Below are 42,591 nucleotides of genomic sequence, written 5' to 3'. Positions count from 1 at the left end.
CATTCGGCCGATCGTTGTAGCGCACGCCCATCACACCGGAGAACGGCGTCGTTCCGTCGAAGGCGGTTTCCGCGCTGGTCGCCGTCGCCTTCTGGGTGCCCTGGGTATAGGCGACCGCGAGATTGGCGCTCCAGTAGTCGGTGAAGTGATATTCGGTCGCGAATTCGAAGCCGAGCAGATTCACTTTCGACAGATTGGCATAGGTCAGATCGAACAGGCCGGGAAAATTGACGCTCGGCGTGTTGACGAAGTTCTGGATGAAATCGGTGTAGTCGGACTTGAACACCGTGACGGTGAAGAAGCCCTGCTGGAACTGGCCGCGCAGGCCGATTTCATAGCTCTTGACCTCTTCAGGCCGCAGCGTGGGGTTCGGCACCAGATCCATATTGGTGCCAGCACCACCCGGCAACGATGTGTAGAGCTGTTGCGAGGTCGGCATCTTGAAGCCTTCCGCATAACGGCCGACCACCGAGAAATTCTCGTCGAGCTTGAACACCGAGCCAAACTGCTTGACCAGTTTTTCGCTCTGGACCTCGCGTGGCTCCTTGCCCGTCACAGCCCGGTAGAACGAGTCCGGCCGGGGATCGAGGTGATAGGTCGCGTAACGAACGCCGGGCGTCAGTTTCCAGCGATCGTTCAGCAGCGAGATTTCGTCCTGAATGAAACCGTCGATACGCGTGGTGGTCGCATTCGCGAAATTGAAACCGCCGGCATTGGCGACGGTCACCACTCCGGTGTTCAGATTGGTCGTCGTATCGCGGCGCTGATAGTCGGTCTCGGCGACGCTGGCATAGACACCATAGGTGAAGGCATGGCGAGCCCATGGCGTGTCGAAGGACGAATTGAACTGGAGATCGCCTTCGGTGAACCGCTCCTTGTAGTCCAGCAGGAAATCGAGCTTGTCGAACTGACCATTGGCGAGACGCCGCCGGCGATCGCCTGTGAAGTAACGCTCCTGATCCGAATGCGAGACCTGCCATTTGATCTGATCAATCCAGCCGGCATTCGGCGTGTATTTGTGCGCCAGCGTATAGCGTTCACGGCTCTGGATCTGGTTGCGCAAATAGCTGAGATTGGTGATGCCTGTCGATTGCAGGCCGAGATCCAGTCGCTGATCGACATCCGCATTCTTGCGCAAGAAGTCGGCGGTGAATTTCACCTCGTTCTGGTTGTCCGGCGTCCAGACCAGCTTGTTCAATACGCTGACATCATCGCCATCGAGCGGGTTGAGCTGGTTGCAGCGGATCGCTTCCGCGGGCCGCGGACAGCCATAGATGCCACCATCGGCGCGTGCCTTGGACAGCGTGCCTTCGCTGTAGCTGCGCTGCGACGCGCTGATCATCGCGGCGAAGTCGCCGAACCGGAACGCGGTGGTGCCGGTCTTCACCCAGCTCTTGTCGTAGGAATCATAGGTCGTATCGAGCTGACCACCAAAGTTGCGGCCCTTGAGATAATCCTCGGGATCCTTGGTGACGAAAGCCACCACGCCGCCGAGCGCATCGGCGCCCCACATCACGCCGGCCGGACCGCGCATGATTTCCACGGCCTTGAGATTCGACATGTCGATGAAATCGCGATTGCCATCCACGATGCTCTCGATCACGCGGGTGCCATCGATCAGCATCTGCACGCGGTTGTTCGACACGCCGCGGATGGTGAAGCCGGCAAGATTGCCGAACGGATCCACCGATGACGTGGTTTTGCCGACAGTGATGCCCGGCTCATAGCGCACGAGATCCTGCACATCGCGAACCATGCGCTCGTCCAGCTCCTTGCGGCCGATCACGGTGACGTTCTGCGGCAGGTTCAGCACCTGGCGGGCGTTACGATCGGCATAGACACTGACTTCGTCGAGCATCACGCCGTAGCTGGCCGCGATCCGCTCCGCTGCCTGCTGGCGCTTCTGCTCATCCGAGCTTTGCGCATAAGCAGTGCCCGCGAGCATCCAGGGCAATGACATCGCAAGTAGTGCAGTTCCGCGCCTAGCGATCTTCTGCGTTGAATTTCTGGTCTTCATATAGCCCCCGGCATCAATCTAGGTATTCGATGCCGGCTTTTCGAAATAAGTAGTCACAGAGTCAAATATATCGCCTCAATATTGACCTATATCAGACTTATTTGGAGAAAGAATACATACAGATACTTATCTATACTTATTCTTGATCTAAGTATTTGCAGCTTTCCGACGGGCACCGGCGATCATCTCCGCCATTCCGGGCGGCACGATTTCCGGCTCGGGCTCATCCAGCCGAAACACGGCATCACCAATTCCCACCATCGACGCGGCATCGTGGTGATCACTCGCCGTGGGCAACAACACGCCGATGGAAGAGACGCCGAGATCGCGCAGCTGATACGGCGCGCCATGGCCGTATTCGAGATGGCCACGGCCGATGATGCCGATCACCAGAGGGGGATCGGCGGCGTCGAGCGCTTTCGCGATGTTGCAGGCAAAGGCGCGATCCCATGTCTGCTGCGCACGAATGAAGCGATCTGTGACAAGGGATGGATCGACCTCGCCCGTGGCAGGACGATCGAAGCGCAGCCCGGCGAGATAGCGGCGATAGGCCAGCGTGGCCGGAGCCGATGGCGTGAGACCGTCGCGCTCGTCCTCCGGCACGGCGTCCCAGCCGTCCTTGCCGACGCGTGTCACCAGCGGGCGATGACAATTCAGCGCCAGCATCGGAACGCGATGGCGACGACAAAAATGAAACAGCGGCAGATAGAGCTCCGCATCGAAGCCCCAGACTGCGCCCCACTCCACTTTGTCGAGGAACGCCGCGGTGCTGAGCCCGCCTTCGATCCATTCATCGAGCACGGGCTGAACCCGGCGTGGAAACATCTCGAATCCCACGGCGATATGCGGGCGCAAGAAGCGCAGCACCGTGGCCACATGCAATTGCCAGCGATGGATTTCGAGAACCGAGTGAGTTTCACCGAGCAGCACGACCTGCCTGTCCGCCATCGCGGTCAACAGCTCGCGCTCGTCGCGGATACGTCCATCGGCGGGATCGAGCCAGCTGGCGCGCGGGTGAGCGAACTGCGTCGCCGCGTCCGTCACGCCGCACCGAATGCGCTGGCGGGACCACGCAGGAATAGACCGAGCGACGCATTGCCGGCATCCATCGCGGTCAGTTCGACAGTGCCATCCGCCGCAGGCGCGCTGCGTTGCCAATGCTTCACATCGCCGCCGCGTAGATGAAGATGGAAGTCGGATGTGATGATGTTGACGAAACCCATGGCCGGATTGATTTCCGGCACCAAGCCGCGCCAGCGCTGGGTGACGCCGGGGCGCTGCATCTCGATGGTGATCTCCGCTTCGGCTTCGCGCGCCGCCTTCAGTGGCTGCATGCCGGCATCGGCTGCATCGAGCTTGGCGGGGTCATCGCTGCCTGCAGGCTTCGGCAACGGTGGTTGCGCAGTGCCTTCGAAAATCTTCAGGCCGGCATCGAAGGGATCTGCGCCTTCAAGGCCGACGACACTGAAGATGATCTTCCCGGATGCATCCTGGAATTCGATGCGCGGCAGCACCTTGCCTTTCATCTGGCTGGAATAATCGACGACGACGGCCGAGACCCGGCTGATATCGATCTCGCTGTCATGCGCCTTGCCGACGGTGAACAGCATGCTGCCATCGCGCTCGACCCGCTCGACGACCCCGATGCGCTCGAGCACGACACCTTCATCGCGAACGGCGATCATGATCCGCCCCAACAGAGGCACGCGCCGAAACACGTCAAAGGGGTCGGCAGCAAGACGACGCCGCAGGTTCTTGTCTTCACTCATGATCTCTTCAGCCCACCAGACACGCAAAAGGTATTTTGCGTGTTTGCAGCAAGGGCTATGGCGCGTCCATGCGTGGACGCTTCAATTCGATCGTGTTGAATGAATTCCAGTTTCGAGATTTGATTTGTAATAAAGCCAAAAACTCAACCTGACGCTTCATACGAAATTTTGCGACCGTAGGGGGATGACGCCTGCGGCCAATCCGCGCCACGACGACGCTTGTTCGCACAGGCTGCACTCGCTAGCCTCCGATCGCGAAGATCGCAGCAAGAGACTGCGACTGCGCACGCCTTCGCACTGCAATAGACGCGCAGGCGGCAATCATAAAAACAAACGGGAGGACTATGATGAGCAAGACCATCACGCGTCGAACGTCTCTGATCCTCGGTGCATCCGCACTCTTCGCACCGCAAATACTCCGCGCCCAGACCGCCCTTCCCGACAAACCCATCCGGCTGCTGGTCGGCTTTCCCGCCGGCGGCGGGACCGATGTGATGGCGCGGCTGATTGCCGAGCCGCTACGGCAGCGCACCGGGCGGAATATCGTGATCGAAAACAAGGTCGGCGCATCCGGCACGGTCGCGGGCGCCACGCTCAAGAGCAGTCCGACCGATGGCAGCGTGATCTGCTACATGCCCTCCGCCACCGTCATGCAAAAACTCTCGATGGTGAATGTGCCATTCGACCCGCAGGCCGACATGGCGCCGATCACCATGGCCGGGACGCTGCAAACCGTCTATTGCGTGTCGCCGACCATCGGCGTCAACACGCTGGCGGAATATGTGGAGTGGCTGAAGAAGAACCCGACGCGCGCCTCGTTCGGCTCCACGGCGATGGGATCGAGCACGCATTTCTTCGGGTTGATGATCGGCCAGGCCGTCGGCCGCCCGCTCGAAGCCGTGGCCTATCGCGGCGCGGCGCCGCTGGTGTCGGATCTGCAGGGCGGGCACATCACCGGCGGCTGCGGATCGATCACTGACTTCATCGATCATCATCGCCAAGGCGTGGTGAAGATCCTGGTGACATCGGGCAGCCGGCCGACCGCATCGGCGCCGGAGCTGCCGACAGGCACGAGCCTCGGCTTTCCCAATTTGCAATTGTCAGGCTGGTACGCCTTCTTTGCGCCGGCGGGGACGCCGCCGAACATCGTCGAGACCTGGGGCAATGAATTGCGGCCGGTGCTGGAATTGCCGGAGATCAAGAAGCGGATGGCCGAGCTTGGGCTGGAGGTCGAGACATCGACGCCGAAGCAATTCACCGAGCGGCTGAACAGCGACATGGTGCAGTGGCAGAAGGTGATGGATGCGGTGGGGTACAAGCCAACGTGACAACAAAAAACGGCCGGAGATCACTCCGGCCGTTTTCGTCCTGATTGAAGGTGCGCTTACGACGCCTTGGCGCGGTTCTTCGAGTTGCGCTGGAAGAACAGCGCCTGGCTCGCCACCGCCGACACCATCGCCGGCTGGAACGGTTTCGAGATCAGGAAGGCCGGCTCCGGACGTTCGCCCGTGAGGAAGCGCTCCGGATAGGCGGTGATGAACACAACCGGCACTTCAAACGTGCGCAGCAGCTCGTTCACCGCATCGAGACCCGACGAACCATCGGCGAGCTGGATGTCGGCGAGGATCAGACCAGGCTTCTTGTTCTGCGCCAGCGCGATGGCATCCGCATGGGTGCGGGCAACGCCGATGACATTGTGGCCGAGATTCTTCACCAAGCTCTCGATGTCCATGGCGATGAAGGTCTCGTCCTCGATGATGAGGACGTCGGTGGCAATCTCCGCCGCCATTTCGCGGCCGGCGGTGTCGGCCAGCGCGCGCACTTCCGAGACTTCGACGTCGAGTACGAAGGCGACTTCCTCTTCCGAGAAACCTTCGAGCGACAGCAGCAGGAACGCCTGACGCGGCAGCGGCGTGATGTTGGAGATCCGTTTCTCCGACGCCTGCACCGGCACCACTTCGGCATCGTCATTCATCGTCACCGAATTCCAGATCTGCGTGAACAGACGGAACAGGCCGGAGCGCGCGCCATGACGCTCGTCGAGCAGCGAACCATCCTGCAGCAGCGCTTCCAGCATGGCGCCGACATAGGCGTCGCCGGATGCCTGGTTACCCGTGAGCGCACGGGCATAGCGCCGCAACAGCGGCAAATGTTCAGCAACGAGCTGTGATCGGGACATCCCCACTCCAATCCTGTTCTTAGCGCGGTCTCTTGCCGTTACGCGGTCAAGAGGTACCGTCATGCGCCCCGGCGCCTGATTACGACCAGTCTACGCCTGCCACCGAGAAAAGTTCCATCGCTCCGGAACTTTCAGCGGCGCTCCCCGTTAGAATGGCAAGAAACGCCGCAAAGGCTTCAAAAATCAAGAAAATTTCTCAAAAACCAGGGGCAAGATCTTCTGGGGAATGTGGAACGGGTCATGAAAGATGTGAAGCCTAAGGGCGGATTGAACGCCGAAATTCAGTCCCGGATCGGGCACCAGCTTCGCGCGATGTATGACGACGTCGTGCGCCAAGGGGTGCCGGACCGGTTCGCGGACATGATTCGAAAACTGGACGGGGCAGATGCCCAGGCCCAGCTCGCCGGTGAGGCCGGCAAAAAAGAAGGAGGGGAATAATGCCTCTCACAAATGAACTCCGTGACGATATTCTGGCGTCAGTTCCGAGTTTGCGCGCCTTCGCCATCTCGCTTTCGGGCAACGGCGATCGTGCCGACGATCTCGTGCAGGAAACACTGCTGCGCGCGCTGGCGAATATCGACAGCTTTCAGGTCGGCTCGAATTTGCCGGCATGGTTGTTCACCATCCTGCGCAACCTGTTTCGCTCCGACTATCGCAAACGCCGCCGCGAGGTGGAGGATGCTGACGGTAGTTACGCCAAAACCCTGAAGACCCAGCCGGCGCAAAATGCGCATCTGGAATTCGAGGAGTTTCGTGGCGCGCTCGAAAAGCTGCCGCAGGACCAGCGCGAAGCGCTCATCCTGGTGGGTGCATCGGGATTCTCCTACGAAGACGCGGCCACGATCTGCGGCTGCGCCGTCGGTACCATCAAGAGCCGCGTCAACCGCGCGCGCTCCAAGCTCAGCGCACTGCTCTATGTGGATGGCGCGGAAGATTTCGGCCCGGACGATACAGTGCGTGCCGTCATCGGCGGCTCGGGCGGCTAGGCCTGAAGTTGAATCCGATCAACTACAAGCGGTCGCCTCAGGCGGCCGCTTTTTTGTTGGCACGTCGCCCTTCACTGCTGTCTTCGCCCGGCTTGACCGGGCGATCCAGTAAAGGCTGGCAAGAAAGATCGAGACGGAAAAACGGTGTCTACTGGATCACCCGCTTTCGCGGGTGATGACATCCGGAGATCGATACTACCGCACCGGCCGTGCCAGCGCTTCCGTGCGACCGCGCTCGGTCATGTCGATCACCGTCTCCAGCGGCGCGGTGAGTTCATAGACATAAGAGACTTCAGTGAAATAGCGCTTCGCCTTGCCGCCCAGCGCTTCCGGCGCCACGCGATCGAGCAGCACTACACCGAAATCGGAATCGCTGCGCCGCGTCTTCTCGCTGGTGTTGAACTCCTCCCAGCGGAAATGGAATTGGCCGCCATTCTCGCCGGGGATGATCTCCCAATGGGCGACGATGTTCGGATGCTTGCCGACCAGCGACAGGCCTTCGTCCGAATGCGAGGCGAGCTCGAAGAACAGCAGCGCGAGGCTCTGCGCTGCACGTGAACTGACGCTGATATCCGGCCCTTCCACCGCGATACGATCCGCATGCGGAATGGCGCGGGCTTCGAACAGGCCTTTCAGCGGCACGCCCTGCCACTGGCTCTCGCTGAGCAGCGACACCACATGCGACATCGCGTGAATGCGACCGATCAGCAGATCGCGCGCGCTATCCATGTCCGAGCCATGGCGCAGCGTGCGCGTGACGATGGACTGGATCACCGCCAGAATATTCTTCACACGATGATTGAGTTCGTCGATCACATCGGTGAGGCGACGCTCAAACCCGATCCGCATCTCCACCTCGCGACGGAGGCGGATATTGCTGTAGGACACATAAGCGAACATGCCGCAGATAATGGCTGTGAGCGCGAGGCCCAGGCCGCCGACAAACATGGCCGTGCGGCGCGCGCGCAGATCGGTGTCCATCTTCGGATAGTAACCGAGCGACCAATCGCGGCCGCCGAAGCTGACGGTGCGCAGGATCGCAAGCGACGGACCGTTGGCGACCAGCGGGCGCGCTCGGACGCTGCCGTCGTCATCGGCCACGATCTCGCCATCGGGCACGCGCGGATCTTTCAAGGCCACCGAGAACAATGACATTTCGTCATTGGCCAGCATCAACGAGCCGAGTTCGTAGGAGAACGAGACGAAGCCTGCCGCGGTGGATGAGCCTTCCGGCAGCACCGGCGTCACCAGAACGACACCGAGCGGTCCATTCTCCCGCTGCAGCGGCGTCGGATCCGACGCGACCGGACGGCCTTCGTCATTGGCGCGGGTGATCGTCGGGCCCATGACGCGTGAATTGTTGAGCGCGCGTCCGGCAAAGCCCTCGGTCACCGAATTGCGCGGCTCGAGATCCATCAAGACGTCGAGCGTCTTGTCGCGCATCTCGGCATCAAGCGGTTTGTCGTCGAAATTGCGGATGGTCGGATTGCGATAGCCGGCCGCGGCCAGATCAGCAGCGGCACCGACGAATTCATTCGGCTGCAGGCGCGCGATCCAGGCGGCAATGACGAAATCGGTCTTGAACGCATAGATCGACGCCCGCAGCGGCTTCAGCATGTCCGCCTTCATCACCGTGGGCGACTTGAACAGGCCCGCGGCGACACGCGCGAGCAATTCGCGCTCAGTCAGGCGCTCCTGCACCAGGCTGGCATGGATATCGACCCCGCGCGCCAGCGCGATGTTTTCGATCGCCAGTTCCTGATCGTGCACGCGATAGGCCGCGAAGCCGGACAAGCCGACCCCGATCAGTGCCAGTAAAGCGATAATGAAACCCAGCCGGACCACGCGCCCACTCGGAATGTGAGAAATACTGCCGGTTCAGCGGCCTAGGAGTATGCCAATCACGATGGGACGAATTGGTTCCCGAAATATGGAACTTTCTTACACGTCCGCGCCATGGCCGCAAACAGGCTTAAGAGATTGCTCACAGCGCAATCCCTGCGTGTCGCGACACCAACTTATGCGCGTAGTCAGGCGACGGCCTTTGCCTTGAGCCCGCCCTTGGCCTCGATAAAGGCAATAATAGTGTCGAGCCCGGACTGGATCTTCATATTGGTCATGACGAATGGCCGGGTGCCGCGCATGCGCCTGGCGTCGGTATCCATCTTTTCCAGGGATGCGCCGACATAAGGCGCGAGATCAACCTTGTTGATGACGAGGAGGTCGGAGCGCGTAATGCCGGGACCGCCCTTGGAGGGGATCTTGTCACCAGCCGAGACATCGATGACGTAGATCGTGATATCGGCGAGCTCCGGCGAAAAGGTCGCGGCAAGATTGTCGCCGCCGGATTCGACCAGTACGAGATCGAGGTCGGGAAATTTCGCGCGCATGTCGGCGATGGCAGCGAGATTCATCGAGGCATCTTCGCGGATCGCCGTATGCGGGCAACCGCCGGTCTCAACGCCGGCAATGCGATCCGGCGTCAGCGAGCCCGAGCGCACGAGATATTCGGCATCCCACTTGGTGTAGATGTCATTGGTGATGGCCGCGATGTCATAGCGCTCGCGCATGGTCTTGCAGAGCAGATCCATGAGCGCCGTCTTGCCGGAGCCGACCGGACCACCAATGCCGACGCGAAGAGGACCGTGAGAGGTGGACATGTCAGTTGCTCGCTGGGTTGAGAGGGAGTGGCGTAGCGATGTCAAAGCTCCGACTGTCATCCCCGCGAAAGCGGGGATCCAGTAGACACCGGCTCCGGTAATGTAACACAAGTGCCAGAGTGTACTGGGTCACCCGGTCAAGCCGGGTGACGAGAAAAGAATGCAGGTCGCTCACCATCATGACCTGAACAGCCGCGTATATTGCGTCTCGTGACGCATGCTGGCGATGTCTGCGCGGAAGGTCGCGCTGCCGAGATCGTCGAGCGATGCCGTCATGGCGCGATGACCGGTGGCGACCACGACGGGCTCCAACGCCGCAAGCACACGCTGGCTATCGGTCTGGCCGAGCGGCACAAGACGCGCGCCGGCAGAAATCCAGTTCGAGACGACCGCATGGAAGAAGGCATGCATCGTCGGTGCCAGCGGCAATCCATGCGCGGCGCTGACGAGGCCGACAGCGACGGGATAGACGATGGGACCATCGCAGGCGACGATCAACTGCTGCAGAGCCTCATGTGGCCATGCATTCAACGAAATCTCGATGAAGGCCTTGCCTTGTGTGGAGGTCTCAAGGAGACGCTCTTTCGATGGCGCAAAAGCGCTGGCGAGTTCGGCGATATCACGCAATGCCTTGTCGTCGCCTGTCATCGCCGCGCGATGGATATGCGCGAGGAAGACGCCATCGCAGAAGCCGCCGCCGTCGGACAGCATCGCGGACAGCCAGTGCTGCAGCGAGGCGGCATCGGTGATGTCACCAGCCTCCACCGCCCATTCGATTCCGCTGGAATAGGAGAACGCGCCGACAGGGAAAGACGGCGACAGCCATGTCATCAGCCGATACAGCGCCGCGCCGTCATCGGCGGGGAGTTGCATCGGATCAGCCAGCGACGTGTCGTCGATCGGCTTACTTGTGGCCATGAGCATGGGAATGCCCGTGATCGTGACCACAATGTTCGTCATGGACGTGACCGTGATCATGCCCGCAATGCTCATCATGCACATGGCCATGGTCATGCGCATGATCGTGCTTGCCGTGGGCGTGGCCGTGATGATCGTGACCACAACTGCTGTGGTCGTGACCATGGCCATGGGCGTGCGGGGCCTCATGCGGGGCAGCATAGGCGCCACCTTCCGGATCAAACGGCGCCTCGATCTCGATGACGCGGGCGCCGAGGCCCTTCACCATCTCCTCGATGACATGATCGCGACGGATGCGAAGCCCCTTCGCCATGATCTGTGTCGGCAGATGACGATTGCCGAGATGCCAGGCGAGCCGCACGAGATGGCCGGGATCGGTGCCCCGGATCTCGATCAGCGGCTCGGGCGCTGCGACGACCTCAATGAGGCGGCCGTCTTCCAGCATCAGCGCATCGCCGCCGCGCAAGGCGACGGCGGTTTCGAGATCAAGCAGGAATTCCAATCCGCGCGTCCCCGTCATCGCCATACGACGACGATGACGGTCATCGAAATCGAGCACGACGGTATCCACCGCCGCGTCGATCCAGTGATATTGGCCTCTGACTGTGGTCGCGCGGATCATGAAGTCTCTCGTATGGTTTAACGCACGACCACGTCGGCGGGCGTGATGATTTCGATCTTCGGCGGCGCGGCGAAGCATTTGACCGCGACACGGCCAAAGGTCTTCATATGCTCCTGGGTCCGGTGTGGCACCAGGGCTTCTGCATTGTCCCACTGCTCGACAAACACCATGCGGGTCGGATCGGTGACGCTCTCATGGAGATCATAGGCGATATTGCCAGGCTCCTTGCGGGTGGCTTCGATGCAGGCCTCGGCAGCTTCGATCAGTTCGGCGCGGGTTTCGGGTTTCACGGACAGCGTGGCGATTACGTAGATCAAGGGGAGTCCTCCCGGTTTATTGTTGTGGCTAAGGATGCCGGGCGGGACATTAGGCCATCTCCATCGTCATTGCGAGCGCAGCGAAGCAATCCGGAAAGCGACGGACTGGATTGCCTCGTCGCTTCGCTCCTCGCAATGACGGCTAATACATGAAATAGCGCTGCGCCATCGGGAGAACCTCTGCCGGCTCGCAGGTGAGCAATTCGCCATCCGCGCGCACCTCATAGGTCTCGGGATCCACCTCGATCTTTGGCGTGGCACCATTATGGATCATGCTCTTCTTCGAGATTCCGCTGCGGACATTTTCCACCGCATAGAAAGACTTCTGGATGCCAAGTTTCCTCGCAAGCCCCGACGACGCGGCCGCGCCCGAGGTGAACACCACCGACGACTGCGTCACCGCGCGACCGAAGGCGCCGAACATCGGCTGGTAATGCACCGGCTGCGGCGTCGGGATCGAGGCATTCGGATCGCCCATGGGTGCCGCAACGATGCTGCCGCCCTTGATGACGAGATCGGGCTTCACGCCGAAGAAGGTCGGCGACCACAGCACGAGATCGGCCATCTTGCCCTTCTCGACCGAGCCGATCAGCTTTGAGACGCCGTGGGCGATGGCCGGATTGATGGTGTATTTGGCGATGTAGCGCTTGACGCGGAAATTGTCGTTGCTGCCCTTCTCTTCCTTCAAAGAACCGCGTTGCTTTTTCATCTTGTCGGCGGTCTGCCAGGTGCGGATGATGACCTCACCCAGCCGGCCCATGGCCTGGCTGTCCGACGACATCATCGAGAGCGCACCGAGATCGTGCAGGATGTCTTCCGCCGCGATCGTCTCCTTGCGGATGCGGCTCTCGGCGAAAGCGAGATCTTCCGCAATTGACGGATCGAGATGGTGGCACACCATCAGCATGTCGAGATGCTCGTCAATGGTGTTGCGCGTGAACGGCCGGGTCGGATTGGTCGAGGACGGCAAGACGTTCTTGAGGCCGGCGATCTTGATGATGTCGGGCGCATGGCCACCACCGGCGCCTTCGGTGTGGAAGGCATGGATCGTGCGGCCCTTGAAGGCTTTCACCGTGTCCTCGACAAAGCCGGACTCATTCAGCGTGTCGGAATGCAGCATCACCTGGATGTCGTGATCGTCGGCCACACTGAGGCAATTGTCGATGGCGGCCGGCGTGGTGCCCCAATCCTCATGCAGCTTGAGCGCACAGGCGCCGGCCTTGATCATCTCCACCAGCGCTGCGGGCTTGGCCGCGTTGCCCTTGCCGGAAATTCCGAGATTGACCGGGAAGGCATCGAAGGACTGGATCATCCGCGCGATGTGCCACGGGCCCGGCGTACAGGTGGTGGCAAAAGTGCCATGCGACGGGCCCGTACCGCCGCCGAGCATCGAGGTGACGCCACTCATCAGCGCATGCTCGATCTGCTGCGGGCAGATGAAAGGGATATGGCTGTCGAAACCGCCGGCGGTGAGTATCTTTCCCTCGCCCGCGATCACATCGGTGCCGGGACCGACATTGATGGTGACGCCGGGCTGGATATCGGGATTGCCGGCCTTCCCGATCGCATGGACCATGCCATCCTTGATGGCGACGTCGGCTTTCACGATGCCCCAGTGATCGACGATCAGCGCATTGGTGATGACTGTGTCTACCGCGCCCTGCGCCCGCGTCGCCTGCGACTGGCCCATGCCGTCGCGGATCACCTTGCCGCCGCCGAACTTCACTTCCTCGCCATAGATGGTGAAGTCCTTCTCCACCTCGATGATGAGATCGGTGTCCGCCAGCCGCACCTTGTCGCCGGTGGTGGGGCCGAACATGTCGGCATAGACGGAGCGCTTGATCTTTACGGGCATGATCAGACTTTCAGCAAGGAATAGAGATCACCATCTTTCGCTGCGTCCTTGTCGAACGTCAGCGTCGTCTCGCAACTCAGGGACCGATTGATCGCCGCAAGAAAGTAGTCGACAAAATCCGCAGGGCCATCCCGATATCGCCGGGCGGCATCCATGGCCTCATCGAGAAAAGGCACGATGAATTCCGGAGATTGCAGAACGCGATCGAGATGGTCAGCGATTACATCGCGTGGTTTCTTGTAGGTTCGCTGCAAGGTCCAGGCAAATTCCGACAGCACAATCGGATTGAGCAGAAAGCTGCCCTCGCTTTTTCGCGACGACAACAACGCATCGACCGCCGCGGACTGGTCCGCATCAGTCCGATCGAATACCCGCAGAACGATGTTGGTATCCAGGCCGATCACTTGCCGTATTGCTTTCTGATCCGGTCTTCCTGGACGATCATCTCCCCAGCGATCGCGTCATCGATATCCTTCTGGGTCAGCGAGCGACCGAGCGACAGCGGCTCGAGTTCCTTGCGGCTTTCAAGAATGCTCCGCCGCACACGTTTGGTCATAACCGCACGTCCTGCAGCATCGTATTCGACGCCGAGACGATCACCTGGCTTTAATTTCCACAGTTTCCGCAGTTCGGCCGGAAGCGTCAGCTGTCCCTTACTGCTGAGAGTCATGTCAGCCTTGTAAGACATTTTCACACCCTCCTTACATAAAAGAATATGCCTTACTCCCGGCTCGATCAAGCCGTCAGAGCTTCCCCATCACGTCGCCGCGAAAACCATAGACCGTGCGTTTGCCGGCGAGTTCGACCAGTTGCACGTCGCGGGACTGGCCGGGCTCAAAGCGCACCGCCGTGCCGGCGGCGATGTCGAGACGCATGCCGCGCGCTTTCTTGCGGTCGAATTTCAGCGCCGCGTTGGTTTCGGAGAAATGATAGTGCGAGCCGACCTGGATCGGCCGGTCGCCAGTGTTCGACACCGTGAGCGTGATCGCCTTGCGGCCGGCATTGAGCTCAATCTCGCCGTCCTGGATGAACATTTCGCCGGGGATCATGCTGGTGCCTCAACGAATGGGTTCGTGGACAGTGACGAGCTTCGTCCCGTCAGGGAACGTCGCTTCGACCTGAATGTCGTGGATCATCTCGGCGATGCCATCCATGCACTGGGCACGCGTGATGACCTCGGCGCCGGCCTTCATCAGCTCGGCTACCGTGCGACCATCGCGGGCGCCTTCGACGATGAAATCGGAGATGATGGCGATCGCTTCAGGATGATTGAGCTTGACGCCGCGCTCCAGCCTGCGGCGCGCCACGATGGCGGCCATGGAGATCAAGAGCTTGTCTTTCTCGCGAGGGGACAGGTTCATCGCAATTTCCTGAGCTTTAGTTCAGCCACATGCGCGGCAGCATCGCACCCGATTGCGACAGCAGCGCCATCATGTCGGCCCGTAATTTAGCGGCATCTTGCGCACAGATGCGGACCATTGCAAATCCGTTCCAGCAGGAGACGCCGACTTCCGTGCCGGCCTGCTCGGCAACGGCACGCAACCGTTCCAGCAGTGCCTCATCGCCGGGCACGATCAGTGCCGTCGCGATCGCAAGGCCGCCATTGGCGATTGCGGGCGCAGCCAGTTTCGCGCCGATGTCGCCATCGAGCCGGACATTCTCGGCAAACACCAGCCGACCGCCGCGGCGCAGGCGCCAGCGATCAATGAAGGAGCCCGTACGCATCATCTCGCCCATGGCGGTGCGGCCGAACACGACGATCTCGCACAGGAGCAGCGAGGCGCTATCGGCCAGATCGATATCGATGCTGCGCGTGGTGCGGGCCTGATCGAACAGGATCGTCTCCTGCGGCAGCCAGCTCAGATGGGCACCCGCTTCGGCGCGCAACGAGATGTTGATTTCAGCCGCGGGCCCGTGAGAGCGATAGACTTTCTCGGCGGCGGCCGTCGACAGCGTGAGGCGGGTGCCCTCGCCTGCGGTGATATCGATATCGAAGCGATCGCCACCGGCGGCGCCGCCGGCCGTATTGACGAACATCGCAGTGAGCCCGTCATCCTCCGGCGAGGGAAAGCGGACACGGAGTGACCCGGATTCATGGAGCTGGCGGCGGCGGGTCCGCCCCCCGACCAGATGCACGTCGAACGCCACCGCACCGCGGGCGCGGTTGGCGGCAAAGCTCGCGGATGAAGCGAGGGCGTCCTGCATAAAGTCTCCAGCGACAGCGCCTTACAGCGCCATCTGGCGGCTGATCTCGGCGGGATCGAGATTGGCGCGGTCGCAGCTGTATTTCACCGCGCCGCGATCCATCACGGCGAAATTGTCGCCGAGTTCGCAGGCGAAGTCGAGATATTGCTCGACCAGCACGATGGCGATGGTGCCGAGCGAGCGCAGATAGGAGATGGCGCGGCCGATATCCTTGATGATCGAGGGCTGGATGCCTTCGGTGGGTTCGTCGAGCAGGAGCAGCTTCGGCCGCATCACCAGCGCGCGGCCGATGGCGAGCTGCTGCTGCTGGCCGCCGGAGAGATCGCCGCCGCGGCGACCGAGCATGGATTGCAGCACGGGAAATAGCGAGAACACGTCATCCGGGATGTTGCGATCGGCGCGCTTCAGCGGGGCATAGCCGGTCTTGAGATTTTCCTCGACGGTGAGCAGCGGAAAGATCTCGCGGCCCTGCGGGACAAAAGAGATGCCGCGGCGGGCGCGCTCGAATGGCTTGAGCTTGGAGATATCCTGCCCGTCGAAGGTGATGGAGCCACCGGAGATGGCCTGCTGGCCGACCATGGCACGCAGCAGCGAGGTCTTGCCGACGCCGTTGCGGCCGAGCACGCAGGTGACCTTGCCGGGCTCTGCCGCGACCGTGACGCCGCGCAGCGCCTGGGCGGCGCCGTAATGAAGGCTGATATTGTCGACATTCAGCATGGTAACCTCATCTCTGCCTGTCGTCCTCCGCGAAAGCGGGGGACCCAGTACACCTCGGCGTCTCGGTTCAAGGACCGGGGCCAGTGTCTACTGGATCGCCCGCTTTCGCGGGCGATGAAAACTGTGGGTGTGGCGCACATCGTCACCGCCCCAGATAGACTTCGACCACGCGGTCATTGGTCGATACATCGTCGATGGTGCCTTCGGCCAGCACCGTGCCTTCATGCAGGCAGGTGACCTTGACGCCGAGTTCGCGCACGAAGGTCATGTCGTGCTCGACCACCATCACTGTCTTGTTGTCGCGATTGATCGCTTTCAGCAATTCAGCGGTCTGGTGCGTTTCCACATCGGTCATGCCCGCCACAGGCTCGTCCACCAGCAGCACCTTTGGATCCTGTGCCAGCAACATGCCGATCTCCAGCCACTGCTTCTGGCCATGGGAGAGATTGCCGGCCAGGCGATCGCGGGCATCGGTGAGGCGGATGGTCTCCAGCACCTTGTCGATGCGCTCGGCCTCATTGCGGCTGCCGCGCCAGAACAGGGTGCCACGCACGCTGTGATCGACATTCAGCGCCAGCAGCAGATTGTCCTGGATGGTCTGGCTTTCGAACACCGTCGGCTTCTGGAATTTGCGGCCGATGCCGAGTTTGGCGATTTCGGTCTCGTCCAGCAGGGTCAGATCATGGATGCCGTCGAAATAGACGTCGCCTTCGTCGGGCTTGGTCTTGCCGGTGATGATGTCCATCATCGTGGTCTTGCCGGCGCCGTTGGGGCCGATGATGGCGCGCATCTCACCGGGGGCGAGTACCATCGAGAGATTGTTGATGGCGTGGAAGCCATCGAAGGACACATGCACGCCGTCGAGATAGAGCTGCGCCGAGGTAATGCGCTTCTGGCGCGCTTCGGCCTCACGAGCGGCAACCTGCGGATCGACCGCGGTGAGTTCGGCTGACACCATCATGCCTTCTCCAGATCGGGTTTGATGATGCCATCTTCCGCGGCGGCGCTGTCGGCATTTGCGGTGTCGCGGGCCTTACGGCCCTCCTGCCATGCATTGATGGTGCCGATGATGCCCTTGGGCAGCAGCAGTGTCACCAGGATGAACAACGCGCCCAGCATGAACAGCCAGTACGGCGCAAGGGCACCTGACGTGAAGAACGTCTTGGCGTAGTTCACCACGACAGCGCCAAGCGCGGCGCCGACCAGCGTCCCGCGGCCACCTACCGCGACCCAGATGACGGCCTCGATGGAATTGCCCGGCGCGAACTCGCCGGGATTGATGATGCCGACCTGCGGCACATAGAGCGCGCCGGCGACACCGGCCATGCAGGCTGAGAGCGTGAACACGAACAGCTTATAGCTCTCGACGCGATAGCCGAGGAAGCGCGTCCGCGATTCCGCATCGCGCACCGCGATCAGCACCTTGCCGAGTTTTGAGGTGACGATCGCGCGGCACAGGACGAAAGCGCCGATCAAAGCGAGACAACTGAGCGCGAACAAGGCGGCACGCGTGCCATCGGTCTGGATGGCGAAGCCCAGAATGTCCTTGAAATCGGTCAGGCCGTTATTGCCGCCGAAGCCGAAGTCGTTGCGGAAGAAGGCGAGCAGCAGCGCATAGGTCATCGCCTGGGTGATGATGGAGAGATACACGCCGGTGACGCGCGAGCGGAAGGCGAGCCAGCCGAAGGCAAAGGCGAGCAGCCCAGGCACCACCAGCACCATCAGCGCGGCGAACCAGAACATGTCAAAGCCGTACCAGTACCAGGGCAGCGCCTTGTAGTTCAGGAACACCATGAAATCCGGCAGCACCGGATTGCCATAGACGCCGCGGGCGCCGATCTGGCGCATCAGATACATGCCCATGGCATAGCCGCCGAGCGCGAAGAAGGCGCCGTGGCCGAGCGAGAGAATGCCGCAATAGCCCCAGATCAGGTCGATCGAGAGGGCGAGGATGGCGTAGCAGACATATTTGCCGAATAGCGAGATCAGATAGGTCGGCACCTGCAGCGGCGAATCCGCCGGTAGCAGCAGATTGAGCAGCGGCAACACGATGCCGACGGCGGCGACGATCAGGATGAAGATGGTCGCGCTGCGATCAAGGGTACGGGTGAGGAAATACGGGGTCATGGGCAAACCCTCTGGATCGAGCCACACACACCGAGACCCTCATGGTGAGGAGGCGCTTCTTCAGCGCCGTCTCGAACCATGGGGGAGTGTGGGGCCATCCTTCGAGACGCCGCTGCGCGGCTCCTCAGGATGAGGGATAGAGTTTTGTGGATGCTGCGAAGCACGGGGTTCAACATCATCATGCTTCGATCGCCCTGCCCTTGAGTGCGAACAGGCCGCGCGGGCGTTTCTGGATGAACAGGATGATCAGCACCAGAATGGCGATCTTGCCGAGCACGGCACCAGCGACCGGCTCCAGAAATTTATTCGCGATGCCGAGTGACAACGCGCCGACCAGCGTGCCCCACAGATTGCCGACGCCGCCGAACACCACGACCATGAAACTGTCGATGATGTAGCTCTGGCCGAGATTGGGCGAGACATTGTCGATCTGCGATAGCGCCACGCCTGCGATGCCCGCAATGCCGGAGCCGAGACCGAAGGTCAGCGCATCCACCCGCGAGGTGGCGATGCCCATGGACGCCGCCATGCGGCGGTTCTGGGTCACCGCGCGCATTTCGAGCCCCATGCTTGTATAGCGCAGCATCGCCAGCAGGATCACGAACACGGCGAGCGTGAAGCAGAGGATCCAGAGGCGGTTATAGGTGATGGTGATCTGGCCCAGTTCGAAAGCGCCGGACATCCAGGAGGGATTGCCAACCTCACGGTTGGTCGGACCGAACATGGTGCGGATCGCCTGCTGCAGCACCAGCGACAGCCCCCATGTGGCGAGCAGCGTCTCCAGCGGGCGGCCGTAGAGAAAGCGGATGATGGTGCGCTCGATGACGATGCCGAGAATGCCGGCGACCAGGAAGGCGAGCGGCACGGCCATCAGCAGCGAATAGTCGAACAGGCCGGGATAGGAGGTGCGGATGATGTCCTGCACCACGAAGGTGACATAGGCGCCGATCATCACCATCTCGCCATGGGCCATGTTGATGACGCCCATGACGCCGAAGGTGATGGCGAGGCCGATGGCGGCAAGCAGCAGCACCGAGCCGAGCGACAGGCCGTACCAGGCATTCTGGCCGATCGACCACAAAGTCTGGCGGCTATTGATGGCCGTGATGGCGCTGGCCGCGGTGCGGGTGACGCCGACGGTCTGGTCGGCCGGCAGGCCGGTGAGGATCGCGAGCGCGTCCTGATCGGCACGGGCCTTGATGACGGCGATGGCTGCGATCTTCTCGGCTTCGGTCGCGTCTTCCTTGAACAGGATGATGGCGGCGCGGGCCTCGGTAAAGGCCAGCTTTGCGGCCTTGTTGGTTTCCTTCTCCAGCGCCGTGTCGATCACCGGCAGCATGGCGGTCTCGTGGCTCTTGAACACCGACTGCGCCGAGGCGATCCGCTTGGCGGGATCGGGCGACATCAGGGTCAGGCCGCCGAGGGCGGATTCGATATTGCGGCGGAGACGGTTGTTCAGGCGGACCGCGGCGGCGCCGGGTGGAATTTCGGCGACGGTGGTGCCAGTCGCGGCATCGGCGCTTTTGCCGTCGGCGCCGGTGACAAAAACCTTCTTGCTGTCGGGATCGGCGAACAAGCGCCCTTCCTGCAAAGCGCTAATAATCGCAAAAGCCTGCGGATTGCCCGATGTGGCGATGATGCCGACGGCCTCGTCCGTATCGGAGAAATCATCATTGGCGAATTTGGCGACGGCGTCCTCGAAAGGACCGGCCAGTGCCGGAATGGCTGTCGCTGTCAGCAGCAGGCAGGCCAGCGCAATCGCGCGGCAGCGTTCGAATAAGTGATTCACTCTAAAGTCCCCGGCGGGAAAAAGGGGGAGAAGGCGGCGGTGAACCGCCTTCTCCAGTCTCGGGAGGAAACAAAAGGCATCGTCATTGCGAGCGCAGCGAAGCAATCCAGAGGCGACGCGAAGGAAGAACTGGATTGCTTCGTCGCTACGCTCCTCGCAATGAATAGGATGTAGCGACTTAACTTACGAACCCTGACCGCCGCACTTGTTGGTCTTGGTGTTGTAGTTGCCGCACTTCTTGCCGACCCAGTCGCCGATCAGGTCCTTGGAACCGTCGAGCTCCTTCGACCACGCATCGCCAGCCACCAGCGCCGGGGTCTTCCAGACCACGTCGAACTGGCCGTTGCCCTTGATCTCGCCAATAAAGACCGGCTTGGTGATGTGGTGGTTCGGCAGCATCTTCGAGGTGCCACCGGTGAGGTTCTTGGCCTCGATGCCCGGCAGGGTGTCGATGACCTTGTCGGCCTCGATGGACTTGGCCTTCTCCACCGCCTTCACCCACATGTTGAAGCCGATCACGGTGGCTTCCATCGGGTCGTTGGTCACGCGCTTCGGGTTCTTGGTATAGGCCTGCCAGGACTTGATGAACTTCTCGTTCTCCGGATCCTTGATGGACTGGAAGTAGTTCCAGGCAGCGAGATGGCCGAGCAGCGGCTTGGTGTCGATGCCGGCGAGTTCTTCTTCACCCACCGAGAATGCCACCACCGGAATGTCGGTCGCCTTGATGCCCTGGTTGCCGAGCTCCTTGTAGAACGGAACATTGGCGTCGCCATTGATGGTCGAGACCACCGCGGTCTTCTTGCCAGCCGAGCCGAACTTCTTGATGTCGGCCACGATCGTCTGCCAATCGGAATGACCGAACGGCGTGTAGTTGATCATGATGTCTTCCTGCTTGACGCCCTTCGACTTCAAGTAGGCTTCCAGGATCTTGTTGGTGGTGCGCGGATAGACGTAGTCGGTGCCGGCCAGCACCCAGCGCTTCACCTTCTCGTCCTTCATCAGGTAATCGACCGCCGGGATCGCCTGCTGGTTCGGAGCGGCGCCGGTGTAGAACACGTTGCGCTCGGACTCCTCGCCCTCATATTGCACGGGGTAGAACAGGATGTTGTTGAGCTCCTTGAACACGGGGAGCACCGACTTGCGGGACACCGAGGTCCAGCAGCCGAACACGACGGCGACCTTGTCCTTGGTGATCAGCTCGCGGGCTTTTTCGGCGAACAGCGGCCAGTTCGAGGCGGGATCGACAACGACGGCTTCCAGCTTCTTGCCGAGCACGCCACCCTTCTTGTTCTGCTCATCGATCATGAACAGGACGGTGTCCTTCAGCGTGGTCTCGGAAATGGCCATGGTGCCGGACAGCGAATGCAGCACGCCGACCTTGATGGTGTCGTCGGCGGCCCGGGCTGCGGACACAGCCGACAGGCCGAGCGCCAGCCCCGCAGCTGCAGCCATGACGCTGCGCCGGGATAGCGGCTTGGAAAATGAATTGGTGAAGTGGCGGATCATGTGCGGTCTCTCCCTGGACGCAGACGAAATTCACTGCGAACGGCCCCACGGCCGGACATCCAAGGAATCGCAAGAAGTGTGCCAGCGACCTTTTACTCGTTAAGTTATTGGTAAGTCTGCATCATTTTAAATCGCTGTCATGATCACAAAATCAGCGAGCTTATTTTATGTGCAAAATTTTTGATCACACCCGCGGCAAACAGATTAAATCGAGTGCAGAAGTCGGTAACTGTCTAAATTTCTCGCAGCGGCATTTTGTCATCGTTCCGGCTCGCGACGGTTTCACCTTGAATAAGCCTGGATCGTGTTCCATATGATCCCACACGACCTTGAGAATCATCGGGTCCTTGCGAGCCGCGTGTTCTGATCCCGCCTCACTCTGACGTCCAGAGCACCAGCGGTTTCTGGCTTGCCTCTTTCAGCTAACCAGAATGACGCCCCAAACACGCGGGTGTCCCCAAGACACACTCGCGTGCGCCTCTGATATTGCCGCTCTGGCATATCGGCCGGGTGCGATACGCTTTTATGGAAAGACACATCTTTTGACCACCTTTCAGGAATTCGGCCTCGCCGATCCCATTACCCGTGCGCTCAAGGAAGAAAACTACACCACGCCGACCCCGATCCAGGCCCAGACCATCCCGATTGCCATCACCGGCAAGGACGTGATCGGCATCGCCCAGACCGGCACCGGCAAGACCGCTTCTTTCGCACTCCCGATTCTTCATCGCCTGCTCGAACACCGCGTCAAGCCGCAGCCCAAGACCTGCCGCGTGCTGGTGCTGAGCCCGACCCGCGAACTGTCCGGCCAGATCCTCGACAGCTTCAACGCCTATGGCCGCCACATGAACCTGTCGTCGGCGCTGGCGATCGGCGGCGTGCCGATGGGCCGCCAGGTTCGCTCGCTGATGCAGGGCGTGGACGTCCTCGTCGCCACGCCGGGCCGCCTGCTCGACCTCGTGCAGGGCAATGCGCTGAAGCTCAACATGGTGGAATTCCTCGTCCTCGACGAGGCCGACCGCATGCTCGACATGGGCTTCATCAACGACATCCGTAAGGTTGTCGCCAAGCTCCCGATCAAGCGCCAGACGCTGTTCTTCTCGGCCACCATGCCGAAGGATATCGCCGATCTCGCCGAGCACATGCTCCGCGACCCGGCCCGCGTCGCCGTCACCCCGGTGTCCTCGACCGTCGAGCGCATCACCCAGAAGATCCTGCTGGTCGATCACTCGGCCAAGCCCTCGATCCTGTCGCATATCCTCAAGACCGAACAGGTCAACCGCGCGCTGGTGTTCACCCGCACCAAGCACGGCGCCGACAAGGTCGTGAAGGGCCTCGAGCGCGCCGGCATCGCTGCTGCCGCCATCCACGGCAACAAGTCGCAGAACCATCGTGAGCGCACGCTGGCCCAATTCCGCACCGGCGAAGTCCGCACCCTGGTCGCCACCGACATTGCCGCCCGCGGCATCGACGTCGACGGCATCACCCATGTGGTGAATTTCGACCTGCCGAACGTGCCGGAAACCTATGTCCACCGGATCGGCCGTACGGCCCGTGCGGGCGCCGAAGGCATCGCAATCTCGCTTTGCGCCGGCGAGGAAATGGCGTATCTGCGCGATATCGAAAAGCTGATCCGCGTTGCGCTTCCGAAGGAAGACCGTCGCACCCCCGGCAAGAATGACGTGGGTCCGCCGCCTTCCCAGAATCGCGGTGGTCAGCGCAACGGTCGCCCCGCCCAGCACGCTCATCGCCAGGACGGAGCCCCCGGCAACAAGAACGCGCGCAATCGGCGCCGCCCCGGCGGCGGTGGCGGCGCATCGCAACCGAACCGCGATCATGCGCGGACCGAGAGCGGACCAAGGCACGAGAACGTAAGGCATGAAAATGCACGGCACGAGTCGAAGCCACGTCCCGCCCAGCAGGGCGGAGCCGCTGGAAAAGAAGGAAGCATGCAAGGCGTTGCCTTCCTTCATCGGCCGAGCCGACCTAACACCACCCCTAACCGCAGCCAGCGTCCGCGCTAAGCGCTGACCGATCTGGAGCTAATGAATGGCTAAAGAAGAGCTGATCCAGTTCGAAGGACTGGTGACCGAAATCCTTCCTGATGCACGCTATCGCGTGCAGCTGGATGCCGGACACGAAATCATTGCCTACACGGCAGGCAAGATGAAGAAGAACCGCATCAAGACACTGGCGGGCGACCGCGTGACGATCGAGATGTCGCCCTATGATCTGGAAAAGGGCCGACTGATCTTCCGTCACAAGGACGAACGTCCAGGTGGCGGCCCGCCGCGGTCAGGCCCGCCGCGCGGCAATTTCCGCCGCCGCTAAAGCGTCCGGACTTTTATTTCTGTCGACAGTTCGCACTGCAATATAGACCCTCGGCGCGCATGACCCACTCGTCATGCGCGGGACCGGGGGCGCATTCGCTTATTCGTATACTATCAAAAAATCGTGCGCGGCTGGATTGTCTTAGGGAATAGCTTCCCCTAATGTAACTGCTATCGATTTTCGGCCGGACGACTTCTCTATACCCCGGTGCAGCCGGTCTAGACTGACGACCCTTCCAAAAATTCGATGCCAACCAACCTGCGTCCAGGGCGTGGGTTACTACTACTATCTTTGAGAAGGGACTACCTCGTGAGCATGGGAACCGTGAAGTGGTTTAACGCCACCAAGGGTTATGGCTTCATTCAGCCGGACGAAGGCGGGAACGACGTGTTCGTGCACATCAGCGCCGTCGAACGCGCTGGTCTCGGCACGCTGCGCGAAGGCCAGAAGATCAGCTACGAAATCGTGGCCGATCGCCGTTCGGGCAAGTCGTCAGCGGATAACCTCCGCGCAGCCGGCTAACGATTTTCCGCAAGCAGCCGCTTGCAGATGATCGTGCAAAATTTGAAAGGCCGCGTCCCCGGACGCGGCCTTTCTTATTGGGGGAACCCTTTTTTCGGAAACGCTTCCGCGTGACGATTGTCGCGATCAGCCGCCGCTCGGCGTGCAGGTCGAGCCCAGCATCACGCATGTCATCTGCCTGGGCTTGGTGAAAGCAATCTCAGACGCCGTGATGCCCGTTTTCGACAGCACCCAGCCGATGGTCGGCACATAATTATATTTGACGTCGCCGACGATCAGATACTGGTTCGCCAACCAGTTGCCCGACGCATCCTTGCTGACGAGCCCGGCCGGCACCGAATAAACGGAATTCTTCGAGAGCGGCACGCTGCCGCGGCTCCAGACGACCTTTGCCGTCTTGCTGCTCGGATCCAGATAGACCTGGTGGATCGTCGTCTTCAACGCGTTCTTGTCGTAGGGATTCACGATGGCGCCCGCGACGGTGAAGAAATTCGTGACGTCACTTTCCTGCACCGTCGTGTAGCGAGAGGTGAGATCCGAAACAGTCTGTGCGATCTGGCTGACCTTGCGATCGACCGCAAAATAATTCGCGACATCGGTGATGCCGAACAGCATCAGCACCAGCATTGGCGCGATCATGGCGAATTCGATCGCCGCGATGCCGCTGTCATCACGCCGCAGAGAGGCGGCGCGATATCGTAGCTTGCGCGCAATAGCGAGTATGGGCATCCCGTGATCCTCTCGCTACTGCGGGCCAAGCGCGGCGGTCGCCGCGAGCAACCGCTTGTTCGTCGTCGTCCCGCGATCGATATTCGCGATATTGTAGCCGAGGCCCGTCACATAGAGCGGCCATTGATAGAAGGCGCGGACAACCACCGTCTTGCTGGTCGGACCGCTCGAAGAATAGGCCGGCGGCTGGTAGACGAAACCGTTGGAGACATATTTGCCGCTGGCATCGATCGGATCAATGATGGTGATCGTCGCGCCGGGATCAAAGGAGCGGACATCGACATCGAGCTTCGTGCAGTCCATCAGCACCGAGACGCGGCCGCAGATCGCCGCCTTGAAATCGGTCGCGCTGGCGCTGGTGCTGGTATAGACGAGCCGCGCGCCATCCTCCACGCCGGTCTCCAGGACCTGCCCGGCCATGAACACCATGCCGGTTTCCATGACAGCGAAGATCAGCGCGAAGAACATCGGCGCAATCATCGCGAATTCGACCGCGGCTGAACCATCCTGGCTTCGCCGGAAGGATCGCAACCGCTTCATAACGGCGACAAAGGAGATGATCGGTATCAGCATCTGCAGAATCCGGACGGGATGGAAATATCTACCGTCAGGCTGTAGCGAAAACTGATTGTAGAAGTGTTTCGCCGGATCGCGACAACATGGACCGATCCGTTAACAATCGCTTAACCATGTCCGTCACGGCAATGGAGCCGCGCGTTCTCGCGCGGCTACACAACGTCATGCGAAATCAGTTGACCTTGCCAGGCGTGCCGCTTGCAGCCCCCGTGGTCGCCGCCTGACCGCCGATGGCGCCGGCCTGATCCATGGTCGACTTGAAGTAGTTTTCCGCGTCACCCAGCGTGACACGGCGCTCGCAATTGGGCGTGCAGCTATACGACTCGCGCGCGGTGCCGCGATAGACGGTCACCACCTTGTCGGTCGGCCCTTCGACCTGCACCACGCGGTCCATCAAAACCGAGCCGGCACGATCCAGCGCGATCACATTGGTGGCGCCATAGCCCTTGCCGGTCACCACGACCATGCCGCCTGGCTGCAGCGTGACATCGGCAATCAGCGGATTGCCGATCACGATGGTGGCGATCTTTTCGGGGAATTTGACCAGCTTGGCCTGATCGACATTGACCGAGATCATGTCATTGGCAGCTGCCGGCAGGCCGGCAACGGGGAAGAGAACGAGACCGGCGGCAAGCGCCCGCATCATCAAGGCCGCAGAGGCGCGGCTACGCAACGAAAGAAAAGACATCCTGTACTCCGGGACGATACGAGCCGGCCTAAGCAGATACGCAGCGGTGCCGGCGCCCGACAAGGCAAATGTGCCGTTAATTGGTGAAGGAACAGGAAACGACGGTATCGATTGCGTCGCCCCCTAACGACGAAGCCCGGCGAAGGCGCCGGGCTCGATCACATTATTGCTTGGCTGCGGAGCTCAATTGCCGGAACGGATAGGCCAATTGGCCTCCGATTTCCTTCGGCAGCGGCTCGCCATCGACACCGTAATTGTCCGGCAGCACACCCTCGGGCATCCGAAACGTGCCGAACAGGATGTCCCAGAGCGGGAAAGTGCCGGCGAAATTCGTATTGCCCCCCTGCTCCAGCGAAGTGTGATGCCAGCGGTGAAAGACCGGGGTGGCGAGGACATATTTGAACGGCCCGAGTGTCCAGTTCAGATTGGCGTGGACGAAGGCCGAATGGAACGTCGTGAACGGACCGACCCACAGCATGATGTTGGGCGAGATGCCAGCCATCAGCAGCACCACATCGACGGCGACCGTACCAAGGAAGAGATTGACCGGGTGGAAGCGCGCCGCCGAGATCCAGTCGACTTCTTCCGACGAATGATGGATGGCGTGGTACTTCCAGAACTCGCCGCCGTGATACATGCGGTGGAACCAGTAGAGCAGGAAGTCCGAGACCACGAGGAACAGGATCGCCTGCACCCAGAGCGGCAATTGCGCCAACGGCCCGTGGCCATTTTCGTAAAAAGCGATCAACTCGTCCGGATCGTGGATGTTGAACACCACGGCTGCTCCAAGCACGAGAAGGCCGATGCGGACGACCCGTGTGATCAACGGAACGAAGAACCAATAGCAGATGTCGGTGACGATCTCGGTCTTGCGCCACCAGGGCTTGCCAGGATTGCATGCCCAGAAATGCGTGAGCACCGTGAAGACCAGAGCGATAGCGATCGTGATCGGCACCACCTTCAGAAGGGTGTCGCCGAACATGTGCAGCACTTCCATGGGCAATGAAGACATTTCCGAATCTCACCAGTTTTCTCGCCTCAGAGTTACCGGCGCATACTTAAGGACCGATAAACCAAGTTGGGAAAGCGTGGTGTGATGACACCTAAGTCATTCTAGAATGGTCTTAAGTAGACATTTACCGTGCACAAGAAGAGACAAATGCTATCGACTTTCATCAATCGAATTAACCGCACTGCAATCCGAAACTTCTAGGGTCTGCACATGGTCACGGTGCTGAGAACGCCGGGGAGACCAGGCATCTAAGATCGACAGCCACGTGCACATATGGAGTTTTGTATTATGAAGAACCTCGTTTCGCGTTTTCTGAAGGATGAGTCTGGCGCCACCGCGATCGAATACGGCCTGATCGCTGCCGGCATCTCGCTCGCCATCATCGCCGTCGTCAACGGCCTCGGCACCAACCTGAACGGCAAGTTCAGCTCGATCAACACCTCGCTGAAGTAAGCTCGAGGCGTGATTGCAAGAAAGGCTCCGGATTTCCGGAGCCTTTTTTGTTGGACAGTTTCAATATGCGTACCAGGCCGTGCCGATGAGACACAATGCGACCCAACGCCCCTTGCTCGACGCGATCGAGATGTCGCTGCGCGAGCCCGCCGGACTTGTCTGTATCGCGCTCGTGCTGGCGCTGGCTGCCGTGATCGCGCGGATCGCGGCGGTTTGGTAAACAATCTCTTGTTTTCCGATTATTCATTTCTGCGGGCTACGCTTTGCCGTCGTTGCCGCACGGACCGTTAAAGCCATGATCCTCGATTTGACGCGTCTCCTGCTGTTTCCAGGCCTGATGGCCTATGCCGCGATCAGCGACCTTTTCACGATGACGATCTCGAACCGGATCTCGATGCTGCTGATCGCCGGCTTCGCCTTTCTCGCCTTTTTCGGCGGCATGAGCTCCTCCACGGCCCTGCTGCATCTCGGCGCAGGCGGCCTCGTATTGGTCATCGCCTTCGCATGTTTCTCGTTCGGCTGGATCGGCGGCGGCGACGCCAAGCTCGCCGCTTGCGCCGGACTGTGGTTCGGCTTCGATCACCTGCTGGAATATCTCGTCTATGCGTCGCTGTTCGGTGGCGCGCTGACGCTGCTGCTGCTGCAGGCTAGGCAATGGCCGCTGCCGTCCCCGCTGAGCCGTCAGGAATGGCTGCTGCGCCTGCATCACAAGGACAGCGGCATCCCTTATGGCGTCGCACTCGCGCTCGGCGCGCTGCTGGTTTATCCGGAGACCCAGTGGATCAAAGCCGTCGATCTCAGCCGCCTCGCGTTAGGTTGATACCGACCAGAAATCGTTAACTCGATTTAGATACCGCTCATTAACCATGCTTTGACGAATAACTGCTCAACTCCACCCTACAGCGGCGCCTGCGTCGCAGCGTAATGTGGAAAGTGAAGCGTATGAATACCGCACGTATTGTGGTCCTCGCCATTGCACTCGGTGCTGGCAGCGTGGCGCTATACCTCGCCAGCTCATCGGACGCTCCGCCCCCTCCTCCGCAGGTCGCACAACTCCCCACCACCGACGTCCTCGTCGCCAAGGGCGATATCGCGCTGGGCCAGCCGATCGGCCCGGACGACATGCAGTGGCAGTCGTGGCCGAGCAGCGCCGCCAGCGCCAATGTGATCGCGCGCAACACACGCCCTGAAGCGATGACGCAGATGGCCGGCGCGATTGCACGCTCGCCTTTCATCGCAGGTGAACCCATCCGCGAGGCGAAGCTCGTGCGCGCCAACGGCTCCGGCTTCATGGCCGCCGTGCTGCCCTCGGGCATGCGCGCCGTCTCCACTGAAATCTCACCGGAAACCGGTGCCGGCGGCTTCATCCTCCCGAATGACCGCGTCGATGTGATCCTGTCCAAGCGCGACAAGGGCCCCGACAGCGGTGGCGCCGACAATGTGATGTCCGAGATCATTCTCAGCAATATCCGCGTGCTCGCCATCGATCAGGCGCCGAAGGAGAAGGACGGGCAGAACAACGTGGTCGGCAAGACCGCGACGCTCGAATTGAAGCCGGAACAGGCTGAATTGCTGGCACGCGCCCGCCAGAGCGGCACGCTTTCGCTCGCGCTGCGCGCGCTTGCCGACGCCAACGCGCCGGAAACACCCAGCGAGGATCCCGCTACCCGCCGCCGCGGTAGCACCATCAACATCGTCCGGTACGGCGTTTCGTCGACCGCGACGGTCACGAAGTGACGAGGGCGCAGACGATGAAGCCGATGACAACCACGAGCGGATCGATGCGGAGCCTGATGGCACGCGCGCTCTCGGTGACAGCCATCGCCGCGCTGACGCTCGGCTCTGCGCTGCCTGTCGCCGATGCGGCAGATCGTAGCTTTGACCAGGCTGCTGGTGCGGGGCAGCTGAACGCGCGCTTCCTGCCGCTGGGCATCGGGAAGTCGGTGGTGATCGACCTGCCGCGCGACGTGAAGGACGTGCTCGTCGCCGATCCGAAGATTGCCAATGCGGTGGTTCGCTCGGCCCAACGTGCCTACATCATCGGCGCCACTGTCGGCCAGACCAATATCATCTTCTTCGATAGCGCCGGCCAGCAGATTGCCGCCTACGACATCGCAGTGACACGCGATCTCAACGGCATCCGTGCCGCGCTGAAGCAAACAATGCCGACCGCTGATATCCGCGTCGAAGGTCTCGGCGACGGCATCATGCTGATGGGCTCGGCCGCCAGTCAGGTCGAGGCCCAGCAGGCTGCCGATCTCGCCGCGCGGCTTGCCGGCGGCATGGACAAGGTGGTCAACAACATCTCGGTGCGCGGCCGCGACCAGGTGATGCTCAAGGTCACGGTCGCAGAAGTTCAGCGCAACATCGTCAAGCAGCTCGGCGTCGATCTGTCGGGCAAGCTGAGCTACGGCACCTCGGTCGTCAATTTCAACAACACCAATCCGTTCACAGCCAGCGGCAAGACCCTGGTCGATGGCAATTCGATTGCTGCCTCTTTCGGCAGCGGCCCATCAATCACCGCAACATTGAAGGCGATGGAGAATGCCGGCGTCATCCGCACGCTGGCCGAACCGAGCCTGACCGCGATTTCGGGTGAAACCGCAAACTTCCTAGCGGGTGGTGAATTCCCGATCCCAGGCGGCAATACCTGCGATCCCACCACCCGTATCTGTACCGTTTCGATCTCCTTCAAAAAGTTCGGTATCTCGCTCGGCTTCACGCCGGTGGTGCTGAGCGAAGGCCGCATCAGCCTGCGCGTCTCCACCGAAGTCTCGGAACTGTCGCAGGAAAACTCGGTCACCATCAGCGGCACGCAAATCCCCGCGATCAAGACCAACCGCGCCGACACCACGCTCGAGATTCCGTCGGGCGGTTCGATGGCCATGGCGGGCTTGATCAAGCAGCAGACCAAGCAGGCGATGAGCGGCCTGCCCGGCATGGCACAGGTGCCGGTGCTCGGTGCGCTGTTCAAGAGCCGCGACTATGTCAACAACAATACCGAGCTGATGGTGATCGTGACCCCTTACGTGGTCCGCGCCGTGGCGCAGAAAGACCTGTCGCGGCCGGATGACGGCTTCGTCGATGCGTCCGATCCGCAAGCGGACTTCCTCGGCACCGTCAATCGCATCTATGGCGTACCGGGCCGCAAGCCCGAGCCGGCCCGCGGCTATCGCGGCGCCTTCGGCTTCATCACGGATTGAGGCGGGAAAAACAGATGACCCAGAGCAAAAGAAACTCACGCCTCGCCATTCTGACCGCAGTCGTCGGTGTCACCGCCGCGCTCGGCGGCTGCAAGACCGTTGCACAGGATGACCTCGCAACGAGTGTTCCTTTCGACTATCGTCAGCGCCACCCGATCGTGGTGGAAGAGCGGCTGCACAGCATCGACGTGTTTGTCGGCAGCTTCCGCGGCGGCCTGACGGCGCCGCAGCGCGCCGACGTCGTCGCCCTCGGACAGAACTGGTTGCGCGAAGGCACCGGCGTGATCACCGTCGAGGTGCCAGCGCAGACGCCGAACGCGCGCGCTGCGCAGGATTCCAGGCGCGAAGTCTATTCGCTGCTCGCTGCCGCCGGCGTGCCACCGAATGCCATCGCGAGCCGCAACTATACGCCGAACGACCCACGCCAGTTCGCGACGATCCGCGTGGGCTATCCCCTGATCGGAGCGACCGCTGGTCCCTGCGGCACCTGGCCGGAGGATCTCAGCGCCTCGATCAAGAACAAGAGCTATATGTCGAACCGGCCTTACTATAATCTCGGTTGCGCCTCGCAGCGCAATCTCGCGGCCATGGTGTCGAACCCGTCCGATCTGGTGCAACCGCGCGCGGAGACGCCTGTCTACGCCGCGCGCCGCACCTTCGGTCTCGACAAGTATCGCCAGGGCCAGGGCACAGCCACCACTTATCCCGATGCGGATAAGGGCAAGATCAGCAGCGTGGGCCAATGATCAGTTACGCGCAAAAGACCGACGACGAACTGCCCTCCGCCACGCCGACCACGGCCGCGGACGAGCATATCGCGCCAGCGCCCCGGGTCTCGATCCAGGCATTCTGCGAAACCGTCGAAACCGCCGCCGCCGTGCAGGCCGCCGGTGAAGACCGTCGGCTGGGCAAGACCCATCTCAAGATCCAGATGGGCGGCATGGCCGCCGCCATCGAGGCCTATCGCACGGCGCCGACGCCGAATGTGATCCTGCTCGAAGCCGAGCCGCGCACCGATATTCTCGGCGGGCTCGACCATCTCGCCACCGTCTGCGATGCCGGCACGCGTGTCATCGTGATCGGCAAGGTCAATGACGTCACGCTGTATCGCGAGCTGGTTCGCCGCGGCGTCAGCGATTACGTGATCGCACCGGTCGTGACCATCGACGTCGTCCGTTCAATCTGTGGCCTGTTCTCGGCCCCTGAAGCCAAGGCCGTCGGCCGGATCATCGCCGTGGTCGGCGCCAAGGGCGGCGTCGGCGCATCCACCATCGCGCATAACGTCGCCTGGGCGATCGCGCGCGATCTGGCACTGGATTCCGTCGTCGCCGATCTCGATCTCGCTTTCGGCACCGCCGGCCTCGATTACAACCAGGATCCGCCGCAGGGCATTGCGGATGCAGTGTTCTCGCCCGACCGTATCGACACCGCCTTCATCGACCGCCTGCTGTCGAAATGCACCGACCATCTCAGCCTGCTGGCCGCGCCGGCCACGCTGGAGCGCGTCTATGATTTCGGCACCGAGGCGTTCGATTCGATCTTCGATACGCTGCGCTCGACCATGCCCTGCATCGTGCTCGACGTGCCGCATCAATGGACCGGCTGGACCAAGCGTGCGCTGATCGGCGCCGACGACATTCTCATCGTCGCTTCGCCGGATCTCGCCAATCTGCGCAACACCAAGAACATGTATGACCTGATCAAGGCCGCGCGGCCGAATGACCGGCCGCCGCTCTATTGCCTCAACCAGGTCGGCGTGCCGAAGCGCCCGGAAATCAGCGCGGCTGAATTCGCCAAGGCCATCGAGACGCCGCCGATTGCGACGATCCCGTTCGAGCCGCAGATTTTTGGCGCTGCTGCCAATAACGGACAGATGATTGCGGAAGTTTCCGCCAATCATCGCACCACCGAGATGTTCCTGCAGATCGCCCAACGGCTCACCGGCCGCGGCGAGACGAAAAAGCCGCGAGGATCCTTCCTCGCCCCGCTGCTGGAGAAGTTGCGGTCGAAGTGACGACCTGCAAGGAGTTGAGTCGTGTTTGGTAAGCGTAGTGGAACAGAGCCCGATCTTCGTGCGCCTCGGCCCAGCCCTCCGCCGGCAGCGCCGAGCGTAGCGCCTGCGCCTGCCGTCGCGTCTCCGCCGCTGTCGCCGGCGCGCGCGCCTGCGCCGCCGGTCGCCGAGCGTCGCTCCGACAACTATTATCAGGTCAAGGCAACCATCTTCGGCGCGCTGATCGAAGCGATCGACCTTGCGCAGCTCGCCAAGCTCGATGGCGAATCCGCGCGCGAGGAAATCCGCGACATCGTCAACGAGATCATCGCGATCAAGAATATCGTGATGTCGATCGCCGAGCAGGAGGAACTGCTCGACGATATCTGCAACGACGTGCTCGGCTATGGCCCGCTGGAACCGCTGCTGGCGCGCGACGACATCGCCGACATCATGGTCAACGGCGCCGGCACGGTGTTCATCGAAGTCGCCGGTCGCATCCAGAAGACCGGCATCCGCTTCCGCGACAATCAGCAGTTGCTGAACATCTGTCAGCGCATCGTCAGCCAGGTCGGGCGCCGTGTCGATGAATCGTCGCCGATCTGCGACGCCCGTCTTGCCGATGGCTCACGCGTCAACGCCATCGTGCCGCCGCTGGCGATCGATGGTCCCGCGCTCACGATTCGTAAGTTCAAAAAGGATAAGCTGACCCTCGATCAGCTGGTCAAATTCGGTGCCATCTCGCCGGAAGGCGCGCAGATCCTGCAGATCATCGGCCGCGTGCGCTGTAACGTCCTGATTTCGGGCGGTACCGGCTCCGGCAAGACCACGCTGCTGAACTGCCTGACCAACTATATCGACGAAGACGAGCGCGTCATCACCTGCGAGGACGCCGCGGAACTGCAGCTGCAGCAGCCGCATGTGGTGCGCCTGGAAACCCGCCCGCCGAATATCGAAGGCGAGGGCCAGGTGACCATGCGCGAGCTCGTCCGCAACTGCCTGCGTATGCGCCCCGAACGCATCATCGTCGGCGAAGTCCGCGGCCCGGAAGCGTTCGACCTTCTGCAGGCCATGAACACCGGCCATGACGGCTCGATGGGCACGCTGCACGCCAACAATCCGCGCGAAGCGCTGTCGCGCTGCGAATCCATGATCACCATGGGCGGCTTCTCGCTGCCCTCGCGCACCATCCGCGAGATGATCTGCGCCTCTATCGACGTCATCGTGCAGGCCGCCCGCCTGCGCGACGGCTCGCGCCGCATCACGCACATCACCGAGGTGATGGGGATGGAAGGCGACACCATCATCACCCAGGACGTATTCCTCTATGACATCGTCGGTGAGGACGCCAATGGCGGCATCATCGGCCGTCATCGCTCGACCGGCATCGGCCGGCCGAAATTCTGGGAACGTGCACGCTATTACGGTGAAGAAAAGCGGCTCGCCGCGGCACTCGATGCCGCCGAAGTCGCTGCGAATATCTAGAGGAGCAGCCGATGAACATGCAGGCGCTCGCTTTGGCCTTCATGGCCACCGTCGCGGTCGGCGGACTCGCATGGGTCTTCCTCTATCCGCAGCTGTCCGGCGAAAAGAAAGCCGAGGAGCGCCGCTCCTCGATCGCGCGGCCGGAGCCGAAGATCCGCTCCGCCGATCGCGCGCAGCGCTCCAAGCGCGATCAGGTCGAAACGTCGCTGAAAGAAGTCGAAGCCCGCAACAAGGAAAAGAGCAAGGTTCCACTGGGGATCCGCATCACCCAGGCCGGGCTTGACTGGAGCGAGCAGAAATTTCTCGTCATCTCCGGCATCCTGGGCCTGTTTGCATTCGCGATGACCGTGATGTTCGGCGGCGGCCTGCTGGCCGGTGCCGGTCTCGCTTTTGCGGCTGGCTTCGGCCTGCCGCGCTGGGTGCTCGGCTTTCTCAAGAAGCGCCGCGAAGATGCTTTCCTGAAGGCGCTGCCCGATGCCGTGGACGTCGTCGTGCGCGGCATCAAGGCCGGCCTGCCGCTGTTCGATTCGCTGAAAGTCGTGGCCGCCGATGCGCCGGAGCCGCTGCGCAGCGAGTTCAACGCCATCATCGAAACCCAGACCATCGGCATGCCGCTGGGCGAGGCCTGCGCACGGCTCTATGAGCGCATGCCGCTGCCCGAGGCCAATTTCTTCGGCATCGTGATCGCGATCCAGCAAAAGTCCGGCGGCAACCTGTCGGAAGCGCTAGGCAACCTGTCAAAGGTGCTGCGCGATCGCAAGAAGATGAAAGAGAAGATCCAGGCGATGTCGATGGAAGCCAAGGCCTCCGCCGGCATCATCGGCTCGCTGCCACCGATCGTGATGCTGCTCGTCTATATGAGCACGCCCGACTACATCTCGCTGCTGTGGACTCATGAAACCGGCCGTCTGATGCTGGCGGGCTGCGTGGTGTGGATGTCCTGCGGCATCTTCGTCATGAAGAAGATGATCAATTTCGATTTCTGATGGTGCAACATGGTTGATCTGCTGATCGCAAAGCTGCACGACACCCGCTTCATGATGATGCTCATGGCGGCCATTGCCGTGACGGCCACTGCCTATACGCTGCTGGTGCCGCTGTTCGTCAGCGACGGCCTCACCAAGCGGATGAAAGCTGTCGCGAGCGAACGCGAGCGGCTGCGCCAGCGCGAGCGCGATCGCCTGGCCAATAGCGGAAAAGTGTCGCTGCGGCAGACGCCGAAGCAACTCGTCTCCAAGGTCGTCAGTGATTTCAACCTGACCAAATGGCTGGCGCAGGAGGCTGCGCTCGACAAGCTGGTGATGGCCGGCTATCGCGGCCAGGCGCCTTATGTCACCTTCCTGTTTTTCCGCCTCGTCACGCCGATCGTCTTTCTGGTCATGGCGGTACTATATGTGTTCGTGATCTCGCGGATGGAGCAATCGCTACCCATCAAGATCGGCATGTGCGTCGGCGCCGCCTGGTTCGGCATGCAGGCGCCGATGATCTTCCTCAAGAATGCCATCACCAAGCGCCAGCTCTCGATCCGCCGTGCCTTTCCTGATGCGCTCGATCTGTTGCTGATCTGTATCGAATCCGGCATGTCCATCGAAGTCGCGTTCCGCCGCGTCTCTATCGAGATCGCTTCGCAATCGGTGGCCCTCGCCGAAGAATTCACGCTGACCACGGCAGAGCTGTCCTATCTGCAGGACCGCAAGGTGGCGTACGAGAATCTCGCCAAGCGCACCGGGCTCGAAGGCGTGAAGTCGGTCTGTCTCGCGCTGATGCAATCGGAGCGCTACGGCACGCCGCTCGGCCAGAGCTTGCGCGTGATGGCCCAGGAAAACCGCGACATGCGCATGAACGAAGCGGAGAAGAAGGCGGCAGCGCTGCCGCCGAAGCTCACCGTGCCGATGATCCTGTTCTTCCTGCCGGTGCTGTTCGTGGTCATTCTCGGACCGACCGGCATCAAGGTCGCCGCCATGCAGTAACGATGAAGCGCTTACGAGCGCTTCGCGTCGTCCTGGCCGCTGAACTTAGCTCCGCCACGATTGTTCAGCATCTGCTTGAGATAAGCCACATTGGCCGCCGCTTCGTCCGGCGGCAGATCGGCGCGCACGATGGTTTCGGCTTCGCTGAAGCGGCCCTGCAGACCGACAACGAGACCAAGATTCTGCCGCACGCGCGGATCGACATTGCCGCGTCCCTGCTGCGCGCGACGCAGCGCAGCCTCAGCCTGGGGCAGATCCTTCGACAGCATATAGGACAGGCCGAGATTCGACAGCACCGAAGGCTCCTCGGGCCGGATCTTTAACGCATTGGCATAGTAGCGCCGGGCTTCGTCGTGACGGGCCATCTGATCCAGGGCAGCGCCCTGCGCCGACAGAATCCGCCAATCCGGATTGGCCGGTGTGTGCGCCGTGCCGAGCACCTCGAAAGCACGTTCGAAGCTGCCTGCATCAGCAAGGGCGCGGCCGTAGCCAGCCACCAGCGCCTTGTTGCCGGGATTGTTGAGCGTCGCCTGTTCGAATACCGAAACGGCTTGGGCGCGCTGCCCATTGGCGCGCAGCGCCTGGCCATAGCGTAACGCTACGTCCGGATCGCGCGGATTGGCGCGGAAGCGCTCGCCATAAGCCTCGATGTCGCGTGGATCGGCAGCCTGGCTCACGGGAGGCGGCGCTTCAGCGCGCGGGCTCACGGAACCGGTGACATCCGACAGGCCGGTCGTCTTGCAGCCGGCGAGGCCTGCGGCCAGAATTGCCGTGGTGGCCGCAGTCGCGAGAAACCGCGCAAGACAGAAGGGCTGACGCATGGCACTTTGACTCAACGATGATGCGAACGGACGAACCGAATGCGCCAGCAATAGAGTGTTAACCCTAATGGCTGGTTAATCGGACCATCCGGTGCCATATCCCCGGTTACCACCTCTTGACGCGTGCGGCCGCATAACGGCCCTCCCTTCAGTTGCGAGCCAAGTCATGCATTCAGCCTTCGACGCCTCCCCGACCAAGCCTGCGATCCCGATCACGTTCGTGACCAAGAGCACATGGCCGGAGATCTTGGCGACGCTGCCCGCCGCCGCGAAGGCGTTTGCCACCGCCAATGGCTTCAGCGGCAAGCCCGGCGCTTGGCTCGCTCTGCCCGATGTGGATGGCGCGATCGCACAGGTGCTGTTTGGGCTTGAAGATGCAGGCGCGACGCATCGCGACTTGTTCCGGCCCGGCACGCTGCCGGGATTGCTGCCAGCCGGCAGCTACCGCTTCGCCAATGCACCGCATGATACACGCCTCGCGGTCCTCGCTTTCGCCCTCGGCAGCTATCGCTTCGGCCGCTATCGCATCAATGAAGCCCCAAAGGTGAAGCTGGTGCCACCGACCGATATCGACATCGCCGAAATCAGCCGCATGGCCGAAGCCGCGGCCCTGGCACGCGATCTGATCAACACGCCTTCCAACGACATGGGCCCCGAAGAACTAGCGCAGGCAGCGAAGGACCTCGCCACCCGGTTCGGCGCCAATTTCAACTGCATCACCGGCGACGATCTCGTCACCCAGAATTTCCCGCTCATCCACGCCGTCGGCATGGCCTCGACTCGCGCGCCACGCCTGATCGATTTTTCCTGGGGCGATCCGGCACATCCGAAAGTGACGCTGGTCGGCAAAGGCGTCTGCTTCGACACCGGCGGGCTCGATCTCAAGCCGTCGTCGGGCATGCTGATCATGAAGAAGGACATGGGTGGCGCCGCCAATGTCCTCGCGCTCGCGCTGATGATCATGGATGCGAAGCTGAAGGTGCGGTTACGCGTGTTGATCCCGGCGGTGGAGAACGCCGTCGCCGGCAATGCCTTCCGCCCGCTCGATGTCTTCAAGTCTCGTAAAGGCCCGACGGTTGAAATCGGCAACACCGATGCCGAAGGCCGTCTCGTGCTCGCCGATGCATTGGCGCTCGCCGACGAAGAGAAACCGGATCTGCTGATCGATCTCGGCACGCTCACCGGTGCTGCACGCGTCGCACTCGGGCCGGAGCTACCGCCATTCTACACCAATGACGAAGACCTCGCCCTCGATGTCGCACGCTCTGCAAAGGAGCAGAATGATCCGCTATGGCGATTGCCGCTCTGGGCGCCCTATGACGCGTGGCTGGATTCGAAAGTCGCCAATATCAACAACGCACCATCGGGCGGGTTTGCCGGCTCGATCACCTGCGCGCTGTTCCTGCAGCGCTTCGTCGAATCGGCAAAGAGCTGGCTGCATGTGGACATCTATGGCTGGACGCCCTCGGCCAAGCCGGCGCGCCCCGAAGGTGGCGAATGCCAGGCTGCGCGTGCGATCTATGCCTTGCTGAGCCAGCGCTATGGATAAGCGCCTGACGCCCGCGCGGCCGGATGTCGCCGCAAAATATCTCGAAGGCAAGGTCGAGGCCGCGCGATTCGTGACCGGCGAGGAATACGAGATCACCGAAGGCGTCACCTCGGTAAGACGCGATCCGTTTGCGGGCGCGATGCTGGATACGCAGGCGCTGCGTGGTGAACGATTCACGATCTATGACCGCAATGAGGAAGGCTGGGCCTGGGGACAGCTCAATGCCGATGGCTATGTGGGCTGGATCTCCGATCTTGCACTGTATCCGCCCAGTCCTGCCCCCACGCATAAGGTGACGGCACTGCGCACGTTCGCCTTCCCCGGTCCGTCGATCAAAATTCCGCCCATGGATACGCTGCCGCTGGGGGCGCAACTCTCCATTGTTAAAATGACCGATGCCTTCGCTGTGGCCAGCAATGGCCATCACATTCCGAAGCAGCATGTGACCGAGCTCTCGTTCGTTGAGCCAGATTTCGTCGCCGTGGCCGAACGCTTTGTCGGCACGCCCTATCTGTGGGGTGGCAAGAGCAGCCTCGGCATCGACTGCTCCGGCCTCGTGCAGATTGCGCTTACAGCTGCGGGCACCGGCTGCCCGCGCGACAGCGATATGCAGGAGAGCGGGCTCGGACGTGCTCTGAACGCAACCGAGATACAAAGCCTCAAGCGCGGCGACCTGATTTTCTGGAAAGGTCATGTCGCCATCGTCCGCGATGCCGATACGATCGTACATGCCAATGCGCATCACATGATGACGGCGATCGAGGACACCAAGAGCGCCATCGCACGGATCGCCGCGACCGGCAGCGACGTGACGAGCATCAAGCGACTGGACTGACCGCCCGTTCGCAATAATCCTGCAAGCGATCCCGGTGCAACGCCAGCCATTGCAGGGCGCTGACCATCAATCCGTTGAAGATCTGCCCCTGATCGAGGGCAGCGATGGCGGCATCGATCGTAACGATAAACGGGCGGGTGTCTTCGTGCTCATCGGCAAGACCGCCGCGCAACGGCACTTTGCTGCTATCAATGAAACCGAGGAAGAACGTGACGAATTCATCGGTGATGCCCGGCGTCGGCAACACGCTATAGAGTTCGATCAAGCGATCCGGCGCAACACCGATTTCCTCATGGCATTCCCGAGCAGCAGCCGCGATGGCGCTCTCATCGCCATCGACGCGGCCGGCAACGATCTCGACCATCTCGCCGCGCCCCGTGGCCAGATGCGCGGGCAAGCGGAACTGGCGGAGCAGAACGATTTCGCCGCGGCGAAGATCGACGGGAAGCACAGCTGCAACCCGGCCGGCCCGCAACACGTCGCGCTGCTGTCGCAGCGTCTCGTCGTCGTCGCGAATGATCGCCACGTCATAACGCTCGTAAGGCAGATAGCCTTTCGCCACCGTGACCGGCGGCGAGACCGCGACATCCATCACGCGGTCGGCGATCGCACTTTTGTCTTCGACAGCCATGGTGTTATTGCGCCACCGCGCCGCCCGGCACCGCCTCGATGCGGAAGGCGGCGGCAAACAGCGCGCGGGTGTAGTCGGATTTCGGATTCTTGAAGAGTTCGGCGGCGGGTCCTTCTTCCACCACCTTGCCATGGCGCATCACGATCAGATGGCTCGCCAGCGAGGCGACGACGCGGAGATCGTGGGAGATAAACATGTAGGTCAGGTCGCGCTTGCGCTGGAGTTCGCGCAGGAGATCGACCATCTGCGCCTGGAACAGCATGTCGAGCGCACTGGTTGGCTCGTCCAGCACCACGAAGTTCGGCTCCAGCACCACGGCGCGCGCAATCGAGATGCGCTGGCGCTGGCCGCCGGAGAATTCATGCGGATAGCGGAAGCGCGTCGCCGGATCGAGGCCGACATCCACGAGTGCTTTGACCACGCGCGCCTCGCGCTCGTCGTCGGACAGTTCGCGCTGATGCACCGTGAGCCCTTCGGCAATGATGTCGCCGACCGACATGCGCGGGCTGAGTGCACCAAAAGGATCCTGGAACACGATCTGCATGTCGCGCCGGAACGGCCGCATCTGCTTAAACTGCAGGCCCTGGATATCCTTGCCGAGAAACACGATCGGCCCCTGCGACGAGATCAGGCGTAGCAGCGCAAGGCCAAGCGTCGTCTTTCCCGAGCCGGATTCACCGACGACGCCGAGCGTCTCGCCCTTGCGGATCTTGACGCTGACGCCATCGACCGCCTTCACATGACCGATGGTCTTGCGCAGCAAGCCGCGCTTGATGGGAAACCAAACCTTCAGATCATCGGTGGACATCACCACCGGCGCATCAGGCTGCGGCGGCGCCGGATCCGGTTTCGGCTCGGCGGCGAGCAATGCCTTGGTGTAGGGATGCTGCGGCGAGGTGAAAACCTGTTCGACAGGCCCTTGCTCGACGATCTCGCCATTCTTCATCACGCAGACGCGCTCGGCGATCCGGCGAACGATGCCGAGATCATGGGTGATGAACAGAAGGCTCATGCCAAGCCGCTGGCGGATATCGGCGAGCAGCGCGAGAATCTGTGCCTGCACGGTGACATCGAGCGCAGTGGTGGGCTCGTCGGCGATCAGGAGATCCGGTTCGTTCGCAAGCGCCATGGCGATCATCACGCGCTGGCGCTGGCCGCCGGACAGCTGATGCGGATAGCTGCCGAGCCGGGTCTCGGGATCGGGAATGCCGACCTGGGTCAACAATTCGATCACCCGCGCCTTCGCTTTCGCGCCGCGCATGCCGTTATGGAGCTGCAGGATTTCGCCGATCTGCGCACCGATCGTGTGCAACGGATTGAGCGAGGTCATCGGCTCCTGAAAGATAATCGAGATATCGTTGCCGCGGATGGCGCGGATGTCGTTCTCAGACATGCCGAGCAACTCGTGCCCCTTGAAGCGAATGCCGCCCGATGGATGCGAGGCCATCGGATAAGGCAGTAGCTTCAAAATCGACAGTGCACTTACGGATTTACCCGACCCGGACTCCCCGACCAGCGCAACGCATTCGCCCCGCTTGATGTCGAACGAGACTTTGTTGACAGCGACTGACGTGTTGCCGCCCTGATGGAAGGCGACAGACAGATCCCGAACGTCGAGCAGTGGCTGATTGATGGCGTCCATATCGCAGCCCTACCTGAACGTCTTGCGCGGGTCGAAAGCGTCGCGCACCGCTTCGCCGATGAAGATCAACAGCGACAACATGATCGCCACTGCAAAGAAGCCCGTAAAGCCGAGCCAAGGCGCCTGCACATTGGCCTTGCCTTGCGACAGCAACTCGCCAAGCGATGGCGAACCAGGCGGGAGGCCGAAGCCGAGGAAATCCAGCGCTGTCAGGGTCATCACTGACGACGACACGATGAATGGCAGGAAGGTCATGGTGGCGACCATGGCGTTGGGCAGCAGGTGCCTCACCATGATGCTGCGATTGGAGACGCCGAGGGCACGGGCGGCGGTGACATATTCGAAATTGCGGCCGCGCAGGAATTCGGCGCGGACGAGGCCGACCAGCGACACCCACGAGAACAACAGCAGGATGCCAAGGAGCACGAAGAAACCCGGCACCAGCACTGCCGACAGGATTAGCAGCAGATAGAGCGAGGGAATCGAG

Annotated in this window: 46 protein-coding genes; 18 read left to right on the top strand and 28 right to left on the bottom strand. The window is 61.6% G+C overall.

Translation table 11 applies throughout. The annotated features are described in order from the left end of the window. The 3 genes from ACIQ2A_RS14180 to ACIQ2A_RS14170 form a co-directional block, all read right to left on the bottom strand. The coding region (locus ACIQ2A_RS14180; RefSeq protein ID WP_398480144.1) for a TonB-dependent hemoglobin/transferrin/lactoferrin family receptor at positions 1–1,960 on the bottom strand (1,960 nt) is incomplete at its 3' end. 204 nt (positions 1,961–2,164) lie between these two features. After that, complete coding sequence (locus ACIQ2A_RS14175; RefSeq protein WP_398480142.1) at positions 2,165–3,061, bottom strand: ChaN family lipoprotein; 897 nt, start codon at positions 3,059–3,061, stop codon at positions 2,165–2,167. Continuing rightward, complete coding sequence (locus tag ACIQ2A_RS14170) at positions 3,058–3,786, bottom strand: hypothetical protein (RefSeq protein WP_398480140.1); 729 nt, start codon at positions 3,784–3,786, stop codon at positions 3,058–3,060. Before ACIQ2A_RS14170 ends, ACIQ2A_RS14175 begins: the two co-directional genes overlap by 4 nt. Positions 3,787–4,133: 347 nt before the next feature. Here ACIQ2A_RS14170 and ACIQ2A_RS14165 point away from each other — a divergent pair, with 347 nt between their 5' ends. Continuing rightward, positions 4,134–5,114, top strand: coding sequence for a Bug family tripartite tricarboxylate transporter substrate binding protein (locus ACIQ2A_RS14165; protein ID WP_398480138.1), 981 nt, complete (start codon positions 4,134–4,136; stop codon positions 5,112–5,114). Positions 5,115–5,170: 56 nt separating this feature from the next. On the opposite strand, the gene ACIQ2A_RS14160 is transcribed toward ACIQ2A_RS14165, so the two are convergent. Then, the gene (locus ACIQ2A_RS14160; RefSeq protein WP_398480136.1) at positions 5,171–5,965 is read right to left on the bottom strand and encodes a response regulator; all 795 of its coding nucleotides are present in this window, start codon (positions 5,963–5,965) and stop codon (positions 5,171–5,173) included. Between the two features lie 240 nt (positions 5,966–6,205). Here ACIQ2A_RS14160 and ACIQ2A_RS14155 point away from each other — a divergent pair, with 240 nt between their 5' ends. Then, on the top strand, positions 6,206–6,403 hold the full coding sequence (locus ACIQ2A_RS14155) for a NepR family anti-sigma factor (RefSeq protein ID WP_398480134.1): 198 nt from the start codon (positions 6,206–6,208) through the stop codon (positions 6,401–6,403). Next, positions 6,403–6,951 carry a sigma-70 family RNA polymerase sigma factor gene (locus ACIQ2A_RS14150; RefSeq protein ID WP_398480132.1) on the top strand — a complete coding sequence of 183 codons (549 nt, stop codon included), beginning with the start codon at positions 6,403–6,405 and terminating at the stop codon, positions 6,949–6,951. The genes ACIQ2A_RS14155 and ACIQ2A_RS14150 overlap by 1 nt, the downstream gene beginning before the upstream one ends. A gap of 195 nt (positions 6,952–7,146) precedes the next feature. Here the strand turns inward: ACIQ2A_RS14150 and ACIQ2A_RS14145 are convergent, their stop codons facing one another. The 16 genes from ACIQ2A_RS14145 to urtA all read right to left on the bottom strand — a co-directional run bounded on the left by ACIQ2A_RS14145 (position 7,147) and on the right by urtA (position 21,667). Further along, positions 7,147–8,796: an HWE histidine kinase domain-containing protein gene (locus tag ACIQ2A_RS14145; RefSeq protein ID WP_398480130.1), complete on the bottom strand. Its 1,650-nt coding sequence runs from the start codon at positions 8,794–8,796 to the stop codon at positions 7,147–7,149. Positions 8,797–8,981: 185 nt separating this feature from the next. After that, positions 8,982–9,611 (bottom strand): urease accessory protein UreG, encoded by a 630-nt coding sequence (gene ureG / locus ACIQ2A_RS14140; RefSeq protein WP_398480128.1) that lies wholly within the window; start codon positions 9,609–9,611, stop codon positions 8,982–8,984. A 177-nt stretch (positions 9,612–9,788) separates the two neighbouring features. Beyond that, a complete protein-coding gene (locus tag ACIQ2A_RS14135) occupies positions 9,789–10,535 on the bottom strand; it encodes an urease accessory protein UreF (RefSeq protein ID WP_398480146.1) in 747 nt (248 codons plus the stop codon). Further along, positions 10,516–11,151, bottom strand: a complete 636-nt coding sequence (locus ACIQ2A_RS14130; protein ID WP_398480126.1) for an urease accessory protein UreE — start codon at positions 11,149–11,151, stop codon at positions 10,516–10,518. Before ACIQ2A_RS14130 ends, ACIQ2A_RS14135 begins: the two co-directional genes overlap by 20 nt. Positions 11,152–11,168: 17 nt before the next feature. Continuing rightward, positions 11,169–11,468: a putative quinol monooxygenase gene (locus ACIQ2A_RS14125; RefSeq protein WP_398480124.1), complete on the bottom strand. Its 300-nt coding sequence runs from the start codon at positions 11,466–11,468 to the stop codon at positions 11,169–11,171. A 142-nt stretch (positions 11,469–11,610) separates the two neighbouring features. Further along, complete coding sequence (gene ureC / locus ACIQ2A_RS14120; RefSeq protein ID WP_398480122.1) at positions 11,611–13,323, bottom strand: urease subunit alpha; 1,713 nt, start codon at positions 13,321–13,323, stop codon at positions 11,611–11,613. A gap of 2 nt (positions 13,324–13,325) precedes the next feature. Next, positions 13,326–13,727: a PIN domain-containing protein gene (locus ACIQ2A_RS14115; protein WP_398480120.1), complete on the bottom strand. Its 402-nt coding sequence runs from the start codon at positions 13,725–13,727 to the stop codon at positions 13,326–13,328. Then, complete coding sequence (locus ACIQ2A_RS14110; protein ID WP_398480118.1) at positions 13,724–14,011, bottom strand: AbrB/MazE/SpoVT family DNA-binding domain-containing protein; 288 nt, start codon at positions 14,009–14,011, stop codon at positions 13,724–13,726. The genes ACIQ2A_RS14115 and ACIQ2A_RS14110 overlap by 4 nt, the downstream gene beginning before the upstream one ends. 55 nt (positions 14,012–14,066) lie before the next feature. After that, positions 14,067–14,372, bottom strand: a complete 306-nt coding sequence (locus tag ACIQ2A_RS14105; protein ID WP_398480116.1) for an urease subunit beta — start codon at positions 14,370–14,372, stop codon at positions 14,067–14,069. A 9-nt stretch (positions 14,373–14,381) separates the two neighbouring features. After that, positions 14,382–14,684, bottom strand: a complete 303-nt coding sequence (locus tag ACIQ2A_RS14100; protein ID WP_295849216.1) for an urease subunit gamma — start codon at positions 14,682–14,684, stop codon at positions 14,382–14,384. 16 nt (positions 14,685–14,700) lie between these two features. Next, positions 14,701–15,528 carry an urease accessory protein UreD gene (locus ACIQ2A_RS14095; RefSeq protein WP_398480112.1) on the bottom strand — a complete coding sequence of 276 codons (828 nt, stop codon included), beginning with the start codon at positions 15,526–15,528 and terminating at the stop codon, positions 14,701–14,703. A gap of 21 nt (positions 15,529–15,549) precedes the next feature. Next, entirely contained in the window at positions 15,550–16,245 is a 696-nt protein-coding gene (gene urtE, locus ACIQ2A_RS14090) for an urea ABC transporter ATP-binding subunit UrtE (RefSeq protein WP_398480110.1), read from the bottom strand. Positions 16,246–16,387: 142 nt separating this feature from the next. After that, positions 16,388–17,206: an urea ABC transporter ATP-binding protein UrtD gene (urtD, locus tag ACIQ2A_RS14085; protein WP_398480108.1), complete on the bottom strand. Its 819-nt coding sequence runs from the start codon at positions 17,204–17,206 to the stop codon at positions 16,388–16,390. Continuing rightward, entirely contained in the window at positions 17,203–18,372 is a 1,170-nt protein-coding gene (urtC, locus tag ACIQ2A_RS14080; protein ID WP_398480106.1) for an urea ABC transporter permease subunit UrtC, read from the bottom strand. Before urtC ends, urtD begins: the two co-directional genes overlap by 4 nt. Before the next feature lie 178 nt (positions 18,373–18,550). After that, positions 18,551–20,161, bottom strand: coding sequence for an urea ABC transporter permease subunit UrtB (gene urtB, locus ACIQ2A_RS14075; RefSeq protein ID WP_398480104.1), 1,611 nt, complete (start codon positions 20,159–20,161; stop codon positions 18,551–18,553). A gap of 183 nt (positions 20,162–20,344) precedes the next feature. After that, positions 20,345–21,667 carry an urea ABC transporter substrate-binding protein gene (gene urtA / locus ACIQ2A_RS14070; RefSeq protein ID WP_398480102.1) on the bottom strand — a complete coding sequence of 441 codons (1,323 nt, stop codon included), beginning with the start codon at positions 21,665–21,667 and terminating at the stop codon, positions 20,345–20,347. Positions 21,668–22,209: 542 nt separating this feature from the next. Here urtA and ACIQ2A_RS14065 point away from each other — a divergent pair. The 3 genes from ACIQ2A_RS14065 (at position 22,210) to ACIQ2A_RS14055 (ending at position 24,520) form a co-directional block, all read left to right on the top strand. Further along, positions 22,210–23,691 carry a DEAD/DEAH box helicase gene (locus ACIQ2A_RS14065; RefSeq protein WP_398480100.1) on the top strand — a complete coding sequence of 494 codons (1,482 nt, stop codon included), beginning with the start codon at positions 22,210–22,212 and terminating at the stop codon, positions 23,689–23,691. Positions 23,692–23,716: 25 nt separating this feature from the next. Next, positions 23,717–23,998 (top strand): translation initiation factor IF-1, encoded by a 282-nt coding sequence (gene infA, locus ACIQ2A_RS14060; RefSeq protein ID WP_211910085.1) that lies wholly within the window; start codon positions 23,717–23,719, stop codon positions 23,996–23,998. Between the two features lie 309 nt (positions 23,999–24,307). Continuing rightward, the gene (locus tag ACIQ2A_RS14055) at positions 24,308–24,520 is read left to right on the top strand and encodes a cold-shock protein (RefSeq protein ID WP_016842648.1); all 213 of its coding nucleotides are present in this window, start codon (positions 24,308–24,310) and stop codon (positions 24,518–24,520) included. A gap of 126 nt (positions 24,521–24,646) precedes the next feature. Here the strand turns inward: ACIQ2A_RS14055 and ACIQ2A_RS14050 are convergent, their stop codons facing one another. From ACIQ2A_RS14050 to ACIQ2A_RS14035, 4 genes are all read right to left on the bottom strand, one after another. Next, entirely contained in the window at positions 24,647–25,249 is a 603-nt protein-coding gene (locus ACIQ2A_RS14050) for a TadE/TadG family type IV pilus assembly protein (protein ID WP_398480098.1), read from the bottom strand. Positions 25,250–25,264: 15 nt separating this feature from the next. Further along, positions 25,265–25,822, bottom strand: coding sequence for a TadE/TadG family type IV pilus assembly protein (locus tag ACIQ2A_RS14045; protein ID WP_398480096.1), 558 nt, complete (start codon positions 25,820–25,822; stop codon positions 25,265–25,267). A gap of 175 nt (positions 25,823–25,997) precedes the next feature. Then, a complete protein-coding gene (locus ACIQ2A_RS14040) occupies positions 25,998–26,513 on the bottom strand; it encodes a pilus assembly protein N-terminal domain-containing protein (RefSeq protein WP_398480094.1) in 516 nt (171 codons plus the stop codon). 163 nt (positions 26,514–26,676) lie between these two features. Then, positions 26,677–27,525, bottom strand: a complete 849-nt coding sequence (locus tag ACIQ2A_RS14035; RefSeq protein WP_398480092.1) for a sterol desaturase family protein — start codon at positions 27,523–27,525, stop codon at positions 26,677–26,679. A 288-nt stretch (positions 27,526–27,813) separates the two neighbouring features. On the opposite strand from ACIQ2A_RS14035, the gene ACIQ2A_RS14030 reads away from it, so the two are divergent. The 10 genes from ACIQ2A_RS14030 to ACIQ2A_RS13985 all read left to right on the top strand — a co-directional run bounded on the left by ACIQ2A_RS14030 (position 27,814) and on the right by ACIQ2A_RS13985 (position 36,626). Beyond that, a complete protein-coding gene (locus ACIQ2A_RS14030; RefSeq protein WP_398480090.1) occupies positions 27,814–27,978 on the top strand; it encodes a Flp family type IVb pilin in 165 nt (54 codons plus the stop codon). Positions 27,979–28,063: 85 nt separating this feature from the next. After that, positions 28,064–28,198 carry a hypothetical protein gene (locus tag ACIQ2A_RS14025; protein ID WP_398480088.1) on the top strand — a complete coding sequence of 45 codons (135 nt, stop codon included), beginning with the start codon at positions 28,064–28,066 and terminating at the stop codon, positions 28,196–28,198. A 75-nt stretch (positions 28,199–28,273) separates the two neighbouring features. Then, entirely contained in the window at positions 28,274–28,798 is a 525-nt protein-coding gene (locus tag ACIQ2A_RS14020) for a prepilin peptidase (RefSeq protein ID WP_398480086.1), read from the top strand. A 122-nt stretch (positions 28,799–28,920) separates the two neighbouring features. Next, positions 28,921–29,715 (top strand): Flp pilus assembly protein CpaB, encoded by a 795-nt coding sequence (gene cpaB, locus ACIQ2A_RS14015; RefSeq protein WP_398480084.1) that lies wholly within the window; start codon positions 28,921–28,923, stop codon positions 29,713–29,715. A gap of 23 nt (positions 29,716–29,738) precedes the next feature. After that, positions 29,739–31,181 (top strand): type II and III secretion system protein family protein, encoded by a 1,443-nt coding sequence (locus ACIQ2A_RS14010; RefSeq protein WP_398480081.1) that lies wholly within the window; start codon positions 29,739–29,741, stop codon positions 31,179–31,181. A 14-nt stretch (positions 31,182–31,195) separates the two neighbouring features. Continuing rightward, positions 31,196–31,927: a CpaD family pilus assembly protein gene (locus ACIQ2A_RS14005; RefSeq protein WP_398480079.1), complete on the top strand. Its 732-nt coding sequence runs from the start codon at positions 31,196–31,198 to the stop codon at positions 31,925–31,927. After that, on the top strand, positions 31,924–33,195 hold the full coding sequence (locus ACIQ2A_RS14000; RefSeq protein ID WP_398480077.1) for a CpaE family protein: 1,272 nt from the start codon (positions 31,924–31,926) through the stop codon (positions 33,193–33,195). The genes ACIQ2A_RS14005 and ACIQ2A_RS14000 overlap by 4 nt, the downstream gene beginning before the upstream one ends. A 21-nt stretch (positions 33,196–33,216) precedes the next feature. Further along, positions 33,217–34,656, top strand: a complete 1,440-nt coding sequence (locus ACIQ2A_RS13995) for a CpaF family protein (RefSeq protein WP_398480075.1) — start codon at positions 33,217–33,219, stop codon at positions 34,654–34,656. An 11-nt stretch (positions 34,657–34,667) separates the two neighbouring features. After that, positions 34,668–35,642 carry a type II secretion system F family protein gene (locus ACIQ2A_RS13990; RefSeq protein WP_398480073.1) on the top strand — a complete coding sequence of 325 codons (975 nt, stop codon included), beginning with the start codon at positions 34,668–34,670 and terminating at the stop codon, positions 35,640–35,642. A gap of 9 nt (positions 35,643–35,651) precedes the next feature. After that, positions 35,652–36,626 (top strand): type II secretion system F family protein, encoded by a 975-nt coding sequence (locus ACIQ2A_RS13985; RefSeq protein WP_398480071.1) that lies wholly within the window; start codon positions 35,652–35,654, stop codon positions 36,624–36,626. Between the two features lie 11 nt (positions 36,627–36,637). Here the strand turns inward: ACIQ2A_RS13985 and ACIQ2A_RS13980 are convergent, their stop codons facing one another. After that, positions 36,638–37,447, bottom strand: a complete 810-nt coding sequence (locus tag ACIQ2A_RS13980; RefSeq protein ID WP_398480069.1) for a tetratricopeptide repeat protein — start codon at positions 37,445–37,447, stop codon at positions 36,638–36,640. Between the two features lie 166 nt (positions 37,448–37,613). Between ACIQ2A_RS13980 and ACIQ2A_RS13975 the strand changes: the two genes are divergently transcribed. Then, on the top strand, positions 37,614–38,996 hold the full coding sequence (locus ACIQ2A_RS13975) for a leucyl aminopeptidase family protein (RefSeq protein WP_398480067.1): 1,383 nt from the start codon (positions 37,614–37,616) through the stop codon (positions 38,994–38,996). Then, entirely contained in the window at positions 38,989–39,831 is an 843-nt protein-coding gene (locus ACIQ2A_RS13970; protein WP_398480065.1) for an NlpC/P60 family protein, read from the top strand. The genes ACIQ2A_RS13975 and ACIQ2A_RS13970 overlap by 8 nt, the downstream gene beginning before the upstream one ends. Here the strand turns inward: ACIQ2A_RS13970 and ACIQ2A_RS13965 are convergent. The 3 genes from ACIQ2A_RS13965 to ACIQ2A_RS13955 all read right to left on the bottom strand — a co-directional run. Then, the gene (locus ACIQ2A_RS13965; RefSeq protein ID WP_398480063.1) at positions 39,815–40,462 is read right to left on the bottom strand and encodes an NUDIX domain-containing protein; all 648 of its coding nucleotides are present in this window, start codon (positions 40,460–40,462) and stop codon (positions 39,815–39,817) included. The genes ACIQ2A_RS13970 and ACIQ2A_RS13965 overlap by 17 nt on opposite strands. A gap of 4 nt (positions 40,463–40,466) precedes the next feature. Continuing rightward, on the bottom strand, positions 40,467–42,104 hold the full coding sequence (locus ACIQ2A_RS13960; protein ID WP_398480061.1) for an ABC transporter ATP-binding protein: 1,638 nt from the start codon (positions 42,102–42,104) through the stop codon (positions 40,467–40,469). A gap of 9 nt (positions 42,105–42,113) precedes the next feature. Continuing rightward, positions 42,114–42,591 (bottom strand): ABC transporter permease subunit (locus ACIQ2A_RS13955; RefSeq protein ID WP_398480059.1); only part of this gene is annotated, 478 nt, incomplete at its 5' end.

The organism is Tardiphaga sp., from assembly GCF_044336785.1.
Taxonomy (GTDB): Bacteria; Pseudomonadota; Alphaproteobacteria; order Rhizobiales; family Xanthobacteraceae; genus Tardiphaga.
The sequence above is the reverse complement of the archived record's forward strand: the minus strand, read 5'-3'. Positions and strand labels throughout refer to the sequence as shown.

Coding starts and splice junctions, on each gene's coding strand:
- cpaB (WP_398480084.1), top strand. CDS start 28,921: ATGAATACCGCACGTATTGTGGTCCTCGCCATTGCACTCGGTGCTGGC.
- ACIQ2A_RS14045 (WP_398480096.1), bottom strand. CDS start 25,822: ATGCTGATACCGATCATCTCCTTTGTCGCCGTTATGAAGCGGTTGCGA.
- ACIQ2A_RS13985 (WP_398480071.1), top strand. CDS start 35,652: ATGGTTGATCTGCTGATCGCAAAGCTGCACGACACCCGCTTCATGATG.
- ACIQ2A_RS14020 (WP_398480086.1), top strand. CDS start 28,274: ATGATCCTCGATTTGACGCGTCTCCTGCTGTTTCCAGGCCTGATGGCC.
- ACIQ2A_RS14010 (WP_398480081.1), top strand. CDS start 29,739: ATGACAACCACGAGCGGATCGATGCGGAGCCTGATGGCACGCGCGCTC.
- urtA (WP_398480102.1), bottom strand. CDS start 21,667: ATGATCCGCCACTTCACCAATTCATTTTCCAAGCCGCTATCCCGGCGC.
- ACIQ2A_RS13975 (WP_398480067.1), top strand. CDS start 37,614: ATGCATTCAGCCTTCGACGCCTCCCCGACCAAGCCTGCGATCCCGATC.
- ACIQ2A_RS13965 (WP_398480063.1), bottom strand. CDS start 40,462: ATGGCTGTCGAAGACAAAAGTGCGATCGCCGACCGCGTGATGGATGTC.
- urtC (WP_398480106.1), bottom strand. CDS start 18,372: ATGACCCCGTATTTCCTCACCCGTACCCTTGATCGCAGCGCGACCATC.
- ureG (WP_398480128.1), bottom strand. CDS start 9,611: ATGTCCACCTCTCACGGTCCTCTTCGCGTCGGCATTGGTGGTCCGGTC.
- urtE (WP_398480110.1), bottom strand. CDS start 16,245: ATGCTGAATGTCGACAATATCAGCCTTCATTACGGCGCCGCCCAGGCG.
- ACIQ2A_RS14050 (WP_398480098.1), bottom strand. CDS start 25,249: ATGCCCATACTCGCTATTGCGCGCAAGCTACGATATCGCGCCGCCTCT.
- ACIQ2A_RS14025 (WP_398480088.1), top strand. CDS start 28,064: ATGAGACACAATGCGACCCAACGCCCCTTGCTCGACGCGATCGAGATG.
- urtD (WP_398480108.1), bottom strand. CDS start 17,206: ATGATGGTGTCAGCCGAACTCACCGCGGTCGATCCGCAGGTTGCCGCT.
- ACIQ2A_RS14170 (WP_398480140.1), bottom strand. CDS start 3,786: ATGAGTGAAGACAAGAACCTGCGGCGTCGTCTTGCTGCCGACCCCTTT.
- ACIQ2A_RS13960 (WP_398480061.1), bottom strand. CDS start 42,104: ATGGACGCCATCAATCAGCCACTGCTCGACGTTCGGGATCTGTCTGTC.
- ureC (WP_398480122.1), bottom strand. CDS start 13,323: ATGCCCGTAAAGATCAAGCGCTCCGTCTATGCCGACATGTTCGGCCCC.
- ACIQ2A_RS14035 (WP_398480092.1), bottom strand. CDS start 27,525: ATGTCTTCATTGCCCATGGAAGTGCTGCACATGTTCGGCGACACCCTT.
- ACIQ2A_RS13970 (WP_398480065.1), top strand. CDS start 38,989: ATGGATAAGCGCCTGACGCCCGCGCGGCCGGATGTCGCCGCAAAATAT.
- ACIQ2A_RS14040 (WP_398480094.1), bottom strand. CDS start 26,513: ATGTCTTTTCTTTCGTTGCGTAGCCGCGCCTCTGCGGCCTTGATGATG.
- ACIQ2A_RS14095 (WP_398480112.1), bottom strand. CDS start 15,528: ATGCAGGACGCCCTCGCTTCATCCGCGAGCTTTGCCGCCAACCGCGCC.
- ACIQ2A_RS13980 (WP_398480069.1), bottom strand. CDS start 37,447: ATGCGTCAGCCCTTCTGTCTTGCGCGGTTTCTCGCGACTGCGGCCACC.
- ACIQ2A_RS14165 (WP_398480138.1), top strand. CDS start 4,134: ATGAGCAAGACCATCACGCGTCGAACGTCTCTGATCCTCGGTGCATCC.
- ACIQ2A_RS14005 (WP_398480079.1), top strand. CDS start 31,196: ATGACCCAGAGCAAAAGAAACTCACGCCTCGCCATTCTGACCGCAGTC.
- ACIQ2A_RS14130 (WP_398480126.1), bottom strand. CDS start 11,151: ATGATCCGCGCGACCACAGTCAGAGGCCAATATCACTGGATCGACGCG.
- ACIQ2A_RS14110 (WP_398480118.1), bottom strand. CDS start 14,011: ATGTCTTACAAGGCTGACATGACTCTCAGCAGTAAGGGACAGCTGACG.
- ACIQ2A_RS14030 (WP_398480090.1), top strand. CDS start 27,814: ATGAAGAACCTCGTTTCGCGTTTTCTGAAGGATGAGTCTGGCGCCACC.
- ACIQ2A_RS13990 (WP_398480073.1), top strand. CDS start 34,668: ATGAACATGCAGGCGCTCGCTTTGGCCTTCATGGCCACCGTCGCGGTC.
- ACIQ2A_RS14155 (WP_398480134.1), top strand. CDS start 6,206: ATGAAAGATGTGAAGCCTAAGGGCGGATTGAACGCCGAAATTCAGTCC.
- infA (WP_211910085.1), top strand. CDS start 23,717: ATGGCTAAAGAAGAGCTGATCCAGTTCGAAGGACTGGTGACCGAAATC.
- ACIQ2A_RS14160 (WP_398480136.1), bottom strand. CDS start 5,965: ATGTCCCGATCACAGCTCGTTGCTGAACATTTGCCGCTGTTGCGGCGC.
- ACIQ2A_RS14105 (WP_398480116.1), bottom strand. CDS start 14,372: ATGATCCCCGGCGAAATGTTCATCCAGGACGGCGAGATTGAGCTCAAT.
- ACIQ2A_RS14000 (WP_398480077.1), top strand. CDS start 31,924: ATGATCAGTTACGCGCAAAAGACCGACGACGAACTGCCCTCCGCCACG.
- ACIQ2A_RS14135 (WP_398480146.1), bottom strand. CDS start 10,535: ATGCTCATGGCCACAAGTAAGCCGATCGACGACACGTCGCTGGCTGAT.
- ACIQ2A_RS14100 (WP_295849216.1), bottom strand. CDS start 14,684: ATGAACCTGTCCCCTCGCGAGAAAGACAAGCTCTTGATCTCCATGGCC.
- ACIQ2A_RS14150 (WP_398480132.1), top strand. CDS start 6,403: ATGCCTCTCACAAATGAACTCCGTGACGATATTCTGGCGTCAGTTCCG.